Below are 56,462 nucleotides of genomic sequence, written 5' to 3' on the forward strand. Positions count from 1 at the left end.
GCATTGCCGAAGGCACTGTGGAAGCCCTGCGCGCTGACATCCGTAAAAATCTGGAGCGCGAAGTCAAATTCCGCCTGCTGGCTCGCAACAAGCAAGCCGCTATGGATGCCTTGGTTGCCAAGGCTGAACTCGACTTGCCCAAGTCCAGCGTGCAAGCTGAACTGGACCGCATGATCGAAAACGCCCGTGCAGACCTGAAGCAACGCGGCATCAAGGACGCTGACAAGGCGCCGATTCCTGACGACATCTTCCGTCCCCAAGCCGAGCGCCGCGTACGCTTGGGTCTGGTGGTGGCTGAACTGGTGCGCGCGAACGACCTGGCTGCCAAGCCCGAGCAGATCAAAGCCCACGTGGATGAGCTGGCTGCCAGCTACGAGAAGCCTGCTGACGTGGTGCGTTGGTACTTTGGTGACAACCGCCGTATGGCCGAAGTCGAAGCCATCGTGATCGAAAACAACGTAACCGAGTTCGTGTTGGCCAAAGCCAAGGTCACTGCCAAGGCCGTGTCTTTTGACGAGCTGATGGCCCAGAACTGATTGGCCATGCGATTGGCGTGCTTGGCACGCTGATGCCGAAATGGGGCTTGCGCGGGACTTGCAGTCTGGCGGTCAAGCCCCATTTGCATTGAGAGTCCGGTTTTTTCGGTACAGTTAGACCATTCAATTTGGAGAGCTTATGAACGTGAAATATGGAATGTCCGGCGCAATGGATACGCAGGCTTTGGGCATGGTCCCCATGGTCATCGAGCAATCAGGCCGCGGTGAGCGCTCTTATGACATCTATTCACGTCTGCTCAAAGAGCGCGTGATTTTCTTGGTGGGCCCGGTCAATGACCAGACCGCCAACTTGGTGGTGGCGCAGCTGCTGTTCTTGGAAAGCGAAAATCCTGACAAGGATATTTCGTTTTACATCAACTCTCCCGGTGGCTCGGTAAGCGCCGGCATGGCGATTTACGACACCATGAACTTCATCAAGCCCGATGTATCGACCCTGTGCACCGGTATGGCCGCCAGCATGGGCGCCTTCTTGTTGGCAGCTGGCGCCAAGGGCAAGCGTTTCTCGTTGCCCAATTCCAAGGTCATGATTCACCAGCCTTTGGGCGGCACACAAGGCCAGGCGACCGAGATCGAGATCCACGCTCGTGAGATCCTCAAGACCCGCGAGCAGTTGAACAAGATCTTGGCCGAGCGTACCGGCCAACCCCTGGAAAAAATCGAGCGCGACACCGAACGCGACTATTACCTGTCTGCCGACGAAGCCAAGGAATATGGCTTGGTGGACCAGGTGATCGCCAAGCGTCCCTGATCGAGCGGCTTTAGGCTCTTCCAACGGTGTCTTTCTGCTGGAAAGGCACCGTTTTTATTTGGTTATCATTGCTTAACTTAGCGAAAAAGGCAGACTTCACATGGCCGAGAAAAAAGGCGCAACCGGCGAAAAAACCTTGTACTGCTCTTTCTGCGGCAAGAGCCAGCACGAGGTCAAAAAGCTGATTGCTGGGCCGTCGGTGTTTGTGTGCGATGAGTGCATCGAACTCTGCAACGAGATCATCCGCGACGAGCTGCCAGCCACCACCGAAGGCAAGGACGCGCGCAGCGACCTGCCCACTCCGTCTGACATCAAAGCCAATCTGGACAACTATGTCATTGGTCAAGAGCCTGCCAAGCGCACGCTGGCGGTGGCGGTGTACAACCATTACAAGCGCCTTAAGCACAAAGAAAAGGCCAAGAAAGACGATGTGGAGTTGGCCAAGAGCAATATCTTGCTGATCGGCCCTACCGGTTCTGGCAAGACGCTGTTGGCGCAAACACTGGCGCGTATGCTCGATGTGCCATTTGTGATGGCCGATGCCACCACGCTGACCGAAGCTGGATATGTGGGTGAAGACGTGGAAAACATCGTATTGAAGCTGCTGCAAAGCTGCAACTACGACGTAGAACGCGCCCAGCGCGGCATCGTCTATATCGACGAAATCGATAAAATCTCGCGTAAGTCCGATAACCCATCCATTACACGTGACGTGTCGGGTGAGGGCGTGCAACAGGCATTGCTCAAGCTTATTGAAGGCACCATGGCCAGCGTGCCGCCCCAGGGTGGGCGCAAGCATCCCAACCAGGACTTTGTGCAGATCGACACCACGAACATTTTGTTCATTTGCGGTGGCGCGTTCGCAGGCCTTGAAAAGGTGATTGAACGTCGTACGGAGTCTTCTGGCATCGGTTTTGGTGCAGCAGTCAAGAGCAAGCAGCAGCGCGCCTTGACTGAAGTCTTCAAGGAAGTGGAGCCTGAGGATTTGATCAAGTTCGGTTTGATTCCTGAACTGGTCGGTCGTATGCCCGTGGTAGCCACCTTGGCGGAGTTGACAGAAGACGCATTGGTGCAAATTCTGACTGAACCCAAAAACGCGTTGGTCAAGCAATACGCCAAGCTGCTGGCCATGGAGGGCGCAGAGCTGGAAATTCGCCCCGCTGGCCTCAAGGCGATTGCCAAGCGTGCCCTGGCCCGCAAGACCGGTGCACGGGGACTGCGTTCCATTCTGGAGCAGTCACTGATAGACACCATGTACGAGTTGCCAAATGCGGGCAATGTAGAAAAAGTGGTGGTGGACGAGTCCACCATTGAAGAGAACAAGCCCCCATTGTTGGTGTACCGCGAGTCGGCCAAGAAGGCGTAATGCATTTCCGCCCAAGGGTCCAATTAACAGGGCTTTTGGGCGAGTACACCTGATATTGCAGGCGTAGTTGCCACCCATAATGGCAGTGCGCTTGAAATTCAGGCAACTCGGTCCATATTCAACAGGTAACGAAAAAGGTTCCCCATGTCTGGCCACACACCCCTGCCTGCTACCCCCCTCGATTTGCCACTGTTGCCTCTGCGTGACGTGGTTGTTTTTCCCCACATGGTGATTCCCCTGTTTGTGGGACGGCCCAAGAGCATCAAGGCGCTGGAAGCTGCCATGGAAGCGGATCGCCGCATCATGCTCGTTGCCCAGAAGGCTGCGGCCAAAGACGACCCTGTCGTGTCGGACATGTTTGATGTGGGCTGCGTGTCCACTATTCTGCAGATGCTGAAGTTGCCAGATGGCACCGTGAAGGTCTTGGTGGAGGGACATCAACGCGCCACTGTCAACGAGATTGTGGAAGGCGAGCAGCACTTTACCGCCAACGTTACCCCCATCGAGGCTGCAGACGATAACAGCGATGTGGCGCGCAAGGCCGCTAGCGAAGTGGAAGCGCTGCGTCGAGCCGTGATGCAGCAATTTGACCAATACGTCAAACTCAACAAGAAGATTCCACCTGAAATCCTGACTTCCATCTCCAGCATTGATGATGCCGGTCGCTTGGCGGACACGATTGCGGCGCACTTGCCTCTGAAGCTGGACAGCAAACAAACTGTGCTGAGCCTGCCCCAGGTGAAGGACCGCTTGGAAAACTTGTTTGAACAAATCGAGCGTGAAGTCGACATTCTGAATGTGGACAAGAAAATCCGAGGTCGCGTGAAGCGCCAGATGGAGAAAAATCAGCGCGATTTCTATTTGAACGAGCAGGTCAAGGCCATTCAGAAAGAGCTGGGCGAGGGCGAAGACGGCGCTGATATCGAAGAGATCGAGAAAAAGATCAAGGCTGCCAAGATGCCCAAAGAGGCCTTGAAGAAGGCCGAGGCCGAACTCAAGAAGCTCAAGCTGATGTCGCCCATGTCCGCCGAAGCTACGGTGGTGCGCAACTACATCGAGGTTCTTACCGGTTTGCCGTGGACCACCAAGACCAAGATCAAGCACAACCTCGTAAATGCCGAGAACGTGCTGAACGAAGATCACTATGGCCTGGACAAGGTTAAAGACCGTATCTTGGAATATCTCGCAGTGCAACAGCGCGTGGACAAGGTGAAGGCGCCCATCCTGTGCTTGGTTGGCCCTCCCGGTGTTGGCAAGACGTCACTTGGGCAGTCCATTGCCAAGGCAACGGGGCGCAAGTATGTGCGCATGGCCTTGGGCGGCATGCGTGACGAAGCCGAAATCCGTGGTCACCGCCGCACCTACATCGGAGCCATGCCTGGCAAGGTTCTGCAAAGCCTGTCCAAGGTGGGTACGCGCAACCCGCTGTTCCTGCTGGACGAAATCGACAAGCTGGGTACGGACTTCCGCGGCGACCCCAGCAGCGCGCTGCTAGAGGTTTTGGACCCGGAGCAAAACAACAAGTTTGGTGATCATTACGTTGAGGTCGACTACGACCTCAGCGATGTGATGTTTGTCGCGACCAGCAACTCCATGAATATTCCTCCAGCCCTGCTGGACCGAATGGAAGTGATTCGGCTTTCGGGATACACCGAAGATGAAAAGACCAACATTGCCATTACTTATTTGCTGCCGAAGCAGATGAAGAACAATGGCGTGAAGGAATCCGAGCTGGCAGTGTCGGAAGACGCGGTGCGCGATATCGTGCGCTACTACACGCGGGAAGCCGGTGTGCGTTCTCTGGAGCGCGAACTGTCCAAGATTTGCCGCAAGGTAGTCAAGGGTTTGTTGCTCAAGAAGCTTGCGCCACAAGTGGTGGTGACGGTGGATAACTTGAACGATTTCCTCGGCGTGCGTAAATACACCTACGGCCGCGCGGAAGAGCAGAATCAGGTGGGCCAAGTGGTGGGACTGGCTTGGACCGAAGTAGGCGGCGATTTGCTGACTATTGAAGCCGCGCTCACACCTGGCAAGGGCATCATCACACGTACCGGTTCTCTGGGCGATGTGATGAAAGAGTCGGTAGAGGCTGCACGCACCGTGGTGCGCAGCCGTTCACGCCGACTGGGCATCAAGGACGAGGTGTTCGAGAAGAAGGACATCCATATCCACGTGCCCGATGGAGCGACCCCCAAGGATGGGCCCAGCGCGGGTGCCGCGATGGCAACGGCTTTTGTTTCCGCACTGACGGGTATTCCCGTGCGCGGTGACGTAGCCATGACAGGTGAAATCACCCTGCGTGGTGAGATCACCGAAATCGGTGGCTTGAAGGAGAAGTTGCTAGCCGCGCTGCGTGGCGGCATCAAAACGGTGCTGATTCCTGAACAAAATGCCAAGGACTTGCAGGATATTCCCGAGAACGTGAAGAATGGGCTCGAGATAGTGCCTGTGCGATGGATTGACCAGGTGCTGGAGCTGGCACTGGAAAGGCAGCCAATGGCACTGACCGAAGAAGACCCGTTGCCCGCCACGGCAGTGGCAGCCATTGCGCCTTCGGTACAGTTGGATGATCCTGTTAAGCATTGAGCACTTACACTTTTTGCCCCAAGTTGGACTTGGGGTCAAAAAATAGGTTATAATTTGAAGCTTGAAACGCGGGAATAGCTCAGTTGGTAGAGCGATACCTTGCCAAGGTATAGGTCGAGAGTTCGAGCCTCTTTTCCCGCTCCAGTTAAAAAATGGAAGTCTAGGCTTCCATTTTTTTTATTCAAAGCGGCGCGGTAGCAAAGCGGTTATGCCCCGGATTGCAAATCCGGTTAGTCCGGTTCGACTCCGGACCGCGCCTCCATTATTTATAAGCCTTTGTTGCTACGTTTTATGTAGCATAGGCGCATCCCTAGGCGCTACCGTTGGCGCATTATCTGACAGCTTTCAACTTTGTGGCCTTCGTCCGGTAGTGGTCGGCAGTCACTTTCTGGCTTGAATGCTGGAGCAAAGCGGATGCGCTAGCCATGTCTGGCGCAAGGTCCGCAGCGCGGCGGCGCATGTCCCGCAGAATCATCGCCCGCAGTTCTGACGCCAGTTCAGGGTTTTGGGCTATGGCGGCTTCCCGGGCAAGTTGGAAGCGGTCCCGCAGCATCGAATAGCTCACCGTGCGGCCCGTCTTTGTGGTCAACAGAGTGACGCAATCCACCTTGCCACGGCGCTCAAGTAGGGCAGTGAGGGTGGGGCTTTGGGCCACTTCAAAGTACGCCCATTTGTCGGTCTTGTTGGCCCTGAAGCGCAGTTTCCCGTCTTGCGGCATCCTGACTGTGCGGGCGTCGGTGATCCGCATCCCAGTGCTGCTGGCAATGTCCATGCAGTCGCGCAGCACCTGGTCTGCCACTTCGTAGACAGCGTTGAACAGGGCGTCAGTCACCTCAAACGACCGGGCGTTTTCTGGGTTCTTCCAGTCCTTCACGCCAGCGGCAGGCCACGGTAGTTCCGTCATGCCCCAGCGCCTGGCCTTGCCCCACACGATGGACAGCACGGCCAACTCCCTGTTGCCCTGTGTCTTTGCGGATCTGGTATCCAGGTACTGGCACAGCACCGGCAGGTTAACTTCGTGCCAGCCCATGTGCCCAAAAGGGCCTTCAAGGTTTTTCAGGTGCCGCGCATATTCGGCGCGGGTTTTGGCGTTCTCATACTCGGGCAAGACCTGATCGCGCCACTGGTTGAATGCCTGCTGCAGGCGCCCAATGGTTAGCGGCAGGTTGTTGTGCAGCTTGTGCCAGCCCTCCAGGGCGGCGGCGTAGTCCGTGCCCAAGCGCACATCTGGCTTGCCGGTGCCGCGCATGTCGTAGACGTAGTACGTCCACACCTGCCCACCAGCACCCTTGTAGGTCTTTGAACGCAGGCGCGGGTGTTTGGAGCGTTTCATTTGATGGCTGACAGGTTGAGGCCGCTGGAGGTCACCACTGTACGCCCTTCGATCCAGCCGCGCACATGCTCCCGGCTGACAATCACGCGCTTGCCGTCCAGCTTGTGCGGGATGCCCTTCTGTTGCAGCCACGATGCCTGGCCGTTGCAACGAGCGTAGCCGGTCAGAACGTGCAGTTCTGGTGGTAATAGGTATTCGCTCATCGCACCGCTCCTTTGAGCATCGCAAGGCGACGGTATTTTTCGGGGGTGTCGTGTCCGTCCCACTGACCGGTATAGGGTGGCAAGTCCTCAAATAGATAGGCCTGTGAGTCGTGAAAGTGCCAACTCACCTGCCCCGTGGGTAGGTCGATATAAACGCAGCCGTGCCAGTCCTCACCCCAGCCTTCGATAGCCGTCTTGCCGACACCGCTGGGAAAACACTTGGCCAACGCGGCCACCACCCGATTCCGCTCCAGATAGGCGGCGTCCTTGCGGGCTTCCATGTCGCGCAATGTTGCTTGGTAAGTGCTCGAATTCATCGTTCCACTCCTTGCAAGCGGTCAGCCACCAGCTTGGCGTAGCCCGCAATGTCTACCCAGCTATCGTCGTAGTCCGGGTCTCCGTTCACGATGCGCCCAATCTTGTGCAGGATCATGTCCAGGGCTTCCTGTTGGTCAGGTGCCAGCGTCTTGTCGCGCTTGCGAAGTCCCGTGGCCACCACGGTCTTGAGCATCTGGGTGATTTCGGCGTGGCCGGTAAATTTGCCGTAGCGCAGGCCGCGCTCGGTCAGGGTTCGGGTGATGGTGTCGGTGGTCATCGGTTTTTTCTCTTCATTGCTTGCATCAGGATGTCTTGCACTTCGGCCTTGCTGTCGCGGCGGGCCATTACCATTTCGTCCACCGTGTCCCTAGCCACGATGTGGTGGATAAACACGGGGCGGTCGTGGCCTGCCTGAGCTTGGCGGGTGGGGCCGATGCGCTCGATGATCTGCTGGTACTCTTCCAGGTTCCACCAGTGGCCAAAGAAGACCAGGGTGTTGCCGCCGTCCTGTAGGTTGAGCCCGTGGCCTGCGCTCGCCGGGTGGGCGAACAGCACGGGGATGCGTCCGGCGTTCCAGTCCTGGATCGTTCGGGGGTCGGCGTCCAGGACTCTGCCATGGGGAAACGCGCGCTGCAGTCGGGCGAGGTCGCTTTTGAAGTGATAGGCAACCAGCACGGGTGCACCTGAGGCCTCCTGCACGATGGATTCCAGGGCCTGGAGCTTGACATCATGCACCTCTACGAATTCGGTATTGCCATCGCCCACGTAGGCCGCACCGTTGGCGAGCTGCAGGCACTTGATGGTTCGGGCTGCCGCGCCGAAAGCCTCCACCTCGTGGGCTTCCAACTCCATGAACATGTGCTTTTCCATTTCGTCGTAAAGCGCGCGGGCCTTCTTTGGCAGATCCACGCGGATCACGTTCACGATGGGCTCGGCCAGGTTGAAATAGTCCTTGGCCTCAAGGCTCAGGCACAGGTCACGCAACCGGTCTTGGATTTGCTCTTGGGCAAAGGGCAAAGGCACGATGCCGTAGCCGTCCATGCTGGGCTTGAACCAGCGCTCAGTGAAACCCGTCCAAGTGCGGCCCAGCCGTTCGCCCTGATCCAGAAACCAGGCTTGCCCCCATAGGTCTTTGAGTCCGTTGGGGCTGGGCGTGCCGGTCAGCTCTATGAAGCGCTCCACTTTGTTGTGGGCGACTTGCGCCAGCGCTTGCGCGCGGGCGCCGCCTTGGCGTAACCGGAAACCCTTGAGCCGGGTGGACTCGTCGGCAATGACCGTGCCGAACGGCCAGGGCTTGCCCTGGAAGTGCTTGACCAGCCAAGGCAGTTGCTCGTAGTTGGTGGTGAAGATGTTGGCGTTGGTGTTGCGCAGCGCGCGGGTGCGCTCGGCCACATCGCCCACCACCGGCTGCACCTCAATGGCGCGCAGGTGTTCCCACTTTGCGGCTTCGTCCGGCCAGGTGCTGCGCGCCACCCGCACCGGGGCCAGCACCAGCGCGGGCCGGGTGGCTTCGCCCGACAAAAACAAGTGGTCCATAGTGGTCAGCGTGCCCACCGTTTTGCCCATGCCCATACCTGCCCATACCGCCTGCCGGGGGTGGCCGGTCTGGTGGTCGATGATGGGCCGCTGGTACTCGCGCGGCGTCCAGACTTTGCGGGTCATACCAGTGACTCAGCGTAGCGTTTCAGGCTCAGGGCGATGGCTTTGCGCAAGGTGTCCGCACCACCGTGTGCTTCTATTCTTAGCTGTGCGGCGGCGATGGCCTCTTGCCGACCCTTGAATGTGATCCCGTCGCCTGTTGCTGTTGCTGTTGCGCCGGATTCTGGTTCTGAGACTTGCCACAACCCTTTGGGTTTGTTGACGCGCAGGCCATCACCTCTTTGGTGTCGGTGACTGAATATGTGCGCGGGGTGCACAACCAGTGTCACGCCGTCTATGTCGTAGGCGTATCCGGTAGTTTCCGCGAGCGGTTTACCGCTGTACGCGCGCAGGGTGATGCTGCTTTTTTTCACGCTAGCAACTCCGAAACACCTTCAATACTGTCGATCACCACCACGAGCTGCCCCATGGCGCGCATGCGGTCGTGCTCGCGTTTCTGATGGGGCTTAGGCTTTCTCGCTGGGGGCCTTGAGCTCGACCCAGATAGTGCGGCACGATGACCACCGGCCACTGCGCCCGCACAGCGGCAACATCACCGGAGTCGGTCAGGTGCACCGCGACGGCCCACCCATTCGACCTTGCGCACTTCCCCGCCCAGCTCGCGCACCCGCTTGACAAGATAGTTTTCCACGTCGCGTTCTCTCACGATGCGGCCCTCTTGGTTTTGGCGTGTTTGACGCACACCCAGTGGCGGCCGCCCAGCACAAAGCGCAGGGTGCCGCCGGTCTGGGGCTTGTGCACGCCGCATAGTGCGCACCGTCTGACGACACCGTTGCCCACGAACTGGGTGTTGCCCGCTGTGGAGGGTGTCGCTTTTTCGTGGGCGTGGGTGACAACTGGGATCATGCCGTCACCACTGCGATTGCCAGAGTCACCAACCCAATGGCGGCCACGAGCGCCCACCACGTCCAGGGGTAATCGGCTGGCGGCACGTATATGTCGCGCGAGGTGTGCGGGCCGAAGGCTTCCTGCAGCGTGCGCGGGTGTTTGCGGGTATTCATGGGTCAGTCCTTTTTGTAGCGATAGGCTTCAAAGCCAGCAGCGGCCAGCGGCATGCTTTGCGCCCAGGGTGGGTTGGTGGCCAGTAGGGTGGCCAGTTCTTCGTGGTTGAATTCGTCGCTGTCGGGCGTCTCGCAAATCAGTTCGTCGTGCACGCTCAGCACGATCTGATACCCGCGCGCCTCGATGGCTGGCATGTTGTGCGCCATCACGTCGCGGGCCACGGCCTGGCACACGTTCTCGAACAACTTGCCGCCGTAGGTGTAGAGCTTTCCCCACTTGCGGCTGTATTGGTTGGCCCCGAAGTAGCTGATCTGGCCGCCCTTGCCGGGGACAACGCCGGTGCCTTCGCAGTCCTTACAGTCCAGCGCCAGCTTGTCCACCATCACGGCGCCCGTGCCGTTGCAGTGCGGGCAGGGCTCGCCGCCTTCGGACACGGCGGGGGACGGGTAGCACAGCGCACGACCTGACGGCAATACGATGCGTAGCCACGCACCGTCGCGGCGAACCTTGAGGCTGTGGCAGGGCACGGTGACGCCGGGGCCGCGCACCGCCAGCCGCACTGCGTCGCGCAGCTCGCGCCACATGGCGGTGATATTCGGGTGGGCCGCGCGCCAGCTCAGTTTGAACGACTCGCACACCAGCCACGTTTTGTCGGCCATGCCGAAGTCGGCTGGTGGGTTGCGCTTGCGGGCACGGTGCCATTCCAGCATGATGTTGGCCTGGCCCCAAATACCGGGCGGGATGGCGCCCACGGCGTCGTCGGCCATTTCTTCCAGGTTCAACTCGTAGGCATCGGCGAAGGTTACGAACGCACCCACGCCGCCCTCGTAGCCCAGGGCCAGCTCCTGCACCTTGCCGACTTGCCGCTGGTTGCCCCCGGCTTTCTTGTCGGCCATGACGGACTCCGGGGTTACCCCGAAACTGGCCGCGTAGGCCAGGGCGTACAGGTCGTGGCCGGTGCCCGCGTCGTAACTGCGAAAAGCGTCCAGCTTCCACTGTTCACCGGCCAGCCATGCCTGGTCGCGGCCTTCAATATTGGACAGGTCGGCCACCACCAGCTTGCGGCCCTTGGGCGCCACGATGCAGCCTCGGATGGCCGAACTGGTCAGCTCCATGACGTTGGTGGTGATCGAGGTCCGCGCATCCGATCTTGAGCGCGTCAATGCCTTCGTCGATTACGGGCTGTGGCAGGGTAGGCCTCGGCAAATTTTGAGGTTGCCAAAGGCGACCGGCCCAGCGCCCGGTGCGACTGGCCCCGCAGAATTGCAACAGACCGCGCAGGCGACCGTCGGCGCTGGTGCCATTGACCAGGGTCTTGTACTTGCTGGTGCTGGTGGTACTGGCCTGCAAGCGGATGGCGATTAGTTCGCGCAGCTCGGCGGGCAAGTCGGGGTCGTTCACCCGGCGCTCCAGCGTGGCCATTTGCAAGTCGGGCAGTTCTACGCCATAGGCGGCCAGCATGTGACGCAGCAGAGCGTCGCGCTGGGTGGTGGACTCCACGTAGCCAAACGTCAGCTCGGACGTGCGCTCGCCCAGCTCGGCCTGTGCCAGGGCCACGGCGGTGATGGCGGCGTTGGCCAGTTCCAAATCCACGGCCACGCCTCTGTCGTTGATGCGCTGGTCCAGGTGCCACAGTGCCAGCTCCGCGCCCTTGAAGTTCCAGGTGGGCAGCTTCTTAGACACGGCGCGCATGGCGGCAATGTCCAGACCTGCATAGCTGACAAATTTGGCCCACTCGGCGGGGTGCGTCTCGCGGGTGGCGCGGCGAATCTTGCTGGTCTTGGGGCGGGGCTTGCAGAACAACAGAATCAGGGCGCGCCCGTCTTTGTCCTTGGCCTTGTCCTGGTCGATCTTGAGGATGTCGCACAGGTCGCCCAGCCCACCGGGTAGGCCGTGGGCCATGGCTTGCACCATGGTGTCCTGCCAGCGTCCCACGGGGGCATCAATGCCCCAGGCGTGGCGGATCACCGTGCGGTCGAAGTGACTGTTGTGCGCGATGACCGTGACGGCAGGATTTTCCAGCGCGTCGGTAATGTCGGCCCAATCCAGCGGGTCGGCGTTGGGGTCGGTCAAGTCCAGTACCTGGACGGGGCCGTCGTCGATAGCCCAGGCGCACAACATGATTTCTGCGGACGCGGCGTAGCGATGGGTGCCCTGGGCAATGGGCACCTCGCAGTACGTTTCCAAATCGATCCACAGCGTCGTCATGTCGTTCTTTCAAAATGGGCATTCGCGCAACAGGGCTACGCGACGTTGAATCTCTTTCACCTCGTCGTCCGTGGCTCCAGCTCGGGACGCACGGTTTGCATCGCCGTCCGGGGGTGCGCTTCGCAGTAGGGCGAACCACGACGGTGTGCGAAGTGGTAGCCGCCACAGATGCAAGGCGCGCACTCGGGGGACCGCAGCAGGTGCATGAATATCTGGGTGCCAGTAGCGCGACGGGTGCGGCAGTGGCCGCACCTGATCCAACTCCGATAACCGCGATAGCTCATGCTTGTCCTCCAAATTCGGTAGCCGATTGCCCCCGATTCCCGTACGTCGTTGCCGCCGCGCTGGGGTTTGTGCACTGGGCCGCCCTGCAAGATCAGGGAGGCGGCCGGTAGCATCGGGGGCCTGTTTTACCCTCGGAGCAAATCGAGGTGGGGAGTGCGCGGCCCCTTGCATCCGTTCAGTGGGTTTTGATCTCCACGTCGGTGACTTCGTTTTCATCTTTGGCCGCCTGCAGCATGGATTGCGCTAGCTTCTGGGCGGGTGAAGGGGGTGCACCTTCGACGATGCCGTCGAGGTACACCTGGATGTCCACCGTGCCGTCCGGCTGGTCGGCAAAGGTGATGGCAATCTGTGCCATCAGACCAGCGCGTCCTCTTCGGCGCCCTGGGCCAAGTCGTCAAAGTCGTCAGCACTGCCCACGGCGCCACCGCCAAAGCTGTCGCCATCGGCGAAGAACTGCACGCCCAGCAACTGCGCGTTGACGCGCTTGCCGTACTTGTTGTCCTGCGCCCAAAGTTCGACGGTGGCGTTGACGTAGCAACCGCCGTAGGGGCGGCCATCTTGTGCGTTGAGCGGGCTCTTGTCCTTGTCCAGCACCAGCGGGCGGGCTGCGCTGCGCGACGACACGAACAGCATTCCGGCAAAGCCTGCGTACTGTGCTTTCAGGTCACCGTCATGCAATGCCACCTTGTCGGTCTTGCGCATCAGGGCCAGGTGGGCGGGGGCCTTGGCGCCCCACTTCTCGGTGGCCACAGCGTCGATGGCGTCGTTGATGGATTTCACCAGTGCCTTGTTGCCGGGCTCGATCAGGAACGACGCGCCGAAGGCCGGTGCGCCTTCGCCGTTGACGGTCTTGGCCTCAAACAGGGCGGGGAATGCGAGACGGACGTTTTGGAGTTTGACTTTCATGATGCTTATTCCTTCTTAAAAAAGTGGGGGTACTGACGCTGAACTTGTTCACTGGCTTCGTTGACTGCACGGACGCGGGCCAGCGGATCGCCGCTCGTGATAGGCACCTGGGATGCCCGCACAAGCTGGGCGCGGGCTGAAAATGGAAGGTGCTCGCACACCTTGGGTGGTGGGGTGCTAAACAAGATCGGCCCCTTCGTCCACCGTGGCAAAGTCGTCGGCAGTGCGCAGCACCAGGGCCTCGCGCTTGTCGGACTCGGGCGCCACGCTGGGCTTACCAGCCGCGCGGGTAATGATTTGTTGCAGGGCAGGCCACTGGCGCGGGCCGATGACCTTGGCCTTGGCCAGCTTCTCGGCGTCCGTGGGGGAAATTACCGAGTAGTTGTACATTTCCTCGTGCTTGATGCGCATGGACTTCAAGGTCTCTTCGGCCACCTTGGCGTCTGTCCAGGAACGATTTCCTTGCTTGCCCTGCACCAACTTCCACCCGGCAACCGGTACCCCGGCCAACAAGCGACGTTCTGTTTCGGCGCGCACGGCCTTGCACCAGCCTTCGATCAGGTCGGTCGCTGCCATGCACTCGGCCAGCACGTCGGGTGCGGTGTCTTCCGTGGGCGCCAGTGGGGGCTTAGGGGCCTCCGCGTCAAAGTCGGCCAGGGTAATTTCTTCGACGTGGGCGCGCAGCTTTGGGCAAGTGGCCTTGGCCTTGCAGAACTTGCAACCCTTGTCGCTGGGGTTTAGGTCTTCCAGACCGACGATGCCGGTGTCCAGAATGTCGATGGCCTTGCGCGCTGCGGCCTTGGCCCGTTCGCCAAAGGCCAGCAGGTATTCGATGCTGACCTCGAACACGCTGACGTGATCCAGTCGGGGCTGGTGGATCGTCATGCGCACGCGCTTGATGTCGCCCAAGGCCTCGAACTGGTCGTAAGCGCCCAGCGCGTAGAGCATCATCTGCTCGTTGTCCTCGGCATCCACGCGCACCCCACGGCCGTATTTCAGGTCGTCCACGTCCATGGTTTCGCCGTCAGCGGACAGGATGATGGCGTCGCTGGTGCCGAACTGGTCGGGCACGTCCACAAAGCGCGAGAACTCAACGCGGACTTCAACCATCAGGTCGTTTCCATCGGCCTTGCGTCGGATCGCATCCACATAGACCTGCACAAAGCTGGCCATGTTGGTATCCACCTCGAACTCGCGCCCGGTGTCTTCCACCTTGATCACGCGGCCCAGGTAGGCGGCGGCGTCTTTGCCGTCGTTAAGACACCAGGACGCCAGCTCATGGGCGGCGGTGCCCTCGTCAGCGAATTCGCTAGAACTATCGGGCTTGTCGCTCTCCAGGAACACGCTTCCGGGGCACGACAACCAGCGGTGCGCGCTGCTGGGCGAGAGTCGTGCGTGCTCGCTCATGCCAGTGCTGCCTTGAGTTGGACCACGGCATCGGCGTACTGCTCGGGCTTGAGCTCGGGGGCCTTGGCCACACCGAAGCCCGACAGCACAGCGGCGGCGGCGTCGCGGCCCTTGTCCTTGGACACCTGCAACACCAGGGCCTTCACGTCGTCATAGGTGACGGCGGCCACGGAGGTCGATGCCTCGGGCTTTGAGGCAATCGGTGCAGCGGCGGTCTCCGACGGTTGGGAAACCGCAGCAGGCTTTTTTGCTTCGGTCTTGACTTCCGTCTTGGCGGACGTGTCCACCACGGGCACGCCGCCTGCGGTGATGATGTCGCCGGGTTTCACGGTCGCCGCTGCAGCCGTGGCGTTGGCGGTGAGGGTGTTCCAGGCGGCGATGAGTTGCTTCATCGTGTTGGTGTTTTCTTGGATGGCAAGTTCGAGGCTCATAGGTACCTTTCAGGCAGTTACAGGGGTGGGGTTGAAAATCTTGTGAAGCAAGGCAATGCCTTCCTCCAAGGGGTTCTCACGGGCTTGGCAAATCGAATCGGCGATTTCCAGCATGGGTTTGAGCGCGTCAGCGGTGTCGATGTCGTATTCGAAAGCTGCGTCCATCAGGGTGCGCACGGTCGGGAGGTCGTAGTCGATGGCGAACTGCAGGGCATCGCGGATTTGTTCTATGCCCGCTGTGCTGGTGTGGTCCACGTTCATCTCTTCGAGGACTTCCAGAGCGGCTTTGGCGAGGCTGTTTTCTTCCGCCATCGTCTGGAAACGGGCGAGTAGTTCAGCCTCCAAATCAGTGGTGGTCAGCGCGTTGGCCGCTAGGTCCGCGTGGCGAACCAGCTCTTCGTCGGTGAGAAGGGCCCAGTTCACTTAGCTACCTCGACGAACTTGCCGCCCTTGACCTCGTACCAGGTGTCGGCCTTGAGGTCTTCGCCCACATAGCCCACGGCAATGCGGGTACGCTGCGCGGCTTCGTCAAACCAGGGCAAGGCCATGACACCGTTGGCCCCGGCGCGGGCAGTGCTGTTTTTACCGGCGCAAGCGATTACTGAATGTTCACCTTGCGCGTTGATCCGGGTGTAGTGGCCGCTGGCACCGATCTGGGTGGAGTCGCCGCTGGCACCGATCTGGGTGTAGTCGCCGCTGGCACCGATCCGGGTGTAGTCGCCGCTGGCACCGATCCGGGTGTAGTCGCGCAGGATTTGGGTGGCCGCTGGCACCGATCTGGGTGTAGTGGCCGCTGGCACCGATCTGGGTGTAGTCGCCGCTGGCACCGATCCGGGTGTAGTCGCCGCTGGCACCGATCTGGGTGTAGTGGCCGCTGGCGCACCAGGGTCTGGGTGTAGTCGCCGCTGGCACCGATCTGGGTGTAGTCGCCGCTGGCACCGATCCGGGAATCTGCCCCACCCCCATCACTGGTCGCTGTCGGTGCCGTGGTTCCAAGCTCTTCGGCAGTAGGCACTTCAAAGTGAGCGCGGTGGTTTCAGCAATTATTTCTTGGGCTTCGGCCTTGTGATCGGCGGTCACGTCCAAGGTAACAGACGGTTGTTCTAGGATCAGGTTGAACCATACTTTTTCGGTCAACCAACGCGCGTCGTCAAAGCGCTTGTCTTCGCGCAGGGCCTTCTGCTCGGCCGTGAACTCGGCACCTTGGGGGAATTTGGCGACAAACCACTTGTAGCCGTCAGAACATGGGCTCCACGGTTTCAGCAGGGTCTTGGTGATTTGAAGGGGCGTATGCGACATATGGACTCCGGGTTGGTTGCAAGATTGTTGTGTTTGTCACAACTTGCATGAAGTGTATAACGCTTCTTTAATATGCGTCAATGGCAACTAATGCGTATTTGTTTCTATTGAAAATTAAAAGCAATAGGAGATAGCTATTTCATAGACGTAAAAAAGCCCGCGCTGGGCGGGCTTGGTTTGTGGTTTGCCGGGAGCGGTCAGTGGCAGTGGCGCTCGCCGGTTTTGTGGTTGGTGTGGCAGCCGTTTGAGTCGGTGCCACCCGAGTGGGCAAACGCCAGGCCAGAGGCCAGCAACGTGGCGAGAATAATCAGTCGTTTCATAAAAATCCCCTTCAAATTTGGCTCTGGCCCGCGTGGTTATAGCGCGGGCAGCTATTAAAAGAATAGCAAACGTCTCAATTACCGAAGGTAAAAATGAGGCGGTCGCCGTTGCTCATCTCGCCCGTTCCGGTGCCCCGCCTGCCGGTGGATACAAACTCAAAGGGGCCTGTGCGCTTGTCGTCGCAAGTGAATATGCCCCGACCTTGGCGGTCGGTGACGTAAACAAAATTCCCTTGGCAAGTCACTCCTTTGTTTGACACTATTTTCAGATCGCCCCCGCCGTCCAGGTAGCCAGTCGCTACACCGGTGAACGTTTCGTCTGAGTTCTGCATTTGTCCCCGAATCGGGAGAGTCATTGAACACCCGGTGAGGGTGCTCGCGACGAGGGCTATCAAGGCCGTCTTATTCATGTTTCGGTTCCTCCTTTGGTTAAACATCCATCTCCACCCGCTTGACCACCCCGCAGAACACGGCATCGGGCTTGACTTCCATGATGGGGTAGCGGGGGTTGAGGGGTTTTAAATACATGGCATTGCCCTCGACCACGAGTTGCTTGAATGTGGCCTCGCCCCCGTTGTGCCGGACGATGACGAATGCACCTGGCTCGGGGCTTTCGTCGGGCTCCACAATGAGGATCGCGCCCTCGGGGAACTTGGGTTCCATGCTGTCGCCGCGCACCCTGAGCGCATAAGTGTGCTTTCGCACCCGGTATGTCGTGTGAATACGCTCGCCCTCCCCAGGGTGCAGGTTGTCAATCACGTCGTTCCAGTGGCCTGCCTGTACCCACGATATGAGGGGTACGGTGCCTTTTATTTCTGGTGCAGTTTCGATGTTGCCGGTTTCGGCCATGGAAAACAATTCGGACAGGGGAGTGTCTAGCGTGTGCGCGAGCACCTCCAGCCTGTCAAAGGTCATGCCCTGTTTGCCTGACTCGTATTTCGAGATATTGCCCTTGTCCACTTCAAGGGCGTCGGCAAGGTCTTGTTGCGCAAGTCCCTTGCGGGTGCGCAAAGCTTTTATGACTTGGCCGAATTCTTTTCTCATTTGCTTATTCTTGCGTCATATTGCGTTTGCCGCAATGGTGTTTTGCGCTATTTAAGTTGACGATTGGTTGTGTTGTACGCAATAATTCCGGGGTTAACCAACCCAACACACACCTATGAACAGCCCACTCAAACAAGCCCGCTTGCGTCGAAATGCGACTCTGACTGATGTTGCCGAGGTAGTAGGTACTAACCGAGGCAACCTCTCCCGCATCGAAAACGGCCTGCAAAAGGCCCGTCCCAAGCTGGCCGAGAAGCTGGCCACCTACTTCGGTCACGAGATTACCGAGATTCAAATCCTGTACCCCGAGCGATACAGCCCGGCGGACGCAGGGGTGGATGCGTGAGTGCCTGGTTCAGCGAGATTGACGACTACGCCGCCCAGTGGCTGCGCAATCTCATGGCCGCAGGCCATATCGCTGACGGCGTGGTGGACACCCGCAGCATTTCAGACATCCAACCCGAGGACTTACGGTGAACTCACCCAATGCCATTTCTTCGCCGGTATCGGCGTCTGGTCCTATGCCCTTCGTCTGGCCCAATGGCCTGACACTCGGCGAGTGTGGACGGGGTCTTGTCCTTGCCAGCCTTTCTCCGTGGCTGGCTCAGGTGCTGGGGTGCTCGACCAGCGGCACCTTTGGCCACACTGGCACTGGCTCATTGAGCAGTGCCGCCCTGCGGTCGTCTTTGGTGAACAGGTTGAAGCTGCAATTAGGCACGGCTGGCTCGACCTTGTTCAAGCTGACATGGAAGGAATCGGCTACGCCTTCGCGGCTGCCGGTATCCCTGTTGCGGGCGTCGGTGCGCCGCACATCCGACAGCGACTATGGTTCGTGGCCGACGACTACCGTGTCGGATTCAACGCGGGGGGGGTCTCTCAAAATCGCGCTGCTCAAGGTCAATGGGCAGGATCGCACCTCGGGCAACAAACCCAGCAGCTCGCTGGCGGACTTTGCGAAGCTGACGGGATGGACCACCACCACCACCAGAGATTGGAAGGATTCGGGGGCGGACATCCGGCCACGGGCGGACATCCGGCCACGGGCGGACGGCTCGGAGCGCTTCGACCAGTTGCCGCGTCAGGCGAATCTTGCGGGCTGGGTGACACCGACCACGACGGACGCCTCGCGCGGGGGATTGCCGCCCAGGGAGTGGGATACGGGTGTGCCGTTGACCCAGCAGGTGGCGCAGTGCGGCCCGGCCCGACTAATGGCCACTGGCGTGATGCTGATTGGCTGCACTGCCGAGACGGCAAGTGGCGGCCAGTTGAACCCGGCACATTCCCGCTGGCTCATGGGGCTGCCGCCCGAGTGGGACGCCTGCGCGCCTACGGCAATGCCATCGCCCCGCAAGTCGCCAAAGAAGTGATCACCGCCTACATGGCGTGCAGGCCTTGATTCAAAACCCATGATGTCCCAACAAGAAACCCCAACGATTCGCCCGTTCAACGGCGACAACATCCCCGACAGCCTCAAGGAAAACCCACGCTGGGCGCCCTGGCGGGCGGTGTGGAACGAGAAACGCCAGAAGTTCGACAAGATACCGGCCCATGCCAAGGCGCCGTACTACGGCATCAGCACGGCCAAGCCCGAGCGCTGGTACAGCTTTGAGGCCGCGCTCAAGGCCTACCGCGACAACCCCACCCTGTTTGCCGGGGTGGGCTACGTCATGACAGTGCCTCACGACGTGGTGGGCATCGACCTGGACGACTGCGTGGTTGACAACACCATTGCGCCCTGGGCGCAAGAGGTGGTAGACCAGTTGGGCAGCTACACCGAACTGAGCCCGTCAGGCAAGGGGCTGCGCATCCTGGTGGAGGGCACCGTGCCCCACGATTGGACGAACCACGAGGTGGGCATTGACGGTCTATGGTAGCCACGAGCCCCGTTTCCTGACCGTCACGAGCCAGCGCCTCAAGGTCAGCCCCACCTGGTGCAAAGCCCCGCGCCGGGGGTGCTGGAGGCCCTGAGCGCGCGCTACGGCACAAAACCAAGCCCACGGCCACCATCATCAGTCTGGAGCTGCCCGACATCCTGGACGAGATGGTGCTGCCATCCCTGGACAGCTTGCCCCTACCCCACCGGCGTGGTGGACTTCCCTACCAGGGGACAACGGCGGTGACCGTTCCAAGGCCTTGTTCGCTGCGTCTGTGGCGCTCTACAGCGCGGGCCTGTCTGACGACGAGGTGTTCAGCTTGCTGGCCCTGAACCCGTGGGCGTTTGAGGTGGCACTGGACCATCGGCGCCAGGACAGCGACCGAGCGCTGATGTACCTGTGGGTAGAGCACTGCCAGAAGGGCAAGGCCAAATCCAATCCGGTGGCCAGCTTGGCCGACTTCGAGAACCTGGTTCCAGTACCCGCCCAGCCAAAACAAGACGATCAGCCCGCCGAAGTGTTGGGCGATGCGGCAGATTTCGATATTGTGCAAGAAGATAAGCCGCTAGCCCTTACGGATAGTGCGCAGGATGCTATGAATACTGTAGCGACAAAAAAGCAGCGGTTTGAGGTTATCCCGGCTGACCAGTTCGCCGGGGGCAAGCCCCCCACCTGGATCGTCAAAGGCCTGTTGCCCAAGGCCGAGCTTAATGTGCTGTTTGGTGAGTCGGGTTCGGGCAAGTCTTTCGTGGCGTTGGACTTGGCCGGGGCTATTGCGCGCGGTATCCAGTGGCGGGGCCGCAAGGTCAAGCAGGGCCGGGTGGTGTATGTGGCGGCCGAAGGCGCCGGGGGCTTTCGCAACCGACTCAACGCCTACGCCCAGGCCCACGAGCTGGACCTGTCCACCCTCGACCTGGGCGTGATCAAGGCGGCGCCGAACCTGATGGTTAAGGACGATGCGCTGGACGTGTGCAAGGCCATCATTGCGGGCGGGCCGGTCAGCGTGGTGATCATCGACACCTTCGCCCAGGTGATGCCGGGGGCCAATGAGAACATGCGGGCGAGGACGTGGGCAAGGCATTGCAGCACTGCAAGGGTATTCACAAAGCCACTGGCGCGGTGGTGGTGCTGGTGCACCACGCGGGCAAGGACAGCAGCAAGGGGGCACGGGGCTGGTCCGGCCTACGAGCTGCCGCTGATGCCGAGCTGGAGGTCGTGCGTACCCCCACCGGGCGCCTGTTGCGCTCCACCAAGCAGAAGGATGGTGAGGACGGGCTGGAGTGGGGCTTTGATCTGGGCACGTGCTGCCCATTGGTGTGAACCCGAGGACGGCGAGGTGCTGACAAGCTGCGTGGTGCGGGAGGCGGCGGTGCCGGTGCCCTTGAAGGGGGGGGCTGGTGCCAACAAGAACGGCGGCAAGTGGGCTGCGCGGGTGCTGGAGGTGCTGGGCGAGTTCACGCTGGTACAGACCACGGGCATCGAGAAAAAGGCGGTGCTGGACAAGACGGTACGCCGGTCTCCGGGGGCCGCCAACGAGAGCAATCGGAGGGCTGCACGGCGCGCTTTGGACGCCGTTTTGTCCGACGACGGGCAGGCGGACACATCCTGGAAGACGGTTGCATTTCTTTGTATGCGTAAATTTTTGCTTGCAACTTTTTTCCCGGGCAACCGGACGGATGGCTGCTTGTCCGGTTGTCCGTCCGGCTAATTGCAGTCTCCCAAACCGGACGGACAAGGACAAGTGTCTAGGAGACTTGTCCTGTCTGTCCCGGTAGAGACGAGGTTACGTCCTGTCGATGTGTAATTTTTTGGACGTTTCAGGTGTTTAGTGCAGGTTTGGTGAACGTGCAAATTTTTTAAAGGTGGTGATGTGAGCGTCAGAACGGTGGGCGTGAACGACATCGGCCGTCGTGTGGGGGACAGCCACCCCAACGCGAAGCTAACCGATCACGAAGTGGATCTGCTGCTGAGTCTGCGCGATGAGGGTTGGCCTTACAGCAAACTGGCCACGAAGTTCGAGATTTCGAAAAGCCAAGCTCGCAATATCTGCAAGGGTCTCAAACGCTGCCAAATCCCGGCCAGGTACAAGGCCGTGCACCTATCGAGGTGAGAGCGCCGCACAGTGCGGGCATGTATGCAGACCGCGAAACCCTTGTCCGTGAAATTTGCGCCCGTCTCAGCACGGGTGAGCCCATGGCGCAGATTTGTCGTGATTTGCACATGCCAGCGGTGCGCACGGTGGCCGATTGGGCAGCAGCGAGTCCCGATATTTCTGCCAACATCGCGCACGCGCGAGAAGTTGGGTGGGATGTGCTGGCCGCGCAGTGCCTGGTCATCGCCGACACGCCCATGGTGGGCATCGAAGAGAAGGTAACGCCAGCCGTCAAGAGCCAACAGGGCGACGTGGTGGTGCCCGAGACCGTTGAGGTCAAACGCGGCGGCATGCTGGGCCACCGTAAGCTGCAAATCGAGACCCGGCTGGAAACAATAAGAAAAGTGGGACCCAAAACGCTACGGCGAGAAGCAACAGGTGGAGCACAGCGGCACCATCGATTCGGCCACCACCATCATCGAATCCCGCAAACGCAGTGGCCGATAACTACGAGCTGATGCTGGCCCAGGATATGGGCCAGTTCTTTGACGATCCGCTGGGCTTTGTGCTGTACGCCTACCCGTGGGACACCGACCCCGCGCTGCAGGTCGTGGAGCTGCCCAGCCCCTGGAACCTGATCTACCCCAGCAAGTATGGCCCGGATGCGTGGGCCTGTGGAGGTTTGGAGAACCTGGGGCGCCAGGTGCGCGAGCATGATTTTGATGGACGCACACCCGTGCCCGCCATCATGGAGGCCATCAGTTCGGGCCACGGCATTGGTAAGAGCGCCATGGTGGGCTGGCTGGTGTGCTGGATCATGTCCACCCGGCCTTATGCTCACGGCACGGTCACGGCCACCACCAGCGACCAGCTATCCAGCAAGACATGGGCAGAGATTTGCAAGTGGAACAAGCGCAGCATTGCAAGCCATTGGTTTGACATGGGCACCGGTAAGGGCGCCATGCGCATGGTGCACAAGCAGCACCGGGAGTCGTGGTTCTGCGCGGCCCAGACCTGCCGCGAAGAGAACAGCGAAGCCTTCGCCGGTCAGCACGCGGTCAACAGCACGTCGTTTTACATTTTCGACGAGGCCAGCGGCGTGCCCAACAAAATCTGGGAAGTGTCCAAGGGGGGCATGACTGACGGCGAACCGATGTGGTTTGCCTTTGGCAATCCCACGCGCAACACCGGGGCCTTTGCCGATTGCTTCGGTGGCCAGCGCCACCGCTGGCACGGCCAGCACATTGACAGCCGCAGCGTGGCTATCACCAACAAAGAACTGCTGGCCCAGTGGGTGGCCGACTACGGCGAGAACAGCGACTTCGTGAAGGTGCGGGTACGTGGCGGCGCATGTTCCCAATGCGTCCAGCTTGCAGTTCATCCAACGCGAGCTGGTCGAAGAGGCCATGGCGCGCGAGCTGGTGCAGCGCAATGAGCTTGGCCGCACGGCCGCCGTCGGGGTGGATGTGGCGCGCTTTGGGGATGACCAGAGCGTGATTCGCACCCGCGTGGGTCGTGATGCCAAGTCCTTCCCGCCCAAGCGCTATCGCGAACTGGACACCATGCAATTGGCCAGTCGCGTGGCCGAGCACCTGGATTACCTCAAGGGCCTGGGCCTGCGCACCGTGGTGTTTGTGGACGGCGGCGGCGTGAGCGCTGGCAATGGTGGATCGACTTCACCAACTCAAGTACGAGGTGATCGAGGTCCAGTTCGGTAACAAAGCGGACGATGTCCGCAAGTACCTGAACAAGGGCGCAGAGATGTGGGGGCGCGTGAAGGGGGGGGTGAGCATCGGCAGTGTGGAGAAGGATGAGCTGTTGGTTACGGACCTGACCGGCGTGGAGTACCGGGGCATGACGGCCGACCAAATTCAACAAGAAAGCAAAAAGAGCACATGAAGGCTCGCGGACTGGCCAGCCCGGACGATAGAGGCGCGCTGGCGCTGACCTTCGCTTATCCAGTGCCAGAGGCTCCGGTCGAGCGGCCCCGAGGCGGTGCACCTAACCGCAACACTCGTGGGCATGATCCCTACGAATCAATGAACTAGGGGTAGACCATGTGCTCAGTTGCCGCCGTGGGTGCTGTCCGCCGTTGGTATCGGTATGTCCATCGACCAAGGCCAGAAGGCTGAAAACGCTCAAAAGGATGCAACTGCCCAGGCCAAGGTCACTGCGGCCAAGACCGCAGATCAGGCCGACCAGGCCAACAACCGCGCCAATGGCAAGCAACCCGACATTGCGGGCATCGCGTCAGCCAATGAGCAGGCGGCCAAAGGTGGTATCAGCGGCACCGTACTGACCGGCCCAACGGGCATTGACCCTAAGCAGCTCATGCTGGGCAAATCCACGCTGCTGGGCGGTTAGGCAAGGCCAACACCCCCAGGAACGCGTAGCACGAGCGGTGGGACGAGCTCAAGACGGAGCGCTCGTCGTGGATTCCGCATTACAAGGAAATTTCGGACCACCTGCTGCCCCGCTCCGGGCCGGTTCTTTGTGCAGGACCGCAACCGCGGTGAGAAGCGGCACAACAACATTCTGGACTCCACAGGCACTAAAGCCCTGCGTACTTGCTCGGCCGGCATCATGTCCAGCGCTACCAGCCCCGCGCGACCATGGTTTCGCTTGACCACCAGCGATCCGAAGCTGGACGAATCTGTCAACGTCAAACTGTGGCTGGCCGGGGTCGAACGCAGCATGCGCATGGTGTTTTCCAAATCCAACACCTATCTGGGTCTGCACCGGATGTACGACGAGCTGATTGCCTTCGGCACCGCATCTAACATCGTGCTGCCCAATTTCCAGAACGTGATTCATCACCACTCGCTAACTGCGGGCGAGTACGCCATTGCAACCAACGCTGACGGCGTTGTGGACACGCTGTATCGCGAGTTCCAAATGACTTGCGGGCAAATGGTCAAGGAATTTGGCACCGACCGAGTGGGCGACAACGTGCGCAATGCGTTCACCGCTGGGCGGTTGGGCCAGTGGTTCACGGTAATGCACTGTATCGAGCCGCGCGCAGACCGCGACACCGGCAAGCGCGACAACCTCAATATGCCGTGGAAGTCGGTCTACTTCGAGCTGGGCGTGAACGAAACCCAGCTGTTGCGGGAGACAGGCTTTAAGAGTTTCCCCGCGCTGTGTCCGCGTTGGATGCTGGCCGGTGGCGACATCTACGGCAGTAGCCCCGGCATGGACGCTCTTGGCGACATCAAGCAGCTCCAGCACGAGCAGTTCCGCAAGGGCCAAGCCATTGACTTCATGACCAAGCCGCCACTGCAGGCGTCCGGCAACATGGTCAACAAGGAAATCGACTCGCTGCCTGGCGGTGTTACCTACGTGGACCAAGTGGGCGCCCAGAGCGGGGTGCGCAACCTGTTCGACACGCGCATTGACCTGAGTCACCTGCTTATGGACATCAACGATGTGCGCGAGCGCATCCGGGGCGCATTCTTTGCGGACCTGTTCCTCATGCTCTCCGGGGCGGCCGATGGGCGCAAGACTGCAACTGAGGTAGCGGAGCTGCACGAAGAGAAGATGCTGATGCTGGGGCCTGTCTCCGAGCGTCTGCACAACGAGCTGCTTGGCCCCAAGATCGACATGACGTTCGAGTACATGGTGCAGGCTGGCATGGTTCCGCGCCCACCAGATGAGCTCAACGGCATGGAGCTGAACGTGGAGTACGTGTCGGTGTTGGCCCAGGCCCAGCGCGCGGTGGCCACCAACAGCACGGATCGCTACGTTATGGGTTTGGGGCAGGTGGCGCAATTCAAGCCCGATGTGCTAGACAAGCTCGATGCCGACAAGTGGGCCGACGAGTATGCGGACATGCTGGGCATCAACCCGGAGTTGATTGTGGCCAACGACCAGGTGGCGCTGATTCGCAAGCAGCGCGCACAAGCCCAACAGGCCGCGCAACAGGCTGCACAAATGGAACAAATGGCGGGCGCAGCGCAGAAACTGGGTACGGTGCAAACCTCATCAGGCAATGCCGCCAACGACGTGATGCAGTCACTCACGGGCTATACCACCTGACGGTGCACCTAACGCGATTGACCAGACGCACTATCCGTCCGTGACTGACCACAACCCACTCGATGTTGAAGGCCAAGGCAAGGCGACGAAGGACCGCGAGAAACGCGAGTCCAACGAAGCCAAGACCGAAGCCGCAGACATTGCCTGGTTGATGTCCAGTAAGCGCGGACGGCGGATTGTTTGGCGTCAATTGGCAAGGGCAGGTGTGTTTCGCATCAGCTTCAACACCAACAGCATGACGATGGCGTTCAACGAAGGTGCAAGAAATGAAGGGGTCCGGATGTTGCCCATGCTGCCGCCTGACCTGTACGTGGAAATGATCAAGGAGTCCAAGGAATGAAGCTCAAGCGTTTTGTACTGCAGGAGGCTATGGGAGTACAAGCCTCTGCGGGCGGCTCCAACACATCCGCAACTGGTGCCAATACCCAAGCCACCGATGCTACCGCCACTGACACAGCCACTGCGGCTGACACGTCAGGGGCAACACAGCAGACATCCACCGATGCTACCGCTCCGGGCGATGGCAAGGATGGATCAGACGCCGCGAAGCCTGCGGTTCCCGAAGCCTATGAATTCAAGTTCGCCGATGGCGTAACGCTGGACGAGGATGCTGCGGGAGAGTTCACCGGCTTGGCCAAAGAACTCGGACTGACCCAGGACGGCGCGCAGAAGGTAGCCGACATAGGGGCCAAGATGGCCCAGAAGTGGGCTACCCAGCAAGAACAGGCACTGATGCAGGCGGGCGACGAATGGGCCGCTCAGACCACATCAGATCCCGAGATTGGTGGCGACAAGTTGGACGCAAGCCTTGCGGCCGGCAAGAAGGCACTTGATGAGCTGGGCACACCTGAACTGAGCGCACTGCTGAAGTCGTCTCGCCTCGGCAACCACCCGGAAGTAATCCGGTTCTTTGCACGCGTAGGCGCAAAGGTGAGCGGCGATACGCAGCTCGTAACTGGCCAAGCCGCACCGGCTGGCAAAAGCGACGCGCGCCGCATGTATTCCGCATCCAACATGAACCCTTGAAAGAGTAAATTCAAATGGCAACACTATCTCGCACCAATCCCACCCTGGCCGATGTCGCAGCCCGCATGACTGCGGACGGCAAGATCGATCCCATGATCGTTGAAATGCTCAACGAAACGAACGAGATCCTCGACGACATGACCGTCATCGAGGCCAACGGTTTCACTGAGCACAAGACCACTGTCCGCTCGGGCCTGCCAACAGGCACCTGGCGCAAGCTGAACTACGGCGTGCAGCCGGAGAAGTCCCGCACTGTGCCGGTGAAAGACAGCATGGGCATGCTGGAAACCTATGCCGAAGTGGACAAAGCCTTGGCCGACCTGAACGGTAATTCGGCGGCGTGGCGCTTGTCCGAAGACCGCGCGTTCATTGAAGGTATGAACCAGACGATGGCGACCACGCTGTTCTACGGCGACTCCAGCTTGGACCCTGAGAAGTTCATGGGCTTGGCTCCGCGCTACAACAGTCTGGCTGCTGAGAATGGCATGAACATCGTGGACGCAGCCGGAACTGGCAGCGACAACGCATCCATTTGGCTGGTCGTGTGGGGGCCCAACACCTGCCACAGCATCTACCCCAAAGGCTCGCCTGCTGGGCTGCAGTCTCGCGATCTGGGTGAAGAAACCTTGTTGGATGCTGCTGGCGGCCGCTATCAGGGTTATCGCAGCCATTACAAGTGGGACTTGGGCGCCACATTGCGCGACTGGCGATATGTGGTGCGCATCGCCAACATTGACGTGTCGGACCTGACCAAAAACGCCAGTGCAGGCGCCGACCTGATCGACCTGATGACCCAGGCGTTGGAACTGATCCCCAACATCGCCATGGGCCGCCCAGCCTTCTATATGCCACGCAAGTTGCGCAGCTTCCTGCGCCGCCAGATCACCAACAAAGTGGCCGCTTCGACCCTGACCATGGAAACCGTGGCTGGCAAGAAGGTCGTTACCTTCGATGGTGTGCCTTGCCGCCGCACTGACGCGCTTCTGTTGACAGAAGCCCGCGTGGTCTAACCGAACTGAAAGGAACCAGCATCATGTTTATCGACAAACTGCTTCAAGTCTCCAACAGAGCAAGTCGTCACTGCCAGTGCGGCATCCACCGACACCATCGACTTCGGCCAAGTCAACCCCGACGTGGGCATGGCAGACACCTACCTAGTCATCACCACTGACGAGGCCGCTGCGGCTGCGGGTGCGGCCACAGTGACGATTTCATTGCAAGACTCGGCAGACAACAGCACCTTTGTTGATGTTGCGGTGACTACCGCCATCGGCAAGGCAACGCTGGTGGCAGGTTACCAGCACGTCATCCCCATGCCAACCAAGCTGCGCCGCTACTGCCGTGCGTATTACACGGTAGCGACCGGCCCATTGACTGCGGGCAAGTTCTCCGCGCAGGTCGTAACAGGCTTCCAGCAAAGCGTGCCCAAGCCTAACAGCCCACGCATTGCATAAGGAGCCGTAGCCATGAAAGTCACCGCGACCAAACCAGGCTACTTTGGCAAGCTGCGCGAAGCTGGCGACACCTTTGAGGTGTCCGATGGCGAGAAGGCAACTTGGTTCACCCCAAAGGTGGAGGACGAGGGCAAGTCCTCTGCCACCAAACCGGGGGAAAAGGACAAGAAGCCCGCCAACAACGAGCCTCTGGTCTAACCGGTTTCCCTTGCAGGAGCCAACAAGGGGGCCACGGGAAACTGCGGCCCCCTTTCTTTTTAGGATACGACTGTGCCTAGCCAAGTAGACATCTGCAACCTTGCGTTGGCCAACTTGGGCGATAGCGCCACGGTGGCCAGCATCGACCCACCAGAAGGTTCTGCCCAGGCAGAACACTGCGCACGGTTCTACCCCATCGCGCTGGCCACGATGCTGGAGACGCACGACTGGTCCTTCAGTACCCGGCGCGGTGCACTGACCGCGGCACCATCCAACCCATCAAGCACTTGGTCCTATGCCTACGTGCTGCCTGCAGGGATCATCCGTCCCATCGCCGTGTTAAACCCCGCTGCAGGTGACGATTACAGTGAGGCGTTCACCAACGGCATGGGGGGCAACTACACCCCGCAGCCCTACGTGACAGAGGCTCTGGCCGACGGAACCAAGATACTGCTTACGAATCAGGCGGATGCTGTACTTCGCTACAGCACCACAGTGACAGATACTGCCAAATTCACCCCCCTGTTTGTGGAGGCGCTTGTCTCGTTGTTAGAGGCGAAATTGGCCGGCCCGGTGATCAAGGGCGAACCCGGCCGAGCAGCATCCAAGGCGGCACTGCAAGCGCACGCCTACTGGGTGGCCAAAGCCAAAGCCTCGGATGGTGGAAGCCGTAACGTGACACCCGAAGCCGCCGTGGGTTGGTTGAGCGCGCGATGAGTATTCGCAAGCTCACCTTCTCGTTTTCTGGCGGTGAGGTCACTCCAGAGTTCTGGGGCCAGATTGGCGATAGCAAATACCAGTCTGGTCTGGCGGCCTGTCGTAACGTGATTGTGTTGCCCCACGGTCCGTTGGCCAACCGGCCAGGTACTGCCTTCGTGCGAGCCTGCAAGACTGTTGCCAAGAAGGCACGGCTTATCCCTTTTACATATTCCACGACCCAGACCATGGTGCTGGAGGTCGGCGACCAGTACATCCGGTTTCACACTCAGGGTGCGACGTTAGAGTCTAGTCCCGGCGTGGCCTACGAAATTACCACGCCCTACTTGGAGGCGGACCTGTTTGATCTGCACTATGTTCAAAGTGCGGATGTGCTCACGATCTGCCACCCCGGTTACGCACCACGCGAGCTCAAGCGGCTTGGCGCGTTGAGCTGGACCTTGACAGCGATCACCTTTGTTCCGAGTTTGACTACACCCGGCACGCCTACCGTGGTCCCCACCGGGGCGGGTAGTACGGTCTACAACTACGTGGTGACCAGCGTGGGCGCAACCGGATTGGAGGAGTCATCTGCGTCCGCTTCGGGCTCTGGTGCCGGTAATGTACTGGTGACAGGGCAGTACATGACTATCACCTGGGCCAGCACGGGCGCGGCTCGGTACAACGTCTACAAGCAGAGCAACGGACTATACGGCTACATTGGCCAGACCGACGGTTTGACGTTCAAGGACGACAACATCACGGCCAACCTTGGAAAAACACCACCCATCGTCAATGACCCGTTCAATGCGACCAGCAAGTACCCCGGCGCGGTGTCCTATTTTGAGCAACGGCGATGCTTTGCCGGTTCCATCAACGAGCCACAAAACCTGCGCATGACCCGTTCGGGTACCGAGTCCAACCTGACGTACTCCATCCCCGCGCGTGACGACGACAGCATCAATATTCGGGTGGCTGCGCGCGAGGCCAACACTATCCGGCATATCGTTCCTTTGCAAAACCTGGTGCTGCTGACCGGTTCGGCCGAGTGGCGGGTCACCTCGGTGAACAGCGATGCCATCACCCCCACCTCGGTTAGCGTCAAGCCTCAAAGCTATATCGGGGCCAACAACGTCCAGCCCCTGATCGTCAACAACAACATCATCTACGCAGCTTCGCGTGGCGGGCATCTGCGCGAGATGGCTTTTAACTACCAGGCAGGGGGCTACATCACGGGTGATATGTCGCTGCGCGCGCCCCATCTGTTCGACGGGTACGACATTGCGGACATGTCTTATGCCAAAGCGCCGATTCCACTAATATGGGCGGTGAGCACCAGCGGGAAGCTGATAGGCGTTACTTATGTGCCTGAGCAGCAAATCGGTGCAGTCCACCGGCATGACACGGCGGGGACCTTTGAGTCCTGTTGCGTCGTGGCAGAGGGCAACGAAGATGCGCTGTACGTGGTGGTCGGGCGCAACATCAACGGCACCGACACCCGCTATGTGGAGCGTATGGCCAGCCGTAGGTTTGAGACGCCGACCCGTGCGTTTTTCGTGGACAACGGTGCCACCTACGACGGGGCACCGGCCACCGCCATTTCGGGTCTGAACTGGCTGGAAGGCGAGACTGTCAGCATTCTGGGCGACGGCGCGGTGTTCCCCTCAACAGGTGGTAACTGCGGGCGCTATCACGCTGGAACAGCCTTGCAGCAAAGTGCAAGTGGGTCTAGCCATCACGGCAGGGAGATGGAAAATACCGCTTTCTGCACGAATTGACGCCAGTTTTGGGCAGGGCCGCCTTAAAAATATCAACAAGGCGTGGTTGCGGGTCTACAAGTCCAGTGGGGTGTTCGTCGGTCCGTCGATCGAGAGACTGGTGCAGGTTCCGGCAACGCACCACCGAGGCCTATGGGTCCACGCCCAATCTGATCAGCGATGAGATTGAAATTGTGCTGGAACCAAGCTGGCGAGTCTGGGGGACAGGTGTTCGTGCGCCAATCGGATCCTCTGCCGCTGACACTGGTGTCGTTAACTGTCGAGGCTGATCTGGGTGGGTAGGCTTCGCATTTCTCCGGCAACCATCCACGACGTTGCACATGTCGGGGCCAATATGCGTGCCGACGATTTGCGAGAACTTCATGCAATCCACGGTAGTGAGTTGGGCGCGATGGAGTTGCTGGCGCAATCCGTAAGCCTCGGCGCGGAATGCTTTGCGCTGGTTGCACCCGACGGAAGCCCAGTCGCCATCTTCCAGGGAAATGGCAGAGGTCTACCCCGATCCACTAGAGGCATAGCCGTGGTTGTTGGCCACTGAAGAGTTTGCCAGTTACCCAAGGGATCTGGTGGTATTAGGGCGCCAAGTTGTGAAGGGGTGGGTGAGTAAATACCGCGAACTCTGCAACTGCGTAGATGCCCTGCGGGAGCTGGTCCGTGGCGTGGCTGCAGGCGATTGGTTTTGAGGTGCGAGCCCCACGAGGCCGGCAGGTCGTGATGGGGAGCTTTTCCATCTGTTCACCCGGTGCACCTAACTAGCTGACAGGCCATCACAGTCTGGGTACCCGATAAGGATACCTACGATGTGCTCATCCAACGCAGTACTGGCCCTGCAGGGCGCGGGCGCCGCGTCCTCCGCAATAGGGGCCTATGGCGCCGCAACGTGCAACAAGATAGCCCTTGGAGGCCAGGCTGACATAGCCGACATCAATGCCCGCATGGCCGAAAGCACAGCTCAAGGCACGTTGCTCACCGGGCAGCGCGAAGAACAAAAAGCCACATCGCCATACGCCAACCTCAAAGGTACCCAACGCGCCAACTTAGCCGCCAACGGAGTGGATCTGGGCGTTAGCGGTGGCCGCAACATCCTCACAACTACGGACGTGATGGGCCAGATTGATGCCAACACGATTCAAGCCAACGCAGTGCGCAGCGCTTGGGGCTACCGCGCCCAAGCCGCCAACTTCACCAATCAAGCCAACGGCGCACGCTCTACCACAGGAGCTATCAATCCCGGCATGGCTGCGTTCACCTCCCTGATTGGCAGTGCGGGAAAAGTAGCGGCAGGCATGGTACGCCACGAAAGGGGACGGGTCCGACGTAGAACAAGCTAATCAGACCGATGACCCCATCGGGGCGCTGGGCAAGTCACGCAAGTGGTGGAACTGATATGCCAAGAGTCCCAACCTATGACAACCTGCAGACGCAGGTAAGTGCACCTGCCAACGTGCAGTTTCAGGGCCCACAAGGGCCGCAAGCAGGCGCCATTGCCGCAGAGCAGGCCGGTGCAATGGGGCAAGCGTTGCAGGGCTTGGGCGGTGAGCTGGGTCGTATCGTTGTGGATCAACAGCAAAAGGCGGATCAGGCACTGACCGACGATGCGATAAACCAACTGGTGCGAGCGGATACAGACCTACGTTTGGACGCTCTCAAACTCACCGGGCGCGCGGCGCTGGACCGCCCTGACAACAAGAGTTTGAGCGACGAGTACACCGACAAGCTGGGCAAAGTCGCCGCCGACATTACCGCCAACAGCCTCAAGTCTGACGCCCAGCGACAGGCATTCAAGCACACCGCATCGCAAATGGGTGCGCGCATGTACCAGTCTCTCGGTGCGCATATCTTGCAGCAGCAAAAACAGTTTGATGCCGACACGGACAACGCCACCATCGAAACCGCCACACAGCGCGGTTCGATGTTGTGGGGCGACCCGCAAGCGCTCGCTGAATCGCGCGGTGCCATCCAGCGTTCACCCTGGACCACCCGAGATCATCGAGCGCAATGGGTGGGACGCCACCAAGGACAAAGCTCTGATTGAGGCGGCCACCACCAGGGCGCGAACAGCACTCAACGCTGGGGTAATCAGCGGTATGTTGGAGGCCGACAACCTGGACGCGGCACGCGCGTACTTTGCAGAGCACAGCGCGGAGCTAACCCCCAAGCGCGGCTACAGCTACACGATGCCATCAACATCGGTGCCTTTGAGAAAAAAAGCCAAGACACCGCCGATGGCCTGGTGGCTAAGTACGGTGCGGATACTGCTGGGGCACTCAAAGAAGCCCGGTCCACCCTGTCGGGCAAGGACGAGGATGACGTTATAACCCGAATCAAGGTGATTGATTCGGAGCGCGTTTCACTGCGCGAGCGCGGACAGTCCGATGCTTCTGACCAAGCGTGGCGGATCTTTTTGACCACTGGCAGTCTGCGAAAAATCGACCCTCACCATTCTGGCCGCCATGGATGGCCGCGCTCTGGAGTCCTTGCGCAAGACCGCGCGGGCCGATGCGAGATGCTGGAGCGGGCGGACGCAAAACCAACATTGCGAAATGGCTGGAGTTCACCAACGCGGGCCTGGAGCAAATGGCAGCCTGGACACCGCAAGACCTGATGACCCAGTACGGTCCGTACCTGTCTGACGCAGACCTCAAGAGCGCCAACAACATGATGATGGCGGCCCGAAGTGCCAAGGGCAAAGGCCCTGCGAACGAAGAAGGGCTGCAGCTCATAACCACCACGGACCTCCTCAAGCGCAGCGCGGTGGAGCTTGGTGTACTGCCGGGTAGCGGAACGCCTACGCAAAAGCAAGAGGCTGAATATCTCGCCTTCGCAGGGAACATGCAACAGAAAGTCAACGCCTGGGAGTTTGCCAACAAAAGAGGGCTGGCCGAAAAGTGCTTTCTGGAATTCTGAACGACGCCAAGATGGACAAGGTGAAGCTGTCCGTATGGGGCAGCGACCCAGAACAGGCGCTCACGGCCGTCAAAGCCGACGGGATGGGCAAGGCCTACCGTCCGCGATCCGGTCAAGGCGACCAAGCCCGCGACATCAAGCTGTCTGACGTTCCTGCCATTTACCGGGCCTCCGCAGTTTCCCGAATCCAAGCGCGCGGCCACCGCGTGACGAAACAACTCATTGCAGAAATGTGGGTCGCTGACAAGCGGCCAAAGCAATAAAGGCACCCATGGCAGCTTCTGACGATCTACTCGACCAAGCCATCATTGGTTCGGCCCCCGAGAAAACCACCTTCGACACCAGCGCATCAGACAACATGCTGGACGTGATGGCGCAAACCCGCAAGGCGCGCGCCACCGCTGTGTTGGATGTTGCGGTTCGCCGCAATCCTGATAAAGCCGTCGAAGCCCAGGCGCTGTCCAAGCAGTTCAAGCTGGACACCACTACCGTCGAGAAGAACCAGGAAGAGCTGGCCCACCTGTCTAGGGTGCAAAAGCTGCAGGGCCTGCTGGCAGATTCCCCAGTGCTGGCACGCCAGTTTCAAGACCTTCAGTTCTCCACCGTGGCGCAAGAAGATGCACCAATACTCAAAACGTTAGAGAGCTTGGTTAAGGGGTTTATCGACCCGGCGCGCAGTAACGCGGCGGGCGATGCGAGGGCCATGAACGCGGCCTGATTTGGGTCGCCGGGTGCAGCAGTTCAAGAAAAGCAACCCCGCGCTGGACGACTACGAAGCTACCAAGCTGGCTATGCGAGGCGTGACCGTAGATCCCGCGCAGCAAGACCGTGAGCAGCCGAATCAGAACCCGCTCCTGCGTGCGGGCGGGCTGTTGGTTGACGGAGCCAAGGCAGTCGGCATGGGCGCCACCGTCGGCGTTGGTGGTGCTATTTTCGACGCGGCCGGCTTCACTGCGGACTTGTTGGGTGGCGCGCTGGGTTCTTCCCAGCTTGAAAACGTGGGCTACACCTACCGGCAAATGGCCCAGCGAGCGCAAGACTCGATGGACTACTTTGGGCCACAAGCCACCAGCGGCACCGGCAAAGCGATTGTGTCGGGGCTGCAGTCTGCAGGCACGAACTTGGCCATGCTCCCGCTAGGGCCCGGGCCGGGCAGCGGCGTCTGGGGCCGCGCACGGCGGGAATGCCATGGCGGCATTGGTGGGCATCACCACGGGTGCGGACGCCTACAACGAAGCGCGCGAACGAGGTAAGAACCAAGGGCAAGCCCTGGTCTATGGCGTGCCCCATGGAGTGTTTGAGTACGTGTTTGAGAAGATCCCGGCGGCCAAGATGTTCGGGGACATGGCGGCCGGCAAAGGGTTGCTCAAGACCATGGCGGGGCAAGCCCTGCCCGAAGTCTGGACGGAGCAGCTCACCACCATCGCCCAGGACTTCAACACCTGGATGAACCTCAACCCGAACAAGACGATCAAGGATTTCGCGGCAGAACGGCCAGAGGCTGCCTATCAGACCTTTGTGGCAACCCTAGTGGGCGTGGGGCTGCGGTCGGGTGCTGCACACGGAATCAACCGGGCGATGGGCGGCGCAATCCAGCGACAGGAACAAGCCCAACAAGCCGAACAACACGCCCAGGTGTTGGAGTCCATGCAGGCCACCATGCAGGCCAGCAAACTGTTGGAGCGCAGCCCCGAGTCTTTGCGCAGCTACGCCCAGGACTTGGCGGACGAAGGCGTGCCCACGGTCTACGTGAACAGCGCCAAGCTGGTCGAGGCCGGGGTGGACTTGCAGGCCTTGGCCCAGGCCATGCCCAGCGTGGCGGCCCAGCTCGAACAAGCGCAGACAGGCGGCGATCTGGCTATCCCCACCGGGGAACTGCTGACCAACAGCATCGGCACGGCATTCGCCCAGCCCCTGATCGACCACGCCCGTACCGACGTAAACGGCATGAGCCGGGAAGAGGCCCGGGTGTTCATGCAGGAAAAGGGCGATGCGCTCAACGCTGAGATTGAGCGGGTGATGGCGGTCAAGGAAAGCGACGCCGAATTCAAGGCAGGCCGCGACCAGGTGCAGGCCCAGATACTGACCCAACTCAACGACATCAAGCGTTTCACCGGCAAGGTGAATGAACAATACGCCACGCTGGCGGCCAACTTCTACGCAGTGATGGCCGCACGCAGCGGCATGACGGTGCAAGATTTTTCGGACAAGTACAAGCTGGGGTTTAACGCCAATGAAGTGGCGGGCGGCATGTATGACCAACTGTTTGACCTGGAGGGTTTGCCAAACCAAGGCCGGGAACTCATCCGCGAACAGGCTGAGGCTCTGGCGGTGCGGTTGAAGAGTGAAGGGTTCGAGGTTGAGCTGGGACATTCCGGCAGTGCCGCCGGGCCGTCAAGCTATCTGAAAATCAGCGACCCACAAACTGGGATGCGTCTGACCAACGACGTGCGCCTGTCCGGTCACTCCAAAGGGGCCTTCAATTCCCAATTTGTCCACAACGTGAACAGCGGGGAGTTTGACGGGTTGATCGCGGAACTCAAAGCGCTGCGCACGCCAGAGCGGATTGCCGCCCATGCACAGAGAGGGTATTCGGCAGCTAGGATGCTGAACGAACGAGAGGCCAAAGCCATAGCGATTCGCCTTAAAAGCGCGGACAAAAAGCTGGCGAAAGGCAAGATGCTCACAAAATCAGAGCAAGAAGCCGTTGATGCACGCGGGCTAGGTGGGAAAAATACCTTGAACCAAGCCCAGATTGACAACCCCAAAACCGGGGTGTCTGCGGTGCTGCTGACGCTAGGCCAGAACGATGATCTGTACCAGTACCCGCGCTCGGACGCGCTGGACGTGCGCGACATTGCGGCTGATAAGTCGTGGGTCAACGACAAAGGCGAAGTGGCCACCGTTCAGGTGTCCGACGTAGACAAAAATTCGGACAACAACAAACTCTGGATGTTGGCGAACACCACGCCGGACGATGATGCCTCTGCGGGCACCAAATCGTGGATTCTCACGCTGCCCACCGGCAAGTACGCCACGCTCACTCAGAAGGGCGGCGAGGTGTACATCAATGTCTCGGGCGTGGGGGAAGGCAACGGCGGCAGCGCGGTTTACGACCTGGCCGCCAACTACGCCTTGAACAACGGCCTGGTGTTCGTGGGCGACCCCAATGGGGTTAGCGCTGCGGCCATGCGTAGGCGCCTGGAAAATATGCTTTCCAGCGCCATCAAGTACGGCACGACCGACCACCTCAAGCCTCACCCTGACCAGTATTTGGGCGATGTGTCTATTGGCGTGCCCCCATTGGACTGGACGAATGGCGATACTCTGGGTAATATTCGTGCCATGGTGGACGTGTCTATTGCGTCCACGGAACACCTCAACCCCAATGCAACAGGTCTCGCCCATTTCGACAATGCAACACAATCATTTGTGGACGGGGAAGGGCACGGCTACAGCAATGCAGAACTGTCCGCTTTGCTTGAAGCGGATGACCGAGCACGAGGCACTGGTCAAGGCGGCGTCCGCACTCTACAAAGAGCGGCTCTGTTCAAATCCTTGGTACAAAGCGAGGGAGCACGACGCGCATTTCTGGAGTCAGTACGTGGGCAGCAGGGTGGTGGAAGCGCGAACCCTAGTGGCGCGCTCGCTGGCACTTTCTACCAAGGCGATATAAAGCCCGCCGGTAGCCCGTATGAAACCGACCTCTTTGGCAACCCTCTACCAGCCCCAGCCAGAAAAGCTGGAAGTGCTGCGCGCCGGTCAAAAGCCAAAGGTGGGGACGTTCACGCCCCCGGAGCCCTACGCGACACGCCAGCCCCAGCAGGCGACTATCACGTCCGCACTGTTGTCGGTGCAGAAACCAACCGCAAACTAGGCTCCGATCAGGTCACAATCCCGGTGGAACTGGCGCGAGCCACGGCCTACCTATACCGATCTGCGGTAGAGCGCTTTGACGGTATCGTCACCGACAAGGACGGGAAACCGCTGGGGGTCATTGGCGGATTCAAGGGCGCCATCAGCCAGACCAGCGTTTACCCCGGCACCATGGTGGCCGAAGCCGTGCGCATTCCCGGCGCAGCCCATGTTTGGTTCTCACACAATCACCCCAGTGGAAACTCTGGCCTGAGCAATGCTGATCTGAATTTGGCGCGCACGTTGGCCGACGTGTTTCGGGGCAGTGGCATTGAGCCCGAGGGGCTTATGGCCGTTTCCGGCGGTCAATTCTCTTTCACGCGGGACGGGGCTGCCGTAGACCACCCGCAGCCTTTTGACGCACCGACCACGGAGACACCCGTACCCGTGGTGGAACGCGAGCAGCTACCGCCAAAATCAGCGCTGGCTGTGGTGGCAAGCCCGCAGGATGCAAAGAGCATTGCGGCGGCCTACTACGCCCAGTCCAAAACACCGGGTGTGATTCTCCTGACCGCGCAAAGCCACGTCGCCGCGTGGGTGCCCGTGTCCCCTGAAATGATGGGCACCCTGCGCTATACCGGGGGATTGGGCGCAATCTATCGTGCGGTGAGTGAGAGTAATGCGGAAGCGGCCATCATCGTGCACGGTGGTGAACTGGGTACGCAAGGCAACCTGCCAGCAGGCAACACACCGTCCGCAAACATCGCGGCAGCGCTGGCAAAAGTCGATGTGCAACCCCTGGACTCCATCAACATCAAGACCAATGCTTCTGCGGCAGAACAGGGCCAGCGCGTGGCCGCCAGTACCTTGTTCCAAGAGTCTCGCGGCCAGATTGCTTTTGGCAACGACATCACCCAGCAGGCCAGCATCATTGGCCTGTTCAAGAACGCTGACCTGTCCACTTTCATCCATGAGTCTGGCCACTTCTTTTTGGAAGTGCAGACAGACCTGGCCAATCGGATTGCGGCGCGCGCGGCCCAAGGTGAGGTGATCAGCGAGGGGGAGCGCTCGATTCTGGACGACATGAACAAGACGCTGGACTGGATGGGTGTGAAGGCCACGCCTGAAATGTCGGCACTGGATCACTGGGCCTACCTGAGCGCCGAGGAAAAGCGCCCCTACCACGAGCAATGGGCGCGCGGGTTTGAAGCCTATGCATTTGAGGGCAAGGCCCCCAGCCTGGACTTGCAGCATGCTTTCCAGACCTTCCGGGCCTGGTTGGTGAACGTGTATCGGGCGCTGCTCAAGTCGGTCAATGCCAGCAAAACCGATATTGCGGGCGCCATGAAGGTGGAATTGTCCGACGAAGTGCGCAGCGTCATGGACCGCATGCTGGCCACCAGCGACGCTATTGCCGAAGCCGAAGCGGCCCGTGATATGGGGCCGCTGTTCAAGACCGCCGAACAGGCAGGAATGACCTTGGATGAATTCAAGGCGTACCACGACCAGGGCACCCAGGCCACTATGGACGCGGTGGACGAGTTGCAAGCGCGGGGCTTGCGCGATATGCAGTGGCTCAACAATGCCCGCTCGCGCAAGCTCAAGGAGCTGCAAAAGCAGCACGATGCGCTACGCGCCCAGATTGCGCGTGAAGTGCGCGCCGAGGTACTGAGTCGGCCCATTTACCGGGCGTGGACGTTTCTTATCAGTCGGGCCACCGACAAGGTTGTGGGTGAAAAGTCGCCCGACAACGCCAAAGGCCTGAACCCCGAAGTTGACAACCTATTCACTGCCATTGCAAAACTGGGCGGCCTGGATCGGGCCGAAGTCCTGAAACTGTGGGGCATTGACGAAAAGGAAAAGCTGGAGTCCGGCGTGTTCGGCATGCCCGTCGTGCGCAAGACCGGGGGGCTGTCCACCGACGCCATGGCCAAGCGCTTGCTGGAAAACGGCTACCTGTTGCCCGACGAGCACGGCAAAGCCGACGCGGCCAAGTTTGAGGAACTGTTTGACGACCAGCGCCGGGGCACCGACCGTTATTCCATCAGCCGCGATATGGCGGCCGCTTACGGTGACGCACCGCTGAACACCCCAGAGCTGCCCGAAGTGGGCTATGGCAAGCTGGCCACCGAAGAGCTGCGCCGCCGGTATGGGGTCGCGGACGACGCGGTGTGGCGCAAGCTGTCTGCCCTGCGCATGACCAGCGACGACGGCGGCCTGAACCCGGACGTGGTGGGCGAGCTGTTCGGGTTTAGCTCGGGTGACGAACTGGTCAAAACCCTAGCTGTCACCGAGCCACCCAAGTCCGTGATCGAGGGCATGGTGGACACCCGCATGCTGCATGAGCATGGCGATCTGGCCACCCCGGCGGGGCTGGAGCGCGCGGCGGACGCAGCCATCCATAACGATGCCCGTGCCCGGTTTGTGGCCACCGAACTGAAAGCCTTGCAGAAGGCCATGAGCGTGCGCGAGAAGGTGCCGGGACAAAAGAACACGGTGGACGTGCTGGCCCGAGCTGCCCGCGACTACGCCACGGCCATCATCGCGAAGCTGCGCGTGCGCGACATCCGCCCAGGCCAGTACGCGGCCGCCGAGGTGCGTTCTGCCAAGGCGGCCAAAGCCGTGGGCGACATTGCCCGGGCCACCCTGCACAAGCGCAACCAATTGATCAATCTGTATGCCGCCAAGGCGGCCTACGCTGCGCAGGACGAAGTGAAAGCGGCGGTTCAATACTTCAAGAAGTTCGATACCGTCAGCAAAGCGCTTGACCCTGAGTACGCAGAGCAAATCCACGCGCTGCTGGAGCGCTTCGACCTGCGCGCGTCCACCAGCCTCAGGGCTATTGACAAGCGCAAGAGCCTGGTGGAGTGGATGGAAGGCCAAGCCGAGCTGGGGTTAGAGCCCAGCATCCCCGATGAACTGCTGCAAGAGGCAAACCGCAAGTCGTTCAAGGAGATGACGGTTGAGGAAGTGCGAGGCCTGCGCGACACCATCAAGCAAATTGAGCACATTGGACGGCTGAAGAACAAGCTCCTGCTGGCCCGCGACAAACGCGAGTTCGACGCGGTCGCCGCCGAGATGGCTGCATCAATCGTCGACAACGGCGGCAATGTAAAGCCGCTTGAACTGGAGGGCCCGAAGCCCGTCATGGACTGGTTCGCAGGCTTTGCCGCGTCACACCGCAAGATAGCCAGCCTGTTCCGGCAGATGGACGGTAACAACGACATTGGCCCAATCTACTCGGTGATCGGCCGCAGCATGAACGAACGCGGCACCATCGAGGAAGTGATGATCGAGAAGGCCACCCAGACCCTGCAGGCCATGTACGCGCCCCTGCTCAAGCTGAGCGGCGGCATCACCGGCTACAAGTCAAAGGTATTCATTCCAGAGATCAACGCCAGCCTGACGCGCGGTGGCCGTCTAGCTGTTGCGCTGAACTGGGGCAACGAGGCAAACCGTCAGCGCATCATGGACGGTGACAATTGGAGCGATGCCCAGGTGCAGGCGATCTTGCAGACACTGACCCCGCAAGAGCTGGCTTTTGTCAACGCCACTTGGGAGTACCTTGACAGCTACTGGCCCGAGGTGGCTGCCAAAGAGAAGCGCCTGACGGGCATTGAGCCCGAGAAGGTCGAAGCGGCACCGTTCATCGCCACCGCTGCCGACGGCACCAAGGTGCTGATGCGCGGCGGCTACTACCCGCTGAAGTACGATGCCAACCGGTCCGACCGCACCAGCCAGCAGGACGCTGCCCAAGTCGCCAAGGAGATGATGCAAGGCGCCTTCACCCGTGCCACCACCCGCAGGGGCCACACCAAGGCGCGGGTGGATACGGTCAACCGGGCAGTGCGCAAAGACTTGAACGTAATCACCCAACACGTCACCCAGGTGGTGCACGACTTGGCCTGGCATGAGTGGCTGATCGACACCAACCGGCTGCTAGGTGACAAGCGCGTCGCGGGCGCGATCCGGAGCCACTACGGCCCGCAGATCCTGAAGACCATGCGCGACAGCGTGATGGGCATTGCTACCGCAGACGTGGCCCAGCAAACTGCCCTCGACCAGGCATTGCTGCAGTTGCGCTCCAACGTTACCCGGGCCACCATGGGCGCCTCGCTGACCACCGCGTTCCTGCAGCCCTTTGGACTGACGCAGTCGATGGTCCGCATCGGCCCCAAGCATGTGCTGCGTGGGGTAGCTCGATGGGGCGGTGACGCCGCGCGCATGGAAAGCACGGTGGGTTGGATCAACGAGAAATCCGACTTCATGCGCCTGCGCGGCACGACCTTTAACAAAGAGCTGCGCGAGATTCGGGGCTCGGTGGCGGGCAAGTCCAAGGCGATGCAGGCCGTCGACGGCGGGCTGTTCTACCTGATGCGAAAAATGCAGGCGATTGCCGACGTGCCCACCTGGGTGGGGCAGTACGAAAAATCCATCTCCCAAGGGCTGGACGAGTCCGCTGCTGTGGCGATGGCCGACCGCGCGGTGATCGAGGCGCAGGGCGGTGGGCAGACCAAAGACCTGGCAGAGATTCAGCGCAAGCACCCGCTGCTGACGCAGTTCTACAGCTACTTCTCCGTCACGCTGAACTTGACGGCCGAGCAGACCGCAAAAACCGACTTCAAGAACCCGCGCGCTGTGGCCGGGTGGCTGGGCGATATGTCGCTGCTGCTGGTCATCCCGGCCATCCTGCCAGCGATCCTGATGCACGCCATCAAAGGCGGCGAGGACGATGACCCCGAGACTTGGATCAAGCGCCTTGCAAGGTGGCAGTTGGGCTATCTGATGGGCATGGTCGTGGGCCTGCGCGAGCTGTCAGGTGCGGTAGGTGGCTTCGACTACGCAGGCCCTCCTGTAGGCCGCATCGTTGCCGACATCACCAGGGCCACCAAACAGACGGCCCAGGGCGAGATCGACGACCCATTGGTCTTCGCCTACATCAACCTGATGGGCACAACGTTCGGCATCCCGACGGTGCAAGCCCTGCGCTCTTACAAGGGGTGGAAGGCGTGGGACGAGGGGCAGGAAGGTGCGGGCCCGCAGTCGCCGCTGTTCGGCCCGCCACCGAAGGATTAGGGGTGCACCTAACTCCCGGGGGTGGGGCGATATTCGCCCCACCCCCTAGGAGTTTCCCTTGACAATTTCCAGCACCACCCGCAAGGCCGGACCATACCCCGGCAACGGTGTCACGGTCGCCTTTCCGTTCGCCTTCAAGGTGTTCGCGATGGCCGATGTGTTGGTGGTTCAGGCCGATATGGCGACGGGCGTAGAGACAACTAAGGCGCTGACCACGGATTACACCGTGGTGTTGGACGGGGACCAAAATGCGAATCCGGGCGGTACTGTCACGATGTTGACCCCACCCCCGGCAGGTACTACCTTGGTACTCACCAGTCAGGTCGCCAATTTGCAACCGACCGATTTGACTAATGCGGGCGGCTTCTACCCGAAGGTGATTAACGACGCATTTGACCGCACAGTGATCCAGGTGCAGCAGCTCGCGGAAAAAGTAAGCCGCGCGGTGCTTGTTTCTTTGACCAGCGGAACCGACCCTACGGCCCTGCTGGACAGCATCAATACCGCCGTGGGCGCGGCGACCGCCAGCGCAACGACGGCGACAACGCAGGCAGGTATTGCTACAACCCAAGCGGGCAGCGCGAGCGCGAGCGCTGCGGCTGCAGCCGCCAGTGCCGCATCGATCAACCCCACAGCTACCGGCAGTGCTTTGCTCAATGCTGCAAATCCCGCCGCTGCCCGCACAGTTCTGGGGGCGGGAACGGCTGGGACCGCGGTGTTTACGGCGTCCACGCCCGCATTGGCGCGTGCTGCACTTGATCTGTCGGGTGCAATCAGTTTGCTCTACAAACTCGACTACGAATCGCCGTGCCTGCTGAAAACAGGCGCTAGCACTTTGAGTGTCAAGGCCGGAACTGTGGTGTTTCTGGGGGGTGTGCCAGTGACATTTGCCGCCAACACGGCGGTTTCCATGCCCTCGCTCACGGGGGGTAGTGACTACAGCGTGTGGGTCAAGACTGATGGAGCGGCCGTTGCTGTGGTTGACTCCTTCGGCAGCCCCGCCACGGCACCGGCGGCAGGAGCCAAAAAAATCGGCGGCTTCCACTATGGGCTGGTTGCCCCCGCCACGACGCCTGCAGGTGGGTCATTCTCCACCACGGGATTCACGACCACGGGCGGCAACATGGTCTGGGCACAAGCCGATGTTGACCGGATCGCGGGCATCAATGAGTTTTCAATCTGGGACTTGGCCTGGGGCTGCCGGGGTGAGCAGTACGGCATGTCCCTGGACCCCCAGACAGGGGTCTGGCTTGCCATTTACTTTTGCTCCACCAACCACATCGCCAACGGGATCAGCAAGTACAACACCGATGTCGCCAGCGGGACGGTGTTGCCTCGCATTCCGCTGGTTTACGGTGGCGATGGCACCACGACATACGGACGGCTAGGCTACTACGAAGCGGTGGAAATTGCGGCATCTCACGGATTGCGCTTGCCCGCCCAGCCGGAGTTTGCTTCGGCGATGTTCGGCGTCACGGAAGGGCAATCGTTGGGGGGTTCGTCGGTGACGATTCCGGCCACAGCCCGACAAGCAGGCTACACCAGTCGTATCGGGATCGAACAGGCCACCGGCCATCAGTACGCCGCTGGGCCGTTTCACAGTGTTGGCGGGGGCGGGTGGGCGGGGGTGGGTCGGGGATCGTTTTACGGGTCGTCGGGATTCGCACTCTTTGGCGGCGCCCGTGGTGGAACGTCCGTCTCTGGTTCTCGGTCGGCGGACTTCCACAGCTCCCCCTTGGGCTCGAACTGGATCATTTCGCTGCGCGCCGCTGGTGACCACCGAAAAATTATCGGCCCAGCGCTCTACGGCGGGGTTTGATCGTGAAACACGCGGCACTGAATATCCATAGCCGATGCGCAGTGCCGTCAATGGTTTTAGCCTGCGCTAGCGGGCTAAAAAAGGTAGGACAAGATAAAAGCGGCTACCGTGATGAAACGTCCAACTCTGGTTCTCGGACGGCGAACTTCAACAACTCCCCCTTGAACTCGAACTGGAACATTTCGCTGCGCGCCGCTGGTGGCAATTGTCTAATCGCTGGGGCCCATCACGGCACTTTGGTCAGCTTGCCCTACCTGCTTCGGCAAATACATTTAGGGGTCTGGGGAACGGTGAGTAGTGAAAATCGAAAGCCGCGCCAGCATTTTTCCATGGGCAAAAAGCACAAAAATTTATTTACCCAGATCACTGCGATGGACAACCTGCGCAGTGCGTACCGCAAAGCGGCCAAGGGAAAGCGGAACACGAAAAGCCACCTGGAATTCGCCCACGATTTGGACGCCAATCTATCCCGCTTGGGTGAAGAGATAAGCGCCGGGGCATACCGACAGGGAACGCCGCGCACCTTCTTTGTCCACGAACCGAAGCTGCGCGAAATTACCGCCATGCCCTTTGTAGATCGCGTTGCACAGCACGCGCTGTGCAACGTCATTGAACCTATCATCGACAAGGTGTTTCTTCCGCAGAGCTTTGCCTGCCGCAAAGGTAGGGGAACCCATTCTGCGGCGCGTGAAGTACAGGCTGAACTGCGCCGGATGGAGGCCAAAGGGGTGAAGCCCTGGGTGCTCAAGACCGACTTTTCAAAGTATTTCTACAGCATCCAACGCGAGGTGTTACACACCGAATACCGGCGGAAAATTGCATGTCCTCCTACGCGCCGCCTGCTGGAAGCAATGATCCCCGTCGCCGGGGTGGGGATTCCCATTGGCAATTTGACCAGTCAACTATCGGCCAATCTCTATGGCCATGTGGTGGATCGGTGGCTGGCCCACGACAAGGGCATCACCAAGTTTTACCGCTACATGGACGACATCATTGTCCTAGGCGATTGCCACGAATCGCTGCGCCAGCTCCAGCAGGCCATGCAATCCTTCGCGCTGGACGTGCTGGGTCTTAGGTTTTCGCGCTGGAGCATTCAACCCGCAAGCCGCGGAATCAACTTTGTCGGCTATCGCATCTGGGCCACCTACAAACTGCTGCGCCGCGACTCCGTACTACGCGCAAAACGCAAGATCAAGCGCTATACCAAACGCGGTGAGATGGGTCGCTTGCGCATGTTCTTGGCTTCTTGGAAAGGGCACGCCCAATGGGCGGACTCAAAGAATCTTTTGGCAAAACTTGGAGTGGCCGCATGACCCACCATTACAGCCCCCACACCGGGGAGCACATCGTTACGGACGACCCTGCCGACTGGATGGGCAGCACTGACGTGGCGCCTCCGCCCTACGACGCGGCCGCTGCTGGATGCTTCTGGCGTGGCACGGCTTGGGAGATTGTGGTGCCTACGCCAGAAGCCGCCCCGGTGCCTGCTGTCATCAGTATGCGTCAGGCTCGCCTGGTGCTGTTGGGCGCCGGGTTGCTGGACGCGGTGAATGTCGGGATTCAGGGCATGCCGCAGGCCGCACAAATTGAGTGGGAATTCGCCAGTGAAGTGCGAAGAGACAATGCGCTGATCGCCACGCTCGCAATGACGCAGGGTCTGGACGGCGCGGCCCTGGACAGCTTGTTCACTCTGGGGGCAACGCTGTGACAGTTCTGTTTGTCGCCTTTGCCTACCTGTGGGCCTTCTTCTACGCCTACATCCTGGTGATGGGCATCTACCGGGCGCACCTGGCTGGGCGCATTGCCAAGTGGAGCCACCTCTTTTGGTTGTGCCTGCCGGGTATCGTCACCGGCTGGTGCATGGATGTGCTGGCCAATCTGTTGATCGCGCCCATCGCCTTTTTGGACCTGCCAGCGGCTGGCGCGGAGCTTGGGCTTCTGCCATCTGCGACAGTCTCCTGGACCCCTTCGATCCTACTGGCGACCACTGCTGAATGGGACATCAAATCATGAATTTAGACGATGCATTCAAACTCGCTCTTGCCCTGCTGAATCTGGCCGGTGGCTGGTTTTTGAAGGTGCTGTGGTCCTCGTTCCGTGAACTGCAAATTGCCGACAAAGAGCTGGCCGACAAGGTTCAAAAAATTGAGGTGCTGGTAGCTGGGCAGTACGTGCAGCGCGATGAGTTTCGGGAGCTGTCGGCAGCGTTGTTCCGAAAGCTCGATCTGATCAGCGAAAAAATAGACAAAAAGCAGGACAAATCATGAACTTTGACCAAGCATTTGACCGCCTCATCAACCACGAAGGCGGCTATTCGGATGACCCAAAAGACCCCGGCAACTGGACTGGTGGCAAGTGTGGCGCGGGGGTGCTCAAGGGCACCAAGTACGGTATCGCTGCCAACACCTACGGCCATCTGGACATCAAGAATCTGACGCTGGAGCAAGCCAAGGCGATCTACCGCGAGGACTTCTGGGACATCGCCGGACAGGCGCACCCAGCAGTGAAGTTTCAACTGTTTGACGCTGCAGTCAACCACGGCCACGCCAATGCCATCCGCATCCTGCAGCGCGCCGTGAAGGTGGCAGACGATGGCGCCTGGGGCAAGGTGTCGCAGGCCGCGCTGGACGCCATGGACTACCAGGATGTGCTGCTGCGCTTTTTAGGCCATCGGCTCAAGTTCTGGGCATCACTGCAGAAATTCGACACCTACGGGCGCGGGTGGACAAATCGCGGCGCGGAAAACCTACTTTTGGCAGCGGAGGACAACTGACATGGACCCCATCACCATCGGCGGCATATTCAACATTGGCGGCAAGCTGATCGACAAGCTGTTTCCAGACCCAGAGCAAAAGGCCAAGGCGCAACTGGAGCTGCTGCGACTTCAACAGGCCGGTGAACTGGAGGAAGTCAAAACCAGCCTGTCGGCCATCCTAGCAGAGGCGCAGAGCGCAGACCCGTGGACCAGCCGCGCGCGGCCATCGTTCCTGTACGTGGTCTACATCCTGCTGCTCTGGTCTATCCCCATGGGGGTGCTGAGCATCTTCCGGCCTGACGCGGCAGCGGCATTCACCGTGGGCTTCAAGGCCTGGATGATCGCCATCCCTGACTCCATCCTGACCCTGTTCGGCACGGTCATGACGGGCTATGTACTCGGGCGAAGCTGGGAGAAGGTGCGCGGCGCGGCCAAATGACGTTCGGGTGGCAAAACCGTAGGCGCATCCAAAACGCTCCCCAATGAAAAGTTGGGGTAGTTAAGCAATTCTGATGCGCCTATAATCGGCCCGCAGGCCAAGCCCAGGTTAGAATCGCTACAGGATTGCAAATCCGGTTAGTCCGGTTCGACTCCGGACCGCGCCTCCAGATCTTTCTGGTCACAAACGCCTCGTCGGCCTCGGTTGGCGAGGCGTTTTTGTTTGACAATAGACCCACGTGCCCGAGTGGTGAAATAGGTAGACACATCGGACTTAAAATCCGCCGCTTCGTGAATAACGGGCGTACCGGTTCGATTCCGGTCTCGGGCACCAACCACTACTGCTATGTCGAACTACAACGCCCCTTTCGAAATCCATGTTCATGGCCAAGTTCTGTTGCGCGCGGACGTGACCTTTGCCCAGTTGCAAGATGCGTTGAAACCGATGTGGAAATACGCTGGGGCAAAGTCGCTCACGGATGGCGCCAAGAGCAGCTATGAAGATGAACCTGGCATCCAGCTTGATGCACATGACCATGTGCTGCAGATGTGTTGGACCGTGGCGGGTGACGAAGACTTTCGGCAGACGCTGGACGAGGTTTGCATGAACCTCAATGAACTTGCTGATGCAGGTGCCGCGATTGAGGTTACCTTTTACGACTCGGAATTTGATGAGGAGGAGCCTTCGTCCGGCGGCGCCTCTCGGGATGATTTTGTTGTGCTGTTTGTGGGGCCCAATCCTGCCTCCATCATGCAGGTGCAACGTGATCTGCTCGTCCAAGATGTGATTAACCTCATGGAACGGCATTTTGACGGCTCGGAGCTGGGCGGCGTTGTTGCCGAGGTGGACAAGTTGTTCACCCAAAGGTTTGATGCCTTGGTCAGCTCCTTAGAAATTGGCAAGCCGCCACGTGGCTCTGGCGGTGGGTTTGGCAGTGGTCATGGCGGTGGCCGCAAGCCGCGGCACTTGCACTGAGTTCCGCATTATTTTGACCACCAAGACCTTGGCGCCCGTATACTGTTTTTGTTACTTATCATGTAATTTGATTCGTCTTTTCTGTGTCGTTGCTTGTTCCCAAAAACAAATCCATGCTCAAAAAAATTAGCGTCCAGCAACTGACTGTGGGCATGCACCTCAAAGAGTTTTGCGGGTCATGGATGGAGCATCCGTTTTGGCGTACCGGCTTTGTGATCACCGATCCGAAAGACATCACCACCATTCTTGCCAGCAGCATTAAAGAAGTTTGGATTGACAGCAGCAAGGGGCTCGATGTGGCGGATGGCCAGTCAGCCGTCACGGAGTCTGAGTCGGAGGAGCAGGTAGAAGAGGAGTTGCGCCAAGCGGTGTCCGCACAGCGCGAGGTGGCTCCGGTGACCATCGAGGTGGAGTTGCAACGGGCCGCCAAAATCTGCTACCAGTCCAAGCAGGCGGTCATGTCCATGTTTCAGGAAGCCCGGATGGGCAATACGGTGGATGCTGGCGGTGCGAAGCAGATGGTGGAGGAAATCACCGACTCGGTTACCCGCAACCCCGGCGCACTGATCAGTCTGGCCCGGCTCAAGACTGCTGACGACTACACCTATATGCACTCAGTTGCGGTGTGCGCCATGATGGTGGCATTGGCCAAGCAGCTGGGGATGGACGAAGAGGAGACCCGGCTCGCGGGTCTGGCTGGGCTGATGCACGATTTGGGCAAGGCTGCCATGCCCATGGATGTGCTGAACAAGCCAGGTAAGCTGACCGACGCCGAGTTTTCGATTATCAAGACCCACCCCCAGGAGGGCTACCGTTTGCTCAAGACGGGCAAGGATGTGGACCCTGTAGTCTTGGATGTGTGTTTGCACCACCACGAGAAGACCGATGGGTCGGGTTACCCGGAAGGCCTGAAGGCCGACCAGATCAGCCTCTTTGCCAAAATGGGTGCCGTTTGCGACGTCTACGACGCCATCACTTCCAATCGACCCTACAAGTTGGGCTGGGATCCCGCCGAGTCCCTGCGCAAGATGGCGGAGTGGGCCAATGGTCACTTTGACGGCAAAGTTTTCCAGGCGTTTGTTAAAAGCCTGGGCATTTACCCCATCGGCTCCTTGGTGCGCTTGAGCTCGGGGCGCTTGGGCGTTGTGGTGGAGCAGACCGCAAAGTCGCTGACAACACCTTGTGTGAAGGTGTTTTTCTCCACCAAGTCCAATATGCGTATCGTGCCCGAAATCGTGGACCTGTCCAAGCCCAGTGCCAACGACAAAATCGCCAGCCGGGAAGACCCGGCAAAATGGCGGTTTGCCGATTTGAATGAGTTGTGGTCCGGACTGTCAAACGCTCCCTGGTAGCCGTATTATTCAAGGAATCGGTCCCTAGAGCCCGTACTTACTGCGCAGGCAGCTATAAAAAAAGGAGCTAGCACTGAGTTGCCTGCTCCTTTTTTTGTTTAGCAGCCGCGGGTGATGGGCATTTCAACCGGCTTGGGGTTGAGTGCGTATTTACCCAACTCCAGCTTGGCGATCGCATTGCGGTGCACTTCGTCTGGGCCATCGGCAAAGCGCAGCGTGCGGGCGCACGTGTAGCTGTACGCCAGAGGGAAGTCATCACACATGCCGCCTCCACCGTGCACTTGCATGGCCCAGTCAATGACCTCGCAGGCCATGCTGGGCGCGACCACCTTGATCATGGCGATCTCGTTTTTGGCGAACTTGTTGCCTGCCATGTCCATCATCCAGGCCGCCTTGAGCGTGAGCAGGCGGGCCATGTCGATCTTGCAGCGGGCTTCTGCGATGCGCTCTTGTGTCACCGTCTGGGCCGCGATGGGCTTGCCAAACGCAATACGGCTGGACGCACGCCTGCACATGAGTTCCAGTGCGCGTTCGGCCAGGCCGATGAGGCGCATGCAGTGGTGAATGCGACCGGGGCCGAGGCGACCTTGTGCGATTTCGAAACCGCGGCCTTCGCCCAACAGGATGTTGCTGGCGGGCACACGCACGTTCTCGAAGCGCATTTCCATATGGCCATGGGGCGCGTCGTCGTAGCCGAAAACATTCAGGGGGCGAACCACGGTGACGCCCTTGGTGTCGGCAGGCACCAGCACCATGCTCTGCTGGGAGTGGCGGGGGGCTTCGGGATCGGTCTTGCCCATGGTGATGTAGACCGCGCAGCGCGGGTCACCGGCACCAGAGATCCACCACTTGCGCCCGTTGATGACGTATTCATCACCCTGGCGTTCGATGCGGGTTTCGATGTTGGTGGCGTCGCTCGATGCCACATCGGGTTCGGTCATGGCGAAGGCCGAGCGGATCTTGCCTTCCAGCAGCGGCTTGAGCCAGCGAGCCTTGTTGTCATCCGAGCCGTAGCGGGCGATGGTTTCCATGTTGCCCGTGTCGGGTGCTGAGCAGTTGAACACCTCGCTGGACCACATAACGCGGCCCATGATTTCCGCCAGTGGGGCGTATTCCTGGTTGGTCAGGCCCGCGCCGTGGTAGCCCGAGGCCTCCGCGCTGTCCACGGGCAAAAACAGGTTCCACAGGCCGGCGGCCTGGGCTTTGGGTTTGAGGGTTTCAATCGTCTGCAGCGGAGTCCAACGCTTGCCAGCGGCGGTGTTGGCCGTGATTTCTGCGTGGTAGGCCGCTTCGGACGGGTAGATGTGCTCGTCCATGAATTTGAGCAGTCGGGCCTGCAGCTCTTTGGTCTTGGGGGAGTAGTCAAAATCCATGGAATCTCCGGGAGTAGGGGGCGTATGCGGTGCGAAAAAGGGTCAGGCTTGGCGGGCAAACTTCCAGGCCATCTGGGCCAGCGGGCGGGCGCCTGCGGCTGAGCTGACCGCCTGCGCACTGGATGCCGTGCCGGCTTCTACGCGCTTGGCGATGCCCTGCAGGATGGCCGCAATGCGGAACATGTTGTAGGCCATGTAGAAATTCCAGTCCGCCTTGAGCTGCGCGGGCTCGGCCAGGCCGGTGCGGTCACAGTACATGCGGATGTAGTCGTCCTCAAGGGGGATACCCAGCGCGGTAAAGTCCAGTCCCCCAATGCCGCGGAAGGCACCCGGTGGAATGTGCCAGGCCATGCAGTGGTAGCTGAAGTCGGCCAATGGGTGGCCCAGCGTGGAGAGTTCCCAGTCCAGCACCGCGCGGACTTTGGCCTCGGTGCTGTCGAACATCAGATTGTCCAGCCGGTAGTCGCCGTGCACGATGCTGACCATGCTGTCGTCGCGCGCCATGGCGGGGATGTTCTTGGGCAGCCATTCCATGAGCTGGTCCATCTCGGGGATAGGCTGCGTGATGGAGGCGACGTACTGCTTGCTCCAGCGGCCAATCTGGCGTTCGAAGTAATTGCCGGGTTTGCCGTACGCGGCCAGCCCGCGCTCAGCGAATTTCACTGTGTGCAGCGCAGCGATCACGCGGTTCATTTCGTTGTAGATGGCGCCGCGGTCCTGCGGCGTCATGCCCGGCAGCGACTGGTCCCACAGCACGCGGCCTTGCATGAACTCCATGACGTAGAAGGCGCGGCCGATGACGGACTCGTCTTCGCACAAGCAGTGCATCTGCGGCACTGGCACATCGGTGCCGTGCAGGCCTCGCATCACCGCAAACTCACGCTCCACCGCATGGGCCGAAGGCAGCAGCTTGGCCACAGGCCCAGGCTTGGCCCGCATGACATAGCTTTTACCGGGCGTGTTGAGCTTGTAGGTGGGGTTGGACTGGCCGCCCTTGAACATCTCTACGTCCAGCGGGCCGCTGTAGCCGGGCAGGTTCTGGTGCAGCCAGGTGTCCAGGGCTGCGACGTCAAAGGCATGTTGGCCCGAGACGGAACGGGTGCCTACAAAGTGGTCAAAGTCGCTCATGCAGATGGCTTGTTCAAAGTGGGGGCGAAGGCCGAAAGCTAGTTGTCCGCTTCAATGATGCGCATCAGCGCGGCGCGGTCGCGAATCACCAAGCCGCCCGGTTCGATGCGAATGGCGTCTTCGCGCTCCATGGCCTTGAGCTCCTGGTTCACGCGTTGGCGGGATGCACCCAGCAACTGCGCCAGCTCTTCTTGTGCCAGCTGCAGGCCGATGCGCACCTCGCTGCCATCGCTGAGCGAGGGCGCCCCGTAGCTGCGCACCAAGTGCAGCAATTGCTTGGCCAAGCGCGCCCGCAAGGGCAGGGTGTTGAGGTCTTCCACCAAACCGTAGAGCTGGCGAATGCGCCGCGCGTGCAGGCGCAGCATGGCTTCGTACAGCTCCACATGGTTGGCCAGTATCTTGCGGAAGTCGGCTTTGGCCACGCACAGAATCGTCGTCTCCCCATGCGCGTAGGCGTCGTGGGTGCGGCGGTCCCCGTCGAAGATCGCCACATCGCCAAACCAAATGCCTGGCTCCACATAGGTCAGCGTGATCTGCTTGCCCGAGATGGATGTGGAGCTCACGCGCACAGCACCCTTGGCACAGGCAATCCATTCCTCGGGCGGCTCGCCGCGCGCTGCAATCAGCTCGCCGTCTTTGTAGCGTTTGACGTAAGCGCATCGAAGAATGTCGTGTTTGAGAGAAGGAGAGAGGGATGAAAACCAGCGCCCTGCGTTGATCGCAGTGCGTTCGTCAATGGTAAGAATGGGTTCGTCCATGGCCTGTCTTTTGGGTGACTTGCAGAAGGGAAATCGCGCCCACATTGTCACCCCCGGGACCATGCGCTAGCCCCGGGGTTGTCACCAGTGCGTCTGGTGCAGGCTTACTCTTCTTCGTGCAGCAGGCTCAGGCCAATGGCGCCGCGACGGCGCAGCCATGGGCTGGGGCGGTAGCGGGTGTCGCCGTACACCGTTTGCATGTTGAAGAGCACTTCCAGCACGTTGGTAGGGCCACACAGGTTGCCCAGGGCCAAGGGCCCCATCGGGTAGCCCAGACCGATGGTCACAGCAGTTTCCAGATCGCGGGGGCTGCAAATGCCTTGCTGGCACATGTCAGTGGCAATGTTGACGATGTTGGCCACGACGCGTTGGGTCACAAAGCCGCCGCTATCGCGTACCACGCTCACTGCCTTGCCATCGCGCGCAAACAGGGCGTGTGCGGCGTCACGCATGTCGGTCCGCGTGGCCGGGTTGGTTGCCAGCACGCGGCGTTTGGTAGTTGCATCATCCAGCAGCATGTCGATGCCTACGGTGCGTGCGGGGTCGAGCCGTTCCACCACGGCCACGGTAGTGATGTCAAAGCCCAGTGGGGCCACCAGCGTCAGTGCGGCGGGCGAGGGTGATTGCCCGGTTTCGATCTTGGCGCCCAGATTCTTCAGCAGCATCAGCAGCTCCATGCGGCGCGAGGCACGGGGTGACAGCCAGACCGGTGGCATCTCCTCCACCACCGGCACCGGCGGTTCGCCGGGCAGAACGGCTTTGCCATCGGTGTAGACATAAAACCCTTCGCCGGCCTCGCGGCCTGTCAGTCCGCCAGCTAGGCGCTGTGCCGTGATCACGCTGGGGCGATAGCGCGGCTCTTCATAGTACTGGTGGTAAATCGACTCCATGACGGGGTGCGACACGTCCAGCCCGGTCAGGTCCATCAGCTCGAAGGGCCCGAGCTTAAAGCCGACCTGGTCGCGCAGGATGCGGTCGATGGTGGCAAAGTCAGCGACTCCCTCGGAGGCAATTCGCAGCGCTTCGGTGCCGTAGCCCCGGCCCGCATGGTTGACGATGAAGCCCGGTGTGTCTTGCGCCAGCACGGGGGTGTGGCCCAGGTCCTTGGCGTATTGCTGCAATGCTTGCACCACTGCAGGGGCCGTTTTGATGCCGGGAATGACTTCCACAACTTTCATCAGCGGCACCGGGTTGAAGAAGTGAAATCCTGCCAGTTGGGCGGGCCGCTGCAAACTTGCTCCTAGCGCGGTGATGGAAAGTGACGAAGTATTGCTCGCCAGGACCGCTTTAGGGGCCATTGTTTCCAGAGTGCGCAGCACCTGTTGTTTGGCTTCCATACGCTCTGTTACGGCCTCAATGACAAGCTCGCAGTCGGACAGTTCTTGCATGTCTGCAGCCAGTCGCAGGCGGGAGGTGAAAAGATCGATGTCGCCGGCAGCCAGGTGTCCTTTGTCTGCCAGTGTGTGCCACTGGGCTTGCAGTGCAGTTGAGGCGGCTTGCGCGGCACCGGGGGTCGAATCAAACAACAATACGGTGCTGCCAGCTTGTGCCGCAATTTGCGCGATGCCGCGCCCCATGGCCCCCGTACCAACAATGCCGATAAGTTCAAAATGTGGTTTCATCCCCGAATTATCAGATGCCGCCAGACAAGAAATACGGGGTGTTGTCGCTACCACCTTGGCTTTTGGGGCTGATGACGGTATGCGAGAATCGAAACCATTCATGAAGCTGGTCTTTCAACTCAAACATTGCGCCATCGGGGCCGTGCTGCTGTGTGCAGCGATGGGCAGCAGCGCGCTGACTTTGGGCCGTGCCCGTGGGGCGGCCCTGTTGGGCCAGCCATTCCAGATCACAGTACCCGTGCAGCTTGCGGCGGACGAAGATGGCAGCGGGCTGTGTTTTGAAGCCGATGTGTTCTACGGCGATGTACGCCAAGAATCGACCCGTGTATCGGTCACGCCAGAGCGCAATGCAGCCGGTCAGCCTACATCCCTGCGAATTCAGGCGCGTATGCCAGTAGATGAACCAGTTGTGTCGGTCTACCTGCGGTCTGCATGCGGTGTTTCCACGTCCCGGCGTTATGTGCTTCTCGCGGACTTGGTCTCGGAAACCGCTCCCCCCTTGGTGCCGAATGTGCCGGCACCAGCGGTGAGACCCATAGTGCCCGCCGTGCCAGCTGAACGTGTGTCAAACGCATCTTCGGTTGCGGTTGAGTCCGGTGTTGTCAGTGCTGGAGCTACCGCTCCATCTGTAGCGGCCCCCGCGTCGGCAAAGCCTGCCAAGCGGCTGTCACCACGTACCGATGCCCCTCTGCCCAATAACCGGGCGTCTGCTGCTAACCGCCCGCGTCTCAAGCTTGCGCCGTTGGATTTGTCGCAGGATTGGGAACCTTCGCTCAAATCGTCCTCGGAGTTGATGGCTGCTCCGGCAGAGGATTTGCAAAAGCGGCTTGCAGCTGCCGCGCTTTGGAAAAGCCTCAATCTCACGCCCGAAGAGATTTTGCAGGATGCCGCCCGCCTACAGGGACTGGAGCAAAGCATGGGCAAGCTCAGTGAACAAACGGCGCAAAACCAGCGCCAGATGCAGGCCCTGCTGAGCCGGTTGGAAAAATCCGAGGCGGAAAAATACTCTAACCCTTTGGTGTACGCACTCGCCGCTGCGCTGTTAGCCCTCGCTGGCAGTATCTTGTGGTTTTGGCGCAAGCTGCGAAACACGGGTGACGCGCCGTGGTGGCGAGGGCAGGGCGATTCCGAGGTCATGCCGGCTGAGCGTGACACAACGGCGCAAGACGCATCTGTTGCCATGCCTCCTGTGGTTCCTGCTGCCGTGCCTGCAAAACCCGTGGCGGTTCAGGTTCAGCCTGCCCCGGTTCGGGTTCGCAAGCCTGCGCCGCTCACTGATGTAGACATCGATTTGCATCTGGATGAAATCTCTGCGCCGGCTCCGGTGCCGGCGCCTACGGCATCCGCGCCACTGTCTTCCCGCATGATGGGCTTGCGTGACTTTTCGCCGAGCATGTCCGGTTCCTTGCGGTCCATCAACACCCAAGAGGTTCTGGACGTCCGTCAGCAGGCGGAGTTCTTCATGACTCTGGGGCAGTACGACGATGCCATCTCTCTGCTGGAACACAACATTGCCGACCACGCAGAAGCCAACCCACTGGTGTACCTCGATTTGCTCAAGGCCTTGCACACCTTGAG

The 56,462-nt window shown here is 60.2% G+C and carries 61 protein-coding genes, 3 tRNA genes and 3 pseudogenes (2 of these 67 running past the window's edge); 44 read left to right on the forward strand and 23 right to left on the reverse strand.

Annotation, left to right across the window (positions count from 1 at the left end):
- The 6 genes from tig to U5O12_RS00305 all read left to right on the forward strand — a co-directional run.
- On the forward strand, window positions 1-536 hold the 3' portion of the coding sequence (gene tig / locus U5O12_RS00280) for a trigger factor (RefSeq protein ID WP_322576716.1). The gene continues 775 nt to the left of window position 1, outside the view; 536 of the gene's 1,311 nt are visible here — the last part of the coding sequence; its start codon lies off the left edge, out of view; it ends in the stop codon at window positions 534-536.
- Between the two features lie 139 nt (window positions 537-675).
- Window positions 676-1,305 carry an ATP-dependent Clp endopeptidase proteolytic subunit ClpP gene (clpP, locus tag U5O12_RS00285; RefSeq protein WP_303396087.1) on the forward strand — a complete coding sequence of 210 codons (630 nt, stop codon included), beginning with the start codon at window positions 676-678 and terminating at the stop codon, window positions 1,303-1,305.
- Between the two features lie 100 nt (window positions 1,306-1,405).
- Entirely contained in the window at window positions 1,406-2,671 is a 1,266-nt protein-coding gene (clpX, locus tag U5O12_RS00290) for an ATP-dependent Clp protease ATP-binding subunit ClpX (protein WP_322576717.1), read from the forward strand.
- 144 nt (window positions 2,672-2,815) lie between these two features.
- Window positions 2,816-5,257: an endopeptidase La gene (gene lon / locus U5O12_RS00295; protein ID WP_322576718.1), complete on the forward strand. Its 2,442-nt coding sequence runs from the start codon at window positions 2,816-2,818 to the stop codon at window positions 5,255-5,257.
- Window positions 5,258-5,325: 68 nt separating this feature from the next.
- Window positions 5,326-5,401: transfer RNA gene (locus U5O12_RS00300), tRNA-Gly, on the forward strand.
- Window positions 5,402-5,445: 44 nt separating this feature from the next.
- Window positions 5,446-5,519: transfer RNA gene (locus tag U5O12_RS00305), tRNA-Cys, on the forward strand.
- A 69-nt stretch (window positions 5,520-5,588) separates the two neighbouring features.
- Here U5O12_RS00305 and U5O12_RS00310 read toward each other — a convergent pair.
- The 19 genes from U5O12_RS00310 to U5O12_RS00400 form a co-directional block, all read right to left on the reverse strand.
- The gene (locus U5O12_RS00310; protein ID WP_322576719.1) at window positions 5,589-6,590 is read right to left on the reverse strand and encodes an integrase; all 1,002 of its coding nucleotides are present in this window, start codon (window positions 6,588-6,590) and stop codon (window positions 5,589-5,591) included.
- Window positions 6,587-6,793 (reverse strand): DUF4224 domain-containing protein, encoded by a 207-nt coding sequence (locus tag U5O12_RS00315; protein WP_322576720.1) that lies wholly within the window; start codon window positions 6,791-6,793, stop codon window positions 6,587-6,589. Before U5O12_RS00315 ends, U5O12_RS00310 begins: the two co-directional genes overlap by 4 nt.
- Window positions 6,790-7,110 (reverse strand): hypothetical protein, encoded by a 321-nt coding sequence (locus U5O12_RS00320; RefSeq protein WP_322576721.1) that lies wholly within the window; start codon window positions 7,108-7,110, stop codon window positions 6,790-6,792. Before U5O12_RS00320 ends, U5O12_RS00315 begins: the two co-directional genes overlap by 4 nt.
- Complete coding sequence (locus U5O12_RS00325; protein ID WP_322576722.1) at window positions 7,107-7,388, reverse strand: DUF6378 domain-containing protein; 282 nt, start codon at window positions 7,386-7,388, stop codon at window positions 7,107-7,109. Before U5O12_RS00325 ends, U5O12_RS00320 begins: the two co-directional genes overlap by 4 nt.
- A complete protein-coding gene (locus tag U5O12_RS00330) occupies window positions 7,385-8,773 on the reverse strand; it encodes a DEAD/DEAH box helicase (protein WP_322576723.1) in 1,389 nt (462 codons plus the stop codon). Before U5O12_RS00330 ends, U5O12_RS00325 begins: the two co-directional genes overlap by 4 nt.
- Window positions 8,770-9,123, reverse strand: a complete 354-nt coding sequence (locus U5O12_RS00335) for a hypothetical protein (protein WP_322576724.1) — start codon at window positions 9,121-9,123, stop codon at window positions 8,770-8,772. The genes U5O12_RS00330 and U5O12_RS00335 overlap by 4 nt, the downstream gene beginning before the upstream one ends.
- Before the next feature lie 289 nt (window positions 9,124-9,412).
- Window positions 9,413-9,616: a hypothetical protein gene (locus U5O12_RS00340; RefSeq protein WP_322576725.1), complete on the reverse strand. Its 204-nt coding sequence runs from the start codon at window positions 9,614-9,616 to the stop codon at window positions 9,413-9,415.
- Complete coding sequence (locus tag U5O12_RS00345) at window positions 9,613-9,771, reverse strand: hypothetical protein (protein WP_322576726.1); 159 nt, start codon at window positions 9,769-9,771, stop codon at window positions 9,613-9,615. The genes U5O12_RS00340 and U5O12_RS00345 overlap by 4 nt, the downstream gene beginning before the upstream one ends.
- A 3-nt stretch (window positions 9,772-9,774) precedes the next feature.
- Entirely contained in the window at window positions 9,775-10,887 is a 1,113-nt protein-coding gene (locus U5O12_RS00350; RefSeq protein ID WP_322576727.1) for a hypothetical protein, read from the reverse strand.
- Window positions 10,802-11,980: a hypothetical protein gene (locus U5O12_RS00355; RefSeq protein ID WP_322576728.1), complete on the reverse strand. Its 1,179-nt coding sequence runs from the start codon at window positions 11,978-11,980 to the stop codon at window positions 10,802-10,804. The genes U5O12_RS00350 and U5O12_RS00355 overlap by 86 nt, the downstream gene beginning before the upstream one ends.
- Window positions 11,981-12,440: 460 nt before the next feature.
- Window positions 12,441-12,620 (reverse strand): hypothetical protein, encoded by a 180-nt coding sequence (locus U5O12_RS00360; protein ID WP_322576729.1) that lies wholly within the window; start codon window positions 12,618-12,620, stop codon window positions 12,441-12,443.
- Window positions 12,620-13,171: a DUF2815 family protein gene (locus tag U5O12_RS00365; RefSeq protein WP_322576730.1), complete on the reverse strand. Its 552-nt coding sequence runs from the start codon at window positions 13,169-13,171 to the stop codon at window positions 12,620-12,622. The genes U5O12_RS00360 and U5O12_RS00365 overlap by 1 nt, the downstream gene beginning before the upstream one ends.
- Before the next feature lie 177 nt (window positions 13,172-13,348).
- Window positions 13,349-14,578 carry a DUF2800 domain-containing protein gene (locus tag U5O12_RS00370; protein ID WP_322576731.1) on the reverse strand — a complete coding sequence of 410 codons (1,230 nt, stop codon included), beginning with the start codon at window positions 14,576-14,578 and terminating at the stop codon, window positions 13,349-13,351.
- Complete coding sequence (locus U5O12_RS00375) at window positions 14,575-15,009, reverse strand: hypothetical protein (RefSeq protein WP_322576732.1); 435 nt, start codon at window positions 15,007-15,009, stop codon at window positions 14,575-14,577. Before U5O12_RS00375 ends, U5O12_RS00370 begins: the two co-directional genes overlap by 4 nt.
- Before the next feature lie 9 nt (window positions 15,010-15,018).
- On the reverse strand, window positions 15,019-15,432 hold the full coding sequence (locus U5O12_RS00380) for a hypothetical protein (RefSeq protein ID WP_322576733.1): 414 nt from the start codon (window positions 15,430-15,432) through the stop codon (window positions 15,019-15,021).
- Entirely contained in the window at window positions 15,429-15,782 is a 354-nt protein-coding gene (locus U5O12_RS00385) for a hypothetical protein (protein ID WP_322576734.1), read from the reverse strand. Before U5O12_RS00385 ends, U5O12_RS00380 begins: the two co-directional genes overlap by 4 nt.
- 723 nt (window positions 15,783-16,505) lie before the next feature.
- Complete coding sequence (locus U5O12_RS00390; protein WP_322576735.1) at window positions 16,506-16,628, reverse strand: YHYH domain-containing protein; 123 nt, start codon at window positions 16,626-16,628, stop codon at window positions 16,506-16,508.
- A gap of 74 nt (window positions 16,629-16,702) precedes the next feature.
- A complete protein-coding gene (locus U5O12_RS00395; RefSeq protein ID WP_322576736.1) occupies window positions 16,703-17,038 on the reverse strand; it encodes a hypothetical protein in 336 nt (111 codons plus the stop codon).
- Window positions 17,039-17,057: 19 nt separating this feature from the next.
- Window positions 17,058-17,672 (reverse strand): XRE family transcriptional regulator, encoded by a 615-nt coding sequence (locus tag U5O12_RS00400; protein ID WP_322576737.1) that lies wholly within the window; start codon window positions 17,670-17,672, stop codon window positions 17,058-17,060.
- Between the two features lie 115 nt (window positions 17,673-17,787).
- Here U5O12_RS00400 and U5O12_RS00405 point away from each other — a divergent pair, with 115 nt between their 5' ends.
- From U5O12_RS00405 to U5O12_RS00585, 37 genes and pseudogenes are all read left to right on the forward strand, one after another.
- The gene (locus tag U5O12_RS00405; protein WP_322576738.1) at window positions 17,788-18,018 is read left to right on the forward strand and encodes a helix-turn-helix transcriptional regulator; all 231 of its coding nucleotides are present in this window, start codon (window positions 17,788-17,790) and stop codon (window positions 18,016-18,018) included.
- A complete protein-coding gene (locus U5O12_RS00410) occupies window positions 18,015-18,149 on the forward strand; it encodes a hypothetical protein (protein WP_322576739.1) in 135 nt (44 codons plus the stop codon). Before U5O12_RS00405 ends, U5O12_RS00410 begins: the two co-directional genes overlap by 4 nt.
- Window positions 18,150-18,288: 139 nt before the next feature.
- Window positions 18,289-18,453, forward strand: a pseudogene (locus tag U5O12_RS00415) (DNA cytosine methyltransferase); the annotation flags it as partial.
- Between the two features lie 67 nt (window positions 18,454-18,520).
- The gene (locus U5O12_RS00420; RefSeq protein ID WP_322576989.1) at window positions 18,521-19,039 is read left to right on the forward strand and encodes a hypothetical protein; all 519 of its coding nucleotides are present in this window, start codon (window positions 18,521-18,523) and stop codon (window positions 19,037-19,039) included.
- Window positions 19,040-19,081: 42 nt separating this feature from the next.
- Window positions 19,082-19,546 (forward strand): hypothetical protein, encoded by a 465-nt coding sequence (locus U5O12_RS00425; protein WP_322576740.1) that lies wholly within the window; start codon window positions 19,082-19,084, stop codon window positions 19,544-19,546.
- 259 nt (window positions 19,547-19,805) lie between these two features.
- Window positions 19,806-21,254: an AAA family ATPase gene (locus U5O12_RS00430; RefSeq protein ID WP_322576741.1), complete on the forward strand. Its 1,449-nt coding sequence runs from the start codon at window positions 19,806-19,808 to the stop codon at window positions 21,252-21,254.
- Window positions 21,255-21,416: 162 nt separating this feature from the next.
- Window positions 21,417-21,656: a hypothetical protein gene (locus U5O12_RS00435; protein WP_322576742.1), complete on the forward strand. Its 240-nt coding sequence runs from the start codon at window positions 21,417-21,419 to the stop codon at window positions 21,654-21,656.
- Between the two features lie 20 nt (window positions 21,657-21,676).
- Window positions 21,677-22,156 (forward strand): hypothetical protein, encoded by a 480-nt coding sequence (locus U5O12_RS00440; protein WP_322576743.1) that lies wholly within the window; start codon window positions 21,677-21,679, stop codon window positions 22,154-22,156.
- Complete coding sequence (locus U5O12_RS00445; protein ID WP_322576744.1) at window positions 22,135-23,073, forward strand: hypothetical protein; 939 nt, start codon at window positions 22,135-22,137, stop codon at window positions 23,071-23,073. Before U5O12_RS00440 ends, U5O12_RS00445 begins: the two co-directional genes overlap by 22 nt.
- Window positions 23,009-23,356: a hypothetical protein gene (locus tag U5O12_RS00450; protein WP_322576745.1), complete on the forward strand. Its 348-nt coding sequence runs from the start codon at window positions 23,009-23,011 to the stop codon at window positions 23,354-23,356. The genes U5O12_RS00445 and U5O12_RS00450 overlap by 65 nt, the downstream gene beginning before the upstream one ends.
- Window positions 23,334-23,537 carry a hypothetical protein gene (locus U5O12_RS00455; RefSeq protein ID WP_322576746.1) on the forward strand — a complete coding sequence of 68 codons (204 nt, stop codon included), beginning with the start codon at window positions 23,334-23,336 and terminating at the stop codon, window positions 23,535-23,537. The genes U5O12_RS00450 and U5O12_RS00455 overlap by 23 nt, the downstream gene beginning before the upstream one ends.
- 204 nt (window positions 23,538-23,741) lie before the next feature.
- Window positions 23,742-24,002 carry a hypothetical protein gene (locus tag U5O12_RS00460; RefSeq protein WP_322576747.1) on the forward strand — a complete coding sequence of 87 codons (261 nt, stop codon included), beginning with the start codon at window positions 23,742-23,744 and terminating at the stop codon, window positions 24,000-24,002.
- A gap of 129 nt (window positions 24,003-24,131) precedes the next feature.
- A complete protein-coding gene (locus U5O12_RS00465; RefSeq protein ID WP_322576748.1) occupies window positions 24,132-25,673 on the forward strand; it encodes a portal protein in 1,542 nt (513 codons plus the stop codon).
- A gap of 40 nt (window positions 25,674-25,713) precedes the next feature.
- A complete protein-coding gene (locus U5O12_RS00470) occupies window positions 25,714-26,013 on the forward strand; it encodes an endopeptidase (RefSeq protein ID WP_322576749.1) in 300 nt (99 codons plus the stop codon).
- Window positions 26,010-26,699, forward strand: coding sequence for a protease (locus U5O12_RS00475; protein WP_322576750.1), 690 nt, complete (start codon window positions 26,010-26,012; stop codon window positions 26,697-26,699). The genes U5O12_RS00470 and U5O12_RS00475 overlap by 4 nt, the downstream gene beginning before the upstream one ends.
- 14 nt (window positions 26,700-26,713) lie before the next feature.
- The gene (locus U5O12_RS00480; protein WP_322576751.1) at window positions 26,714-27,709 is read left to right on the forward strand and encodes a major capsid protein; all 996 of its coding nucleotides are present in this window, start codon (window positions 26,714-26,716) and stop codon (window positions 27,707-27,709) included.
- Window positions 27,710-27,732: 23 nt separating this feature from the next.
- Window positions 27,733-28,153 (forward strand): annotated as a pseudogene (locus U5O12_RS00485) (Bbp16 family capsid cement protein).
- A gap of 12 nt (window positions 28,154-28,165) precedes the next feature.
- Entirely contained in the window at window positions 28,166-28,351 is a 186-nt protein-coding gene (locus tag U5O12_RS00490) for a hypothetical protein (protein ID WP_322576752.1), read from the forward strand.
- 72 nt (window positions 28,352-28,423) lie between these two features.
- Window positions 28,424-29,068 carry a hypothetical protein gene (locus tag U5O12_RS00495; RefSeq protein ID WP_322576753.1) on the forward strand — a complete coding sequence of 215 codons (645 nt, stop codon included), beginning with the start codon at window positions 28,424-28,426 and terminating at the stop codon, window positions 29,066-29,068.
- Window positions 29,065-31,107 (forward strand): annotated as a pseudogene (locus tag U5O12_RS00500) (hypothetical protein). The gene U5O12_RS00495 and the pseudogene U5O12_RS00500 overlap by 4 nt, the downstream one beginning before the upstream one ends.
- A 518-nt stretch (window positions 31,108-31,625) precedes the next feature.
- Window positions 31,626-32,156, forward strand: coding sequence for a hypothetical protein (locus U5O12_RS00505; RefSeq protein WP_322576754.1), 531 nt, complete (start codon window positions 31,626-31,628; stop codon window positions 32,154-32,156).
- Between the two features lie 56 nt (window positions 32,157-32,212).
- On the forward strand, window positions 32,213-32,860 hold the full coding sequence (locus U5O12_RS00510; protein ID WP_322576755.1) for a hypothetical protein: 648 nt from the start codon (window positions 32,213-32,215) through the stop codon (window positions 32,858-32,860).
- Window positions 32,861-33,324: 464 nt separating this feature from the next.
- Entirely contained in the window at window positions 33,325-33,732 is a 408-nt protein-coding gene (locus tag U5O12_RS00515; protein ID WP_322576756.1) for a hypothetical protein, read from the forward strand.
- Window positions 33,714-33,995: a hypothetical protein gene (locus U5O12_RS00520; RefSeq protein ID WP_322576757.1), complete on the forward strand. Its 282-nt coding sequence runs from the start codon at window positions 33,714-33,716 to the stop codon at window positions 33,993-33,995. The genes U5O12_RS00515 and U5O12_RS00520 overlap by 19 nt, the downstream gene beginning before the upstream one ends.
- Window positions 33,996-34,003: 8 nt before the next feature.
- Window positions 34,004-34,450 (forward strand): hypothetical protein, encoded by a 447-nt coding sequence (locus tag U5O12_RS00525; RefSeq protein ID WP_322576758.1) that lies wholly within the window; start codon window positions 34,004-34,006, stop codon window positions 34,448-34,450.
- 1 nt (window position 34,451) lies between these two features.
- Window positions 34,452-34,985 carry a hypothetical protein gene (locus tag U5O12_RS00530; RefSeq protein ID WP_322576759.1) on the forward strand — a complete coding sequence of 178 codons (534 nt, stop codon included), beginning with the start codon at window positions 34,452-34,454 and terminating at the stop codon, window positions 34,983-34,985.
- Window positions 34,921-42,663, forward strand: a complete 7,743-nt coding sequence (locus U5O12_RS00535; RefSeq protein WP_322576760.1) for a JAB domain-containing protein — start codon at window positions 34,921-34,923, stop codon at window positions 42,661-42,663. Before U5O12_RS00530 ends, U5O12_RS00535 begins: the two co-directional genes overlap by 65 nt.
- 58 nt (window positions 42,664-42,721) lie before the next feature.
- Window positions 42,722-44,482, forward strand: a complete 1,761-nt coding sequence (locus tag U5O12_RS00540) for a hypothetical protein (RefSeq protein WP_322576761.1) — start codon at window positions 42,722-42,724, stop codon at window positions 44,480-44,482.
- A gap of 161 nt (window positions 44,483-44,643) precedes the next feature.
- Window positions 44,644-45,795, forward strand: a complete 1,152-nt coding sequence (locus U5O12_RS00545) for a reverse transcriptase domain-containing protein (protein WP_322576762.1) — start codon at window positions 44,644-44,646, stop codon at window positions 45,793-45,795.
- A complete protein-coding gene (locus tag U5O12_RS00550; RefSeq protein ID WP_322576763.1) occupies window positions 45,792-46,190 on the forward strand; it encodes a hypothetical protein in 399 nt (132 codons plus the stop codon). The genes U5O12_RS00545 and U5O12_RS00550 overlap by 4 nt, the downstream gene beginning before the upstream one ends.
- Window positions 46,187-46,495: a hypothetical protein gene (locus tag U5O12_RS00555; RefSeq protein WP_322576764.1), complete on the forward strand. Its 309-nt coding sequence runs from the start codon at window positions 46,187-46,189 to the stop codon at window positions 46,493-46,495. The genes U5O12_RS00550 and U5O12_RS00555 overlap by 4 nt, the downstream gene beginning before the upstream one ends.
- Window positions 46,492-46,749, forward strand: a complete 258-nt coding sequence (locus U5O12_RS00560; RefSeq protein WP_322576765.1) for a hypothetical protein — start codon at window positions 46,492-46,494, stop codon at window positions 46,747-46,749. The genes U5O12_RS00555 and U5O12_RS00560 overlap by 4 nt, the downstream gene beginning before the upstream one ends.
- Window positions 46,746-47,255, forward strand: a complete 510-nt coding sequence (locus tag U5O12_RS00565; protein WP_322576766.1) for a glycoside hydrolase family 108 protein — start codon at window positions 46,746-46,748, stop codon at window positions 47,253-47,255. The genes U5O12_RS00560 and U5O12_RS00565 overlap by 4 nt, the downstream gene beginning before the upstream one ends.
- Window position 47,256: 1 nt before the next feature.
- Window positions 47,257-47,676 (forward strand): holin family protein, encoded by a 420-nt coding sequence (locus U5O12_RS00570; RefSeq protein ID WP_322576767.1) that lies wholly within the window; start codon window positions 47,257-47,259, stop codon window positions 47,674-47,676.
- 240 nt (window positions 47,677-47,916) lie between these two features.
- A tRNA-Leu gene (locus U5O12_RS00575) sits at window positions 47,917-48,009 on the forward strand.
- A 12-nt stretch (window positions 48,010-48,021) separates the two neighbouring features.
- Complete coding sequence (locus tag U5O12_RS00580) at window positions 48,022-48,651, forward strand: DUF6806 family protein (RefSeq protein WP_322576768.1); 630 nt, start codon at window positions 48,022-48,024, stop codon at window positions 48,649-48,651.
- A gap of 113 nt (window positions 48,652-48,764) precedes the next feature.
- Window positions 48,765-50,003 (forward strand): HD-GYP domain-containing protein, encoded by a 1,239-nt coding sequence (locus tag U5O12_RS00585; protein ID WP_322576769.1) that lies wholly within the window; start codon window positions 48,765-48,767, stop codon window positions 50,001-50,003.
- A 98-nt stretch (window positions 50,004-50,101) separates the two neighbouring features.
- Here U5O12_RS00585 and U5O12_RS00590 read toward each other — a convergent pair whose 3' ends face one another.
- The 4 genes from U5O12_RS00590 to U5O12_RS00605 form a co-directional block, all read right to left on the reverse strand.
- Window positions 50,102-51,376: an acyl-CoA dehydrogenase family protein gene (locus U5O12_RS00590; RefSeq protein WP_322576770.1), complete on the reverse strand. Its 1,275-nt coding sequence runs from the start codon at window positions 51,374-51,376 to the stop codon at window positions 50,102-50,104.
- A gap of 42 nt (window positions 51,377-51,418) precedes the next feature.
- Window positions 51,419-52,504 (reverse strand): phosphotransferase, encoded by a 1,086-nt coding sequence (locus tag U5O12_RS00595; RefSeq protein ID WP_322576771.1) that lies wholly within the window; start codon window positions 52,502-52,504, stop codon window positions 51,419-51,421.
- Window positions 52,505-52,542: 38 nt separating this feature from the next.
- A complete protein-coding gene (locus U5O12_RS00600; protein ID WP_322576772.1) occupies window positions 52,543-53,262 on the reverse strand; it encodes a Crp/Fnr family transcriptional regulator in 720 nt (239 codons plus the stop codon).
- A 104-nt stretch (window positions 53,263-53,366) separates the two neighbouring features.
- Window positions 53,367-54,884 (reverse strand): 3-hydroxyacyl-CoA dehydrogenase, encoded by a 1,518-nt coding sequence (locus U5O12_RS00605; protein WP_322576773.1) that lies wholly within the window; start codon window positions 54,882-54,884, stop codon window positions 53,367-53,369.
- 100 nt (window positions 54,885-54,984) lie between these two features.
- Here U5O12_RS00605 and U5O12_RS00610 point away from each other — a divergent pair, with 100 nt between their 5' ends.
- On the forward strand, window positions 54,985-56,462 hold the 5' portion of the coding sequence (locus U5O12_RS00610; protein WP_322576774.1) for a hypothetical protein. It continues 493 nt past the right edge of the window; the window shows 1,478 of its 1,971 coding nt (coding positions 1-1,478); it begins with the start codon at window positions 54,985-54,987; the stop codon falls past the right edge of the window.

Origin of the sequence: Rhodoferax sp., assembly GCF_034519335.1 — a bacterium.
GTDB lineage: Bacteria > Pseudomonadota > Gammaproteobacteria > Burkholderiales > Burkholderiaceae_C > Allorhodoferax.

Coding starts and splice junctions, on each gene's coding strand:
- U5O12_RS00585 (WP_322576769.1), top strand. CDS start 48,765: ATGCTCAAAAAAATTAGCGTCCAGCAACTGACTGTGGGCATGCACCTC.
- U5O12_RS00320 (WP_322576721.1), bottom strand. CDS start 7,110: ATGAATTCGAGCACTTACCAAGCAACATTGCGCGACATGGAAGCCCGC.
- U5O12_RS00460 (WP_322576747.1), top strand. CDS start 23,742: ATGTCCATCGACCAAGGCCAGAAGGCTGAAAACGCTCAAAAGGATGCA.
- U5O12_RS00390 (WP_322576735.1), bottom strand. CDS start 16,628: ATGAAACGACTGATTATTCTCGCCACGTTGCTGGCCTCTGGCCTGGCG.
- U5O12_RS00365 (WP_322576730.1), bottom strand. CDS start 13,171: ATGAAAGTCAAACTCCAAAACGTCCGTCTCGCATTCCCCGCCCTGTTT.
- U5O12_RS00580 (WP_322576768.1), top strand. CDS start 48,022: ATGTCGAACTACAACGCCCCTTTCGAAATCCATGTTCATGGCCAAGTT.
- U5O12_RS00340 (WP_322576725.1), bottom strand. CDS start 9,616: ATGATCCCAGTTGTCACCCACGCCCACGAAAAAGCGACACCCTCCACA.
- U5O12_RS00355 (WP_322576728.1), bottom strand. CDS start 11,980: ATGACGACGCTGTGGATCGATTTGGAAACGTACTGCGAGGTGCCCATT.
- U5O12_RS00600 (WP_322576772.1), bottom strand. CDS start 53,262: ATGGACGAACCCATTCTTACCATTGACGAACGCACTGCGATCAACGCA.
- U5O12_RS00480 (WP_322576751.1), top strand. CDS start 26,714: ATGGCAACACTATCTCGCACCAATCCCACCCTGGCCGATGTCGCAGCC.
- U5O12_RS00550 (WP_322576763.1), top strand. CDS start 45,792: ATGACCCACCATTACAGCCCCCACACCGGGGAGCACATCGTTACGGAC.
- U5O12_RS00565 (WP_322576766.1), top strand. CDS start 46,746: ATGAACTTTGACCAAGCATTTGACCGCCTCATCAACCACGAAGGCGGC.
- U5O12_RS00535 (WP_322576760.1), top strand. CDS start 34,921: ATGGCGGCATTGGTGGGCATCACCACGGGTGCGGACGCCTACAACGAA.
- U5O12_RS00405 (WP_322576738.1), top strand. CDS start 17,788: ATGAACAGCCCACTCAAACAAGCCCGCTTGCGTCGAAATGCGACTCTG.
- U5O12_RS00595 (WP_322576771.1), bottom strand. CDS start 52,504: ATGAGCGACTTTGACCACTTTGTAGGCACCCGTTCCGTCTCGGGCCAA.
- U5O12_RS00395 (WP_322576736.1), bottom strand. CDS start 17,038: ATGAATAAGACGGCCTTGATAGCCCTCGTCGCGAGCACCCTCACCGGG.
- U5O12_RS00350 (WP_322576727.1), bottom strand. CDS start 10,887: ATGGAGCTGACCAGTTCGGCCATCCGAGGCTGCATCGTGGCGCCCAAG.
- U5O12_RS00425 (WP_322576740.1), top strand. CDS start 19,082: ATGTCCCAACAAGAAACCCCAACGATTCGCCCGTTCAACGGCGACAAC.
- U5O12_RS00310 (WP_322576719.1), bottom strand. CDS start 6,590: ATGAAACGCTCCAAACACCCGCGCCTGCGTTCAAAGACCTACAAGGGT.
- U5O12_RS00330 (WP_322576723.1), bottom strand. CDS start 8,773: ATGACCCGCAAAGTCTGGACGCCGCGCGAGTACCAGCGGCCCATCATC.
- U5O12_RS00315 (WP_322576720.1), bottom strand. CDS start 6,793: ATGAGCGAATACCTATTACCACCAGAACTGCACGTTCTGACCGGCTAC.
- U5O12_RS00375 (WP_322576732.1), bottom strand. CDS start 15,009: ATGAGCCTCGAACTTGCCATCCAAGAAAACACCAACACGATGAAGCAA.
- clpP (WP_303396087.1), top strand. CDS start 676: ATGAACGTGAAATATGGAATGTCCGGCGCAATGGATACGCAGGCTTTG.
- U5O12_RS00490 (WP_322576752.1), top strand. CDS start 28,166: ATGAAAGTCACCGCGACCAAACCAGGCTACTTTGGCAAGCTGCGCGAA.
- U5O12_RS00370 (WP_322576731.1), bottom strand. CDS start 14,578: ATGAGCGAGCACGCACGACTCTCGCCCAGCAGCGCGCACCGCTGGTTG.
- U5O12_RS00605 (WP_322576773.1), bottom strand. CDS start 54,884: ATGAAACCACATTTTGAACTTATCGGCATTGTTGGTACGGGGGCCATG.
- U5O12_RS00400 (WP_322576737.1), bottom strand. CDS start 17,672: ATGAGAAAAGAATTCGGCCAAGTCATAAAAGCTTTGCGCACCCGCAAG.
- U5O12_RS00345 (WP_322576726.1), bottom strand. CDS start 9,771: ATGAATACCCGCAAACACCCGCGCACGCTGCAGGAAGCCTTCGGCCCG.
- U5O12_RS00510 (WP_322576755.1), top strand. CDS start 32,213: ATGCCAAGAGTCCCAACCTATGACAACCTGCAGACGCAGGTAAGTGCA.
- U5O12_RS00505 (WP_322576754.1), top strand. CDS start 31,626: ATGTGCTCATCCAACGCAGTACTGGCCCTGCAGGGCGCGGGCGCCGCG.
- lon (WP_322576718.1), top strand. CDS start 2,816: ATGTCTGGCCACACACCCCTGCCTGCTACCCCCCTCGATTTGCCACTG.
- U5O12_RS00325 (WP_322576722.1), bottom strand. CDS start 7,388: ATGACCACCGACACCATCACCCGAACCCTGACCGAGCGCGGCCTGCGC.
- U5O12_RS00360 (WP_322576729.1), bottom strand. CDS start 12,620: ATGGCACAGATTGCCATCACCTTTGCCGACCAGCCGGACGGCACGGTG.
- U5O12_RS00560 (WP_322576765.1), top strand. CDS start 46,492: ATGAATTTAGACGATGCATTCAAACTCGCTCTTGCCCTGCTGAATCTG.
- U5O12_RS00515 (WP_322576756.1), top strand. CDS start 33,325: ATGCGAGATGCTGGAGCGGGCGGACGCAAAACCAACATTGCGAAATGG.
- U5O12_RS00440 (WP_322576743.1), top strand. CDS start 21,677: ATGTATGCAGACCGCGAAACCCTTGTCCGTGAAATTTGCGCCCGTCTC.
- U5O12_RS00525 (WP_322576758.1), top strand. CDS start 34,004: ATGGCAGCTTCTGACGATCTACTCGACCAAGCCATCATTGGTTCGGCC.
- U5O12_RS00570 (WP_322576767.1), top strand. CDS start 47,257: ATGGACCCCATCACCATCGGCGGCATATTCAACATTGGCGGCAAGCTG.
- U5O12_RS00590 (WP_322576770.1), bottom strand. CDS start 51,376: ATGGATTTTGACTACTCCCCCAAGACCAAAGAGCTGCAGGCCCGACTG.
- clpX (WP_322576717.1), top strand. CDS start 1,406: ATGGCCGAGAAAAAAGGCGCAACCGGCGAAAAAACCTTGTACTGCTCT.
- U5O12_RS00475 (WP_322576750.1), top strand. CDS start 26,010: ATGAAGCTCAAGCGTTTTGTACTGCAGGAGGCTATGGGAGTACAAGCC.